Genomic DNA, 57671 nt, shown 5'->3' with positions numbered 1-57671 from the left:
TTTAAAAATGTGTTCGTTTTCTATAAGGTTGTTACCATAGCTTTGCGCTAATTGTTGCGCTTGCTGTATGGTTTCTTGTGATTTTATTGTATAATTGTTAAAATTCATAATCGTTTTATTTTTTCACTGTAAAAGTCAAAATTAATACCAAGTCTATTTTTAACGTTAAAAACGACATTTTGTCTTTAAAAAGTGTGTTTAAACTGACTTTTTGACTGATGCAAAGTAGTGATAGTTAAGTTGATATTAAATTAAGAAATATATGGGAATGTTGGATAGTTTTTTTGGAAATAAGAATGCAGATAAATCTGGTAAGGAATCGTTTATAAAATGGATTCCGTTAACGACTATTGAACAGTTAGAAGCTATTAAAAATCAATCAGAAAATGAACCTGTAGCTATTTTTAAGCATTCAACTCGATGTGGTATTAGTAGCATGGTTATTAAACGTTTTGAAAATAGTTTTGATGAAGAATTGAAAGATTTAAAAGTGTATTATTTAGACTTGTTGAGTTATAGAGATATTTCGAATGAAATTTCGGCTCAATTTCAAGTAATACATCAATCTCCTCAATTATTGATAATTAAAAAAGGAGCGGTAATAGAACATGCTTCTCATTATGATATTTCAAAAGTAGATTTGAAAAAAATCTAAAAAAACTCCTGATTTTAGTGGGATTTCCTTAAATACCTCGTATTTTTGCATATTTCAAAATTATAGAGATTTGAGTAACGAAACAGCAACTTCACAACCAAAGAAAGGAAAAAATTTATACGATTATCAAAAAGAAGCATTAAACAAAATTTTTAAAAGTTTTGAAGATGCTCCAGAGAATTACCACTTGTTATATCAACTTCCTACTGGAGGTGGTAAGACAGTTATTTTCTCTGAAATTACACGTCAATATTTAAAGCATCATCAAAAGAAAGTATTGATAATGACGCACCGAATTGAGTTATGTAAGCAAACTGCAAAAGTGCTTACTGAATTTGGTGTTGAGAATAAAATTATAGATAGTAAAGCAAGCTTAGAAGATCAAGATAAATACGATTGCTTCGTAGCAATGGTAGAAACATTAAACAATCGTTTAAACGACGATATGTTAGATATTTCTGATGTTGGATTGGTAATTATTGATGAGGCGCACTACAATTCATTTACTAAATTATTCAAGTTTTTTGAAAAGTCTTTCATTTTAGGGGTAACTGCGACTCCTTTGAGTTCTAATATTAAACTTCCTATGAAAGATAATTATGATGAGTTGATTGTTGGGGAGAGTATAGGTTCTTTAATAGAAAATGAATACTTAGCAAAAGCAAATGTTTTTTCTTACAACGTTGGATTAACCTCTTTAGAAGTAGGAGCAAATGGAGATTATACCGTAAAATCATCTGAAGATTTATATACCAACACCGACATGCTTTCTAAGTTATTACAAGCTTATGAAGAACGTGCTAAAGGAACTAAAACGTTGATTTTTAACAATGGTATTAATACTTCTTTACACGTATTTGATACGTTTAAAAGAGCAGGATATCCTATTGCGCATTTAGATAATACAAATACTAAAAAAGAACGTGATTTAATATTAAAATGGTTCCATAAAACACCAAATGCGATAATTACTTCAGTAAGTATTTTAACAACAGGGTTTGATGAGCCATCAGTTAAGTCAATCATTTTAAACAGAGCTACAAAATCGTTAACACTTTATTATCAGATGATTGGTCGTGGTTCGCGTGTATTACCTGGTAAATCTGATTTTAATGTGATTGATTTAGGAAATAACTTCCACCGTTTCGGTCCTTGGGGAGCAGATTTAGATTGGCAAAAAATGTTTAGAGCGCCTAACTTCTACTTAGATAATTTATTATCTGATGAAGAGATAGAAAGTGATTTTAGATATGAATTACCAGCAGAAGTAAAAGCAGAATTTGCTAATTCTGAAGATTTATACTTTGATGTTAAAAAAGTATATAGAGATACGATACAAGGAGGTGAATCTTCTAAAAGAGTGTTAGAAAAATCTATTGAACATCATGCTAAAATGTGTGTTGAAAACAGTGAAGATGTTTTTGATGCTTTGATACTAGCTAAAATGTTAGGTGGAGACATTGATGATAGAATTTACAGATATTCAAAATGTATTTCTAAAAGTACTCATAACTTTATTGATTGGTTACAAGATGATTATCGTAAAAAATTAAACACGTATTTACGTGGCAATTTTGACGAGGTATACGAGCAAATCCATGGTCATCCACCACCAGAAGAGGAGTAGGGATGTTAGAAAGTGAAAAACTAAAAGTGAAAAATTAAACTTTCTAATAATCCAAGAATCAAACAAAAAAATCCGACTCTTTAAAAAGAATCGGATTTTTTGCTTTCTATACTTTTTGGCTGGTTATTTTGCAGGTAAAACTTTACCAGAACATTCACCAAAACCTATACGAACTTTATCATTTTTACAATATCCACGCATAATCACAGTGTCATTATCATTGATGAATTTACGCTCGCTACCATCATTCATTTTAATAGGGTTTTGACCTCTCCAAGTTAATTCTAACATAGAACCAAAACTATCTTGTGTTGGACCAGAAATAGTACCACTACCCATCATATCTCCAGCATTTACAGGACATCCGTTTACCGTGTGATGTGCCAATTGTTGTACCATTGTCCAATACATGTACTTGAAATTAGAGTTACAAACAACAGTCTCTTCTTTTCCTTCTGGTTGAATAGCCATTTGTAAATTAATATCGTAACTGTCTTTTCCTTCCTTTTTTAAGTAAGGTAATGGTTCAAATACTTGTTTAGGATTGTCTACTCTAAAAGGCTCTAAAGCATCTAAAGTAACTATCCAAGGAGAAATTGTTGATGCAAAGTTTTTTCCTAAGAAAGGCCCTAAAGGAACATATTCCCAAGCTTGAATATCACGAGCAGACCAGTCATTAAATAATACCAATCCAAAGATATATTCCTCTGCTTCTTCAATAGGAATTCTGTCACCTAAATCGTTTGCTACTGTTGTAATAAAGGCCATCTCTAATTCAAAATCTAATAATTTTGAAGGTCCAAAGTTAGGCGTAGTTTCTCCTTCGTTAGGGCGTTGTTGTCCTACAGGACGACGAATTGGAGTTCCTGATGGTACGATTGAAGAACTTCTTCCGTGGTAACCAATAGGAATTTGTAACCAGTTTGGTAATAATGCGTTTTCAGGATCTCTAAATAGGCTTCCTACGTTAGTGGCATGTTCTTTACTTGCGTAAAAATCAGTATAATCTCCTACAGAAACAGGAAGTTGCATTTCAACTTCATCCATTCTAAAGATTATCTTGTCTTTGTGTTCAGCGTTATCTCGTAGCTTACTGTTTTTTACATCAAAAATATCTGCAATTCTATTACGAACTAAACGCCAAGTTTTACGTCCGTCAGCAATAAAATCGTTTAAAGTATCTTGTAAAAAAATGTCATCTGTTAATGGGATTCCGTCAAAGTATCCTAATTGGTGTAAGGCACCTAAATCAATAGCGTAATCACCAATTCTAGTACCAATAGTTATAATATCGTCTTTAGTTAGAAAAACCCCAAAAGGTATGTTTTGAATAGGGAAATCTGAGTCTTCAGCCACAGTTAACCAAGATTTTCTATTCGGATTATTAGCAGTTATTTCCATTTATCGTTTTTGTTATATTTTCATCAAACCTACATATTTTTTTCAATTTACCCCAAAAAGATGAGTAAAAAAAATGTGAAAGTGTATTTAGAAACACTTCTTGTAAAATCTGTAAAAATTGAAGAATAAAATTAGTACTTTTGGCTCTTTATGTAACAACACACAACATGCAAAAAGATCATCAAATATTTGATTTAATTCAAGAAGAAAAAGAGCGTCAGCTAAACGGATTAGAGTTGATTGCTTCTGAAAATTTTGTAAGCGACCAAGTAATGGAAGCTCAAGGATCGGTTTTAACAAATAAATATGCTGAAGGATATCCACAAAAACGTTATTACGGTGGATGTGAAGTAGTAGATATCGTAGAGCAAATTGCTATTGATAGAGCTAAAGAACTTTTCGGTGCTGAGTATGTAAACGTACAACCTCACTCTGGAAGTCAAGCGAACACAGCCGTTTTTGCTGCATGTTTAAAGCCAGGAGATACTATTTTAGGATTTGATTTATCTCACGGAGGTCACTTAACTCACGGTTCGCCAGTAAACTTTTCTGGTAAATTATACAACCCAGTATTTTACGGAGTTGATAAAGAAACGGGATATATTGACTATAACCACTTAGAGCAACAAGCTAAGGAACATAAACCTAAATTAATCATTGCAGGAGCTTCAGCGTATTCACGTGATATCGATTTTAAGAAATTTAGAGAGATTGCTGATAGCGTTGGAGCTATTTTAATGGCTGATATTTCACACCCAGCAGGATTAATTGCTAAAGGAATTTTATCTGATCCTTTACCACATTGTCATATTGTTACTACAACAACTCACAAGACGTTACGTGGGCCTCGTGGTGGTATGATTATGATTGGAAAGGATTTTGAAAACCCATTTGGAGAAAAATTAAAATCAGGAAAATTAAAGAAAATGTCTACGTTGATAAATTCTGCGGTTTTCCCAGGAAATCAAGGTGGACCATTAGAGCATGTTATTGCTGCTAAAGCGGTTGCTTTTGGTGAAGCATTAACAGATGAATTCTTAGATTATCAAATCCAAGTAAAAGAAAATGCGCAAGCAATGGCGAAAGCATTTGTAGCAAAAGGATATGAAATTATTTCTGGAGGTACAGATAACCACTGTATGTTAATTGATTTACGTAACAAAAATATTACAGGAAAAGCTGCTGAAGAAGCATTAGGAAAAGCGGAGATTACTGTAAACAAAAACATGGTTCCGTTTGATACGGAGTCTCCATTCGTAACTTCTGGTATTCGTGTGGGTACTGCTGCAGTTACTACACGCGGTTTAAAAGAAGCAGACATGGAAGTTGTTGTGGACTTAATTGATGAAGCTTTAATGAATGCTGACAACGAAGAGGTATTAGAAGCCGTAGGAGAGAAGGTGTTTGATTTAATGCACCACAGACGTTTGTTTATCATGTAGAAGGTGATGCCTTCGAATAAGGTATAGATAAAAAGGTCGCTCTAAAATATTTTAGAGCGACCTTTTTTTATTCGTCATTATCTTGAGCTCGTTCAAGAATTTTTTCTGGAAGTGCTTTTTTAGCTTTGGCTCCCATTTTCTTGAGTTTTTCAACACTCGTAATTAAGTTTCCACGACCTTCTACTAATTTATTCATAGCAGCGGAATAATCGGCTTTTGTGCCATCTATTTTCTTACCAATGTTCACTAAGTCGATTAATAGCCCTTGAAATTTATCGTATAAAGCACCTGCTTGACGTGCTATTTCTAAAGCATTACGTTGTTGTTTCTCGTTATTCCACATCGTATCAATGGTACGTAACGTAGCTAATAACGTGGTAGGAGTAACAATCACAATATTTCTTTCAAAAGCTTTATTATATAAGGTGTTGTCTTCATTTAAAGCTACTGCAAAAGCAGGTTCAATCGGTACAAAAAGCAACACAAAATCAGGGGATTCTATTTTGTAGATGTCTTCATATTTCTTTTCTGAAAGTTGCTCTACGTGACGCTTTAATGAGTTTACATGATCCTTTAAAAAGCGCTCTTTTTCTATATCATCTTCAGTATTAATAAATTGCTCGTAAGCAGTTAATGATACTTTAGAATCGACAACCATTTTTTTGTTGTCTGGTAAATGAATTACCACATCGGGCATAATACGTTTACCTTCTTCATTGGTAAAAGATTGTTGTACAAAATACTCACGGTCTTTTTCTAAACCAGATTTTTCTAACACACGCTCTAAAACCAATTCTCCCCAGTTTCCTTGAGTTTTACTATCTCCTTTTAAAGCTTTGGTAAGGTTAATCGTTTCTTTACTCATTTGAGCATTTAATTCTTTTAAACTTAATAATTGCTCTTTTAAAGCAGAATGCATAGAAATGCTCTCTTTTTGAGTGTCTTCAACCTTCTTTTCAAAAGTTTGTATTTTTTCTTGAAGCGGATTTAAAATATCCTTAATGTTCTTTTTATTTTGTTCTGTAAACTTATTCGATTTTTCATCTAAAATCTTGTTAGCTAAGTTTTCAAACTCTTTGGTGAATTTATCCTGTAGTTTTTCTACTTCCTCTTTATTTTCATTCAGCTTTAACTGTAAGTTTTTCAATTCTTCATTTTTTCTAGCTAATTCAATAGAAGAAAATTCCTTTTCACGACGTAATTCACTATTTTCTTTAGTTTTTTCATCTAATCGTTTTAAAAAATCTTCTTTTTGCTGAGAAAAAAGGACTTCCTTTTCTCTTTTTTGAACTTCAAAATTAGCTTGATTGTTTTGTAACGAAGCAATCTCTTTTTCTAAATCGGTAGTTTGTTGTTTAAACTTTAATTTAGAAAGCAGATTTCCAATAATAAACCCAATAACAAGGGTACTAATAGCAATTAAAACGAGTAAAAGAGTGGTATTCATTAGGTTGTTTAAAAGTTTATTGAATGAACAAATATAGGACAAGATAGGTTAAATTTATTTGATTTTTATAAGGAAAACCGTATCATTGACCTTTATAACTGTTAGAATGATATCTAAATTTATATTTCACAAAGTTTTAGGCTGGAAGTTGGCAGGAGATTTTCCTAGAGATTTAAAAAAGTATGTGGTTATTGGTGCACCGCATACGAGTTGGAAAGATTTTCCTATTGCTATTTTAGCAAGAAACACTTATGGCGTTAAAATCAATTTTATAGGAAAGGCTTCCTTATTCAAACCGCCATTCGGGTTTATTTTTAGAGCGTTAGGGGGTTCACCAGTTGATAGAAGTAAAAGCACCAATAAGGTAGAAGCTATTGTGAATTTGTTTAACGAACACGATGAATTTCGTTTAGCATTATCTCCTGAAGGAACTCGAGCGAAAATAACAGAATGGAAAACAGGTTTTTATTATATTGCTAAAGGAGCCAATGTACCAGTAGTAATGTTTGCTTTCGATTTTGAAAATAAACAAATTATAGTAGCTCCTCCATATTACTTAACTGAGGATATGAATTTTGATATGAATCATATTTATGATTTTTACAGAGATATAAAAGGAGCAAAACCCGAATTGTTTTACGTACCAGAAAAGAGTAAAACAAACGTTAAATAGTTTAGTATTCTTGAAAATTTCCTCAGATTTGAGTATCTTGTATAGGTTTTAAAATCATATATAATATGAAAAGGTATAGCATTTTAGTAGGTGTAGTTTTTATACTGTTTAGTTGCGCCTCTTCAAGAACAGCAACTCAAGCAGAAATAGATAATTTAAAAGCTCTTATTGAAAGTAAAACTTTCGAGATAGAATCTGAATGGGCAGAGCCTCAAGCTACGCTTGCGATGACACAAATAGCTAATGCAGGAATGTTACCTAATGGGAGTAGTGCAGGAAATATAAATTTAATAGGAAATGCAAATTTCTTTAAAATGAAAGGAGATACTGTTTCAGCCTATTTACCTTATTTTGGAGAGCGTCAATCAGGTGGATCTTACGGTGGTACAGATATTGGAATTGTGTTTGAAGGAGAGCCAGAAAACTTAACGATAACTGAAGCCAAAGAGAATAGTTATAAAATTAACTTCAAAATAAAAGATAAAAATAATATTACCGAAAATTACAATGTAATAGTTAGAGTATATCCTAGTTTATCTACTTCTATTTATGTTATGAGTAATCAAAAAAAGTCTATAAATTATCGTGGTAGGGTAGTTAACAAAACTCCAAAAGAATAAACAAAGTTGTGTAAATATTCTTGATAGCATATATTAGATGTATGGAGTTACCCAACTTAAAGCAACATTTTATTGAAAAAGGCGGATTATCTGAAAAAGATTATGCCTCAATACAATCATATATTCAAACAAAAAAAGTTTCTAAAAACGACTTCTTATTAAAGCAAGGAGCAATTTGTTCGCATTTCTTTTTTGTAGAACAAGGTTTGTTACGTATGTATGCGCTAAATGAAGAGGGAAAAGAAAATATTTTACAATTTGCTACAGAGGGATGGATAGTAAGCGACAGAGGAAGTGTTTTTTTTCAAGAACCTTCTACGTATTTTATTGATGCTGTTGAAGATACACTAGTTGTAATGTTCGATGAGCATTTTATAAATGAAATATCAAAAATAAACACTGATTTTAGAGAAAAAAACGAGCAGTTATTACAAAATCATATTCGACATTTATATAAACGTATCAGTCAGTTATTAGGGGTGTCAGCAAAAAGTCGTTACTTAGATTTTGTGAGTATGTACCCCGATATTATGCTTCGAGTACCTCAATGGATGATTGCTTCTTACTTAGGAATTACCCCAGAAAGCTTAAGTCGAGTTCGTAAAGCACTTGCAGAAGAAAACTTCAAACCACACAAATAACACTTCTTACCATAGGTCAATGCATATCCTTTTTTGTTGCAGTAATTTTACAGTAAATAAAAAGTAGAGGTCAACTCACTTAATATTTCAGAAAAAATAAACTGAATTCATTTCGATGTTAATCATCGAATAATTAATCCCATTTAATGGGTAAAAAAGGATTTATTATGAGACATTTAAAAACATTAGTTGTAACAGAAAGTACAACAATGCCTAAAATTTTAAACTGGCAAGTTTCAACTGTTAGTAATGTCGAAACAGCCATTGAAAAATTACATCAACAACCGTATAATGTGTTAGCTATTTCAGAAGAAATAAATGAAATAGATAGAAATAAATTAAAGAAAATAATTACAGTACTATTTCCTGAAGCGATTGTAGTAACTTATAAAGAAGAGACAACACTTTCAGAAAATGTAAAAAAAGCATATTGGTCTAAAAACAAACCAGGAGCACAACGTAATTATTTAGACAATTCATTTGAAATAAAACTAGCATGTAGTTTAAATTAATAAAAGGATAGAAAGATGAAAACAAGAAGTATAGAAAGAGTCGTAAAACCAGGAGCTCCGCATTTTGTAGGAGACGGATTTAGAGTACATAATTTTATTCCAGGAAGCTCAAGTATGCAGCGTATGGATCCGTTTATTATGTTAGATTATAATTCAAAATATAATTTCCCTCCAACAGATAAACCTAAAGGTGTAGGTGTACACCCTCATAGAGGTTTTGAAACCGTAACTATCGCCTATAAAGGACGTGTAGAGCATGGAGATAGTGCAGGAGGAGGAGGAATTATTGGTGAAGGTGACGTACAATGGATGACCGCAGCTTCTGGAGTTTTACACAAAGAGTTTCATGAAACTCAATGGAGTAAAACAGGAGGAGAGTTTCAAATGGTGCAATTGTGGGTAAATCTTCCAGCAAAGGATAAAATGAGTCCGCCAAAATATCAAGCAATTGCAAATGCTGAAATGGCTAAAGTTCAGTTACCAAATAATGAAGGAGAAGTAGAGGTAATTGCAGGAGATTATGAGGGAAATAAAGGGCCAGCTTCAACATTTTCTCCAGTAAACATGTTTAATGTACGATTAAAAAAAGGAGCAAAAACACAATTAACATTTCCTGCGCATTATACTACTTCAATTTTAGCTGTAGAAGGAAGTGTAAAGGTAAATGAAACGGAAAATGTTTTGCAAGATCACTTTGCTTTGTTTGCAAATGATGGAGATACTTTTGCTCTAGAAGCTCTAGAAGACACTGTTGTTTTAGTATTAAGTGGTGAACCGCTAAATGAGCCTATTGCAGCTTATGGTCCTTTTGTAATGAATACTCAAGAGGAGTTGGTGGAAGCATTTCAAGACTTCAACACAGGAAAGTTTGGATATTTAGAAGATTAACTCTACATTTAAAAAGCAACTAAAATTCAACGAGTTGCTTTTTAAATTTACAATAAAAGAGGTCTGTTTAGAAGTTTCTAGCAGCCTTATAAAAACTATTTATAAAATGAAAGAAGAATTTCTAACCATACCGCTTGTAAAAAACGAAAAGGAACATCGTTTTGAGATAGAAGTTGAAGGAATCATTGCTTTTATAGATTATAAAGAAACACATAGCCAAATAGCTTTGGTACATACCGAAGTGCCAGAAATAATAGGAGGTAAAGGTGTTGCTGCAGCTTTGGTAGAAAAAACGTTGAACTATCTTGAAGAACACCATAATTCATTGTTACCATTTTGTCCTTATGTATTCGCTTATATAAAAAAACATCCAGAATGGAAGCGTATTGTAGATAAACGTTTTAATGGTTATGATAAATTGTAAAGAATGAAATAGAAGAGAAGTAGAGTTGCATTTTGTAAGGTTTATTTAGAGTTCTTTTTAGGTAATACTTCCTCAGGGAAAGGGAATAAAATTGTTGTATTTTTCTCTACAGCAATGTTAGAAAGTGTTTGATACAAACGTAGTTTAATAGCTGAAGGCGATTGATCTAATACCGAAAAGATAAGCATTTTGATTTTATAAAAGCAATCTATTGTTTAGCTGATAGAATCGTGTATTTGAATTTTTAATGATCCAAGTACTAAAATATTGTAAAGAATTAATAAAGGTTATAGGATATTTCACATAATAGTATAGAATTATAACTTACAAAATCAATTATCTATATTTGTTCTATAATTAATATTATGTTAAATAGTAATTGTTTAAAGAAGAAAAAATAGCTGAAAAACCTCTTTCTTTAATTATATAATTTTTGTTCGTCGTTTGTCTACTTTCAGAAAAAATAAAAAAATTAGTTTTTTTTAACAAAAAAAGTAGGGTTTATTAAAAGATTCCTGTTTTATGTTATGTAAGATGTATTTATAATATTAGACGCTGTTTAGGAAGCCCCCTTCAACCTATACATTTTTTGTTTCACTACAATTCATTCCTAACAGCGTCAAAATTTAATTAGACTTTTAAAGTCGTGATATTGTTTGTTTAAAGGCTGTTTTTTAACAGCCTTTTTTTATACAATTTTAACTTTAAACAAAAACAAAGGCAGTACTTTTGCCCAATGCAAGAAAATAACCAATCAAAGTTAGAGTTTATCGCTCTAATGGCGTCTTTAATGTCGCTTGTAGCACTATCAATAGACGCATTACTCCCAGCTTTAGAACACATAGGTATCAGTATTAACATTCAAGAATCTTCTAACGATAGTCAGTTGTTAGTGACAATGATTTTTTTAGGTTTAGGATTTGGACAATTAATTTCAGGGCCAATTTCTGATACTTTAGGAAGAAAACCAGTTATTTATGGTGGATTTGTACTTTTTGTAATCGCTAGTTTTATTTGTGTTAGTGCAACAAGTTTAGAAATGATGGTTGTGGGAAGAATTTTACAAGGAATAGGGCTTTCTGCACCAAGAACCATAAGTATCGCAATGGTTCGAGATAGTTTTAGTGGTAATTACATGGCGAAAATCATGTCATTCATTGTAGTTATTTTTATTTTAGTTCCTGTAATAGCCCCTGCACTAGGAAAAATTATGCTCGATTCTTACGGATGGAAATCTATTTTTTATAGTCAGTTAATTTTTGGAATTTTAGTGATGTTTTGGCTGTGGAAGCGTCAACCAGAAACACTTAAAGAAGAAAATAGAATTAAATTCTCTTTTGCTTTATTTTCAGACGGCTTAAAAGAATTTATAAAATACAAACAAGCAACTGTGTTTACCATAATTTCCGGTTTTATAACAGGATCTTTTATGGTTTATCTAAGTGCTTCTCAACAAATTTTTCAAGAGCAGTATTTATTAGTAGATGAGTTTCCGTTCATTTTTGCTGGGTTGGCTATTTCTGTCGGATTTGCTACATTTTTAAACGGTTCATTTGTAATGAAATTCGGAATGCACAAATTGGTGTCGTTCTTCTTAATCATATTTACCTTAGTACCTTTAATTTATGTGGGATTATTTTACCAAAAAGAGAATCCAAGTATAACCATTTTATTGGTGTTCTTTGCTTTGCAGTTTTTTTCTATCGGATTTTTATTCGGGAACCTACGTGCTTTAGCAATGCAACCTGTTGGGCATATTGCGGGCATTGGGGCTGCTATTAACGGATTTGTATCAACGATTATGGCAGTACCAATTGCAACGGTAATAGGTAGATTTGTTAGTACCACTACCCTTCCACTTTTTATCGGATTTTTTATTTGCGGCGCTTTATCTTTAGCGCTAGTAAAACTAACAAAACTTAAACAGGAAAATTAATATTATGAATGTATCAATTCTTTACGAAGACGATTATATAGTGTGTGCATCAAAACCTAATAATGTGGTTGTACACCATGCGCATCACTCTAGAAATGTGGCAGATGAAGCTTCATTATTGCAGTTATTACAAGAGCAATGTGGTGAAAAAATGTATCCTATACATCGTCTTGATAGAAAAACATCAGGAATACTATTGTTAGCTAAAAAAAGTGAGTATGTTGCTAAGTTTCAAGAATTGTTTACGAATAATCAAATTCAAAAAACATACTATGGAATTGTAAGAGGACATGCTCCTGAAGCAAAAATTATCGATTCTCCTGTAAAAGGAAGAGATGCAAATGTGCATAAAGAAGCAGAAACTCATTTAGAAATGTTAAAAACAGTTACTGTTGATATTCCTGTGAAACCGTACGATACTTCAAGATATAGTTTGGTGAAATTAATGCCTAAAACGGGTAGATTACATCAGCTGCGTATTCACATGAATAAAATTAGTCACCCGTTAATTGGAGATCCTAAATACGGAGATAAAAATCACAATATGATGTTTCTTGAAAATTTTAATTGTGAAAATCTCTTTTTGCATGCGCGTTCTTTAGAATTTATTCATCCCTATTCAAATGAAAAACTAGAAATCATAGCTGAATTACCTGAAGATTGGAATACAGTCTTTGAAAGATTTGGTTGGTAAAAAATAAAACAAAAAAGGGTTACGAATTTCGTAACCCTTTTGTGAAAAATACTTTTCAAATTAAATATCTTGGAAAATAGCGTGCATTAAACGTTTTTTATCGTTAATGCTTTCTTCAAGCGCTATCATAGTTTCAGTTCTATTTACTCCGTGAATATCATCTATTCTATAAATAATATCTTTTGCGTCAGCAGTATTTTTAGCACGAACTTTACAGAAAATATTATACTTTCCTGCTGTTACATAAGCAACTGTAACGTTAGATATTAAACGTAAATTGTCTAATACATGTTGAGTCATAGATGTTTTATCTAAGAAAACTCCTACATGGGCAATAAACGAGTATCCCATTTTTTCATAATTCAAGGTTAATGTTGACCCTTGAATAATACCTTCATCTTCCATCTTTTTAACACGTACATGGATAGTACCAGCAGATACTAACAACTTTTTTGCAATGTCTGTAAAAGGTGTACGAGCGTTTTCAATTAAAATGTCTAAAATTTGATGATCGATTTCATCTAGTATGAACTTCTTCATTTTTTGTTTTCTTCAAGTAATATTGCTAAAATATAGATTTTTTATAAAAAACTTAAGTTTTGTTTAAGGAAAAATAAATTTTTAACTATTTTTTGTGAATTCTTTATGAGCTAAATATGAAGATAAATTTCCTTCTTTTTCTTTTGTTAAAACCAGTGCAAATTTACCATTTTCTATAGTTTCTACATACTGAAAAGCAACATCTTTTTCATTATTTTTTGAGCGATAAATCACATCGTAGAAATTCTTGATATTGTTAGGAATAGCTAAATAATCTTGATAAGAACTAAAGTCGTTATTTATTGAAATATGGTAAATTCCTTGTAGTAATGCATAGAAATTATACTTTCTTACCTCTTCCCTATCGTAATCATCAGGAAAATGGCCTGCTTCAATTAATATTGTATTGTGTCCTATTTTTTGAAAATTATCTCCTGTAGCAGTTGGGTAAAATTCATCAGTATAACGACCAATATGATTTGGTATAATTTCTTGTAACAATTTATTCATTGCTACAATAACATTCATCGTTTCTTTTCTGCCTTCAGTAATTTTGCGTGTTTCTTCTTCAGAAGGAGCCAAAAAAGATATCGTAGCAGTATTGGTAGTACCTTCTACTCCAAAAATGGTTCTTTGATCGTGTAAGTTGAAGCAAAACTGCGGATTAACTTCTTCTAAAATTTTACGTAATAACTTACTTTCTTTCGCTTGTAACTCAACAGCGTCTCTATTTAAATCAACATTATTAGCATTGACACGTGTATAGGCTTGTGCTCCATCAGGATTTAGCATAGGAACGATGGTAATACTACAATTGTTTACAATTGCCTTAGTAATTTCATGGTCTGGAAAACGCTGAATAAAGTTTAAAAAATCGAAAACAGCTTTGGTTCCGGTACTTTCATTACCGTGCATCTGGCTCCAAATAAAAATTCTCTTTTCTCCTGTTCCAAATTTCAACTGATAAATAGCTCTCTGCTGCTCTGACTCACCAATTATTTTTGTTTCAATTTTAGAATTTTGTAAGTCAAAATACAAAGGCAATCTTTAATTTTTAAATAGTTTTCTTCTAAAAAAGAGCTACTAATGTGTGTCATATTATAACGAAAACCAATCAGCTACTAGCTGTTTTTCAATAGGTTCAACAGTTTTATGTACATAATCGTTTTTACCCATATCGTATTCATAGTCTTTGGACCATTCTTCAATATTTTCAGCTAACGATTTTAACGAATCACAAATAAATTGTACTTCTTCATTTGTAATAGTTGGGTGAACCGATAAACGTACCCAACCTGGTTTTTCTGTACTACAACCTCCTAAAATTTGTCCCTTTATTTCATTTGATCTGGTTTGATCTACATTTAATAAAAAGTGTCCGTAAGTTCCAGCACAAGAACAACCTCCTCTGGTTTGAATACCAAAACGATCGTTTAATAACTTAACGACTAAGTTAAAATGGTATTTTTCAAAGTAAAAAGAAAAAATACTTAAGCGATCTTTATGGTTAGGAGCTAAAATTTGAACTCCCTCTAGATTTTCTAGACAATTAAAAATGATCGGATTAATTTCATCCTCACGTTCTTTAATTTTATCGGTACCCATTTGATTTTTTACCTGAATACACAATGCTATTTTTATCGTTTGTAAAAAAGCTGGTGTACCTCCATCTTCACGAGTTTCAACATCATCAAAATAATCATGTTGTCCCCACGGATTTGTATAACTCACAGTTCCTCCACCTGGGTTATCAGGAACCATATTTTTATATAATTTCTTATTGAAAATCAATACTCCCGATGTACCTGGACCTCCTAAAAACTTATGTGGAGAAAAGAAAATAGCATCTAAATACTCTTCTTCATTTTCTGGATGCATATCAATGTCTACATACGGTGCAGAACAAGCAAAATCAACAAAACATAAACCACCATATCTGTGAATTAGAGAGGCTACTTTATGGTAGTCAGTTTTGATTCCTGTAACATTAGAACCAGCAACAATTGACGCAATTTTGATAGGTCTGTCTAAATATTGTTTAATCGTTTCTTCAAACTTATCTAAACACACTAAACCTTCTTCGTTAGAGGGTACCACTACTACATCTGCAATAGTTTCAATCCAAGAAGTTTGGTTTGAATGATGTTCCATATGACTAACAAAAACAATAGGTCTTTTTTCATCAGGAACTTGCGTGTTTTCTTTAAGATTTTCAGATACTTTGAGTCCTAAAATACGTTGGAATTTATTTACAACTCCTGTCATACCAGAACCTTCGGTAATTAATACGTCATCTACAGAAGCATTTACATGACGTTTTATAATATTACGAGCTTCATGATATGCAAGTGTCATAGCTGCTCCTGATGTAGACGTTTCTGTATGTGTATTGGCTACAAAAGGGCCGAATTTATGCAACAATTGCTCTTCGATAGGTCTGTATAATCTTCCACTAGCAGTCCAATCAGTATATACCATTTTCTTTTCGCCATAAGGTGTTTGAAAAGTTTGGTCAATTCCTACAATATTTCTTCTGAACTTATCAAAATACTGTTCTAAATCCATAATTATAATCTGTGTTGTTTGTTGTGGTGATAAAATTACTCGTATGCCACTAGGTAGCCTAAAATAATTAGAATATTAACGTATTTATAACATTTTGTTAGAAGCTCGTAATTTTTACGGTCTTTACGCTATTATTTCTTTTATTTCAGTAATAAATCTTTCAGCTAAAGCATCTGCATTTTGTTGACTAGTGCTTTCTGTATAAATTCTGATGATAGGCTCGGTATTTGACTTACGTAAATGTACCCACTCTTCAGCAAAATCAATTTTTACACCATCAATAGTGTTTACATCTTCATTTTTATAGTTATTAGCCATTGTTTCTAAAATCTTATCAACATCAATTTGTGGTGTTAACTGGATTTTATTTTTGCTCATAAAGTAGCTAGGATATGAATCTCTTAAGGCTTTACAAGATATTTTTTTATGAGCCAAATGTGATAAGAATAACGCAACTCCTACCAACGAATCACGTCCATAATGAGATTCTGGATAGATAATTCCTCCGTTACCTTCTCCTCCAATTACAGTATTGGTATCCTTCATCATTTGTACTACGTTCACCTCTCCTACTGCGCTTGCCGTGTATGTTCCTCCATGTTTTTCAGTAACATCTCGTAAAGCTCTTGAGGATGATAGGTTAGAAACAGTGTTACCACCTCCTAATTGACCTAAAATATAATCGGCACAAGCTACTAAAGTGTATTCTTCTCCAAACATAGAACCATCTTCAGAAATTAGCGCTAAACGGTCTACATCAGGATCTACTACAATACCTAAATCTGCTTTTTCCTTGACTACTAATTCAGAAATATCCGTTAAGTGTTCTTTCAAAGGTTCTGGATTGTGTGGAAAGTGTCCGTTGGGTTCACAATATAATTCTACACATTTTACTCCTAATTCTTTTAGTAAAGCAGGAATAGCAATACCTCCAGTAGAGTTTACACCATCAACAACAACTTTAAATTTCACTTTTTTGATGGCTTTCTTATCTACTAAATCTAGTTTTAAAACTTCTTTGATATGCTTCTTTATGTAGTTCTTCTTTTTTCTATACGCTCCTAAATCGTCAACTTCAGCAAACTCAATTGTGGCATCATTTTCAGCAATCTTTAAAATGTCTGCTCCATCTTCACCATTTAAAAACTCTCCTTTTTCATTCAATAATTTTAAAGCATTCCACTGTTTTGGATTGTGTGAAGCAGTTAAAATAATACCTCCATCCGCTTTTTCTAAAGGGACAGCAACTTCAACCGTTGGTGTTGTAGATAAACCTAAATCGATTACATTAATACCTAAACCTACTAAGGTATTTGCGACTAAGTTACTTATCATTTTACCCGAAATACGGGCATCTCTACCTATTACAATGGTAATTTTTTCTTTTTCGGAGTTTTTCTTTTTTATAAACGTACCGTAAGCTGCTGCAAATTTTACAGCATCTATAGGTGTTAAATTGTCACCTGTATTTCCGCCTATGGTACCTCTAATACCTGATATCGATTTAATAAGTGTCATATTAATTTTAATTGATGAGCAAATATAAAGCTATTTAAGAAAGTATCCTTTAAAAAGAGTAAGCTTTAACTGTAACATTTGTTACATAAGGAACTAAAAAAACCGTTAAACTTTACAGCTTAACGGTTTATACATTTTAAGAAATTGTTCGGATTATTTTCCTTCCATTTTCTTCTTTAATTCAGCTAATCCACCGATATCTCCTAAAGTAGTTTTTTCTACTTCTTGAGCTTTTGCAGCAGCAGCTTTGATGTTCTTTTGTTCTTCTTCTCTAAAGATAGAAGTATGAGAAACAACAATTCTACGGTATTCTTTACTAAACTCAGTTACTTGGAACTTAGTTTCATCACCTTTAGCTAATTTACCTCCGTCTTCTTTTTCTAAGAAACGAGTTGGAGCGAAAGCTTCAACACCATCAGCAAATACTACAGTTGCACCTTTATCATTTTTCTCTTTGATAGTACCTTCGTGGATAGATCCGATTGTATAAGTAGATTCATGAGCATCCCAAGGGTTATCTTGAGTTTGCTTGTGACCTAAGTTTAATTTACGGTTCTCTACGTCTAATTCTAATACTTGAACTTCTAATTGATCACCTACAGTTACGAAATCTGATGGGTGCTTAATTTTCTTAGTCCAAGATAAATCAGATATATATACTAATCCATCAATACCTTCTTCTAACTCTACGAATACACCAAAGTTAGTGTAGTTACGTACAGTACCAGTGTGTTTAGAACCTACTGGGTATTTAGTAGTAATATCTGTCCATGGATCTGGGTGTAATTGCTTCATACCTAAAGACATTTTACGCTCTTCGCGGTCTAATGTTAAGATTTGAGCTTCTACTTCATCACCAACTTTTACGAAATCTTGTGCAGAACGTAAGTGAGTTGACCATGACATTTCAGATACGTGGATTAATCCTTCTACTCCTTCTTCAACCTCTACAAATGCACCATAATCAGCTAAAACAACTACTTTACCTTTTACTTTATCACCAACTTTTAAGTCAGCATTTAAAGCTTCCCATGGGTGAGCAGATAATTGTTTTAATCCTAATTGAATTCTTGACTTGTTATCATCAAAGTCTAAGATTACAACGTTTAATTTTTGATCTAACTCAACAACTTCGTTCGGGTGGTTGATACGAGACCAAGATAAATCAGTAATATGAATTAATCCGTCAACACCTCCTAAGTCAACAAATACACCATAAGAAGTAATGTTTTTAACAACACCTTCTAGTACTTGTCCTTTTTCTAATTGACCGATAATTTCACGTTTTTGATCTTCTAAATCAGCTTCGATTAATGCTTTATGAGATACTACTACGTTTTTAAATTCGTGGTTGATTTTCACAACTTTGAATTCCATAGTTTTTTCTACATATTGATCGTAGTCACGGATAGGCTTCACATCAATTTGAGAACCTGGTAAGAATGCTTCAATACCAAATACATCAACGATCATACCTCCACGAGTTCTACACTTAACAAAACCGTTAACGATTTCACCAGTTTCGTGTGCATTGTTAACACGATCCCAAGCTTTGATTACACGTGCTTTTTTGTGAGATAATACTAATTGACCTGAAGAGTCTTCTCTTTTGTCAACTAATACTTCTACTTTGTCTCCAACAGCTAAATTTGGGTTGTAACGGAATTCGTTTAACGAAATTACACCTTCAGATTTAGAGTTAATGTCGATAATAGCATCACGATCAGTAATACGTACTACTTCACCTTCGATAACATCGCGCTCGTTTACGAACCCTACAGTACCTTCTAAGGCTTTTTCAAATTCTTTTAATTTAGACTCATCAACTTCATCAATACCTTCTTCGTATTTGTGCCAGTTAAAGGTTGCTAAAAATTCTGCTGGATTTACAGCTTCTGCTGTGTTTTTTGTTTCTTCAGACATGTCTGAAATAAATATTTGTATCTTTTTGTTAACCAGATTTTTAACGATACTAACGCCAAGAGAAATTAAACTTAATAAATGTTATTTTCTATCCTTTTTAAATCTGTACTCGTAAAAAGGCCTGCAAATTTACGAATAATTATTGAAGTAACCTAAAATGTTTTGAACTTAAGTAAGTTAAGATATATTATAGCTTTATTAATTCATCTATAATAAACCTATATGTTAATAGAATAGTTATATTTTGTTTGGTCAGCCCATTCAAGTTTGGAGATAATTCAGCAATATCTTGTAAATATTCAAAGCTAGTTTTGTTTGGAGTATCATAAATAGTTCCCCAGTCTAACCCTAAAAGCACGTCGTGTCTTTTGAATTTAAATTTAGTTCCAATTACAAAGTGTATCTGATTTCCATCTAAAATAGTGTTTCTCAATTTTGTTAATGAAACCTTTTTGTTTTCGTAGGCTAAATTATTTGTTCTAAAACCTCCTGATAATTCTAATGTTGGACTTATTTGATGTGAATACCCTACTCCAAAGTTAATAACTGATTTATTACCATTGACCCAGGAAAAAGCAGAGTTTCCGGATTTTATATTTGCGACTTTATAATCAGATATTCCAGTGTGATAACTGGTACTTAACCATAATTTACTATTTTTATTTACTAGAAAACTATATCCGATAGAAAACTCCCAAGGAGTTCGTATCTCTGGAGATATATCATTATCTACAATTTGCCTGCCTAAACTATGGTCACTATCTATTCTGGTTAATTCTCCTGTATAATATCCATCTTTTAAAATTCTCAAATACTTTGGAGTAGTTATTGTAAAACCAAAGTCGTGTTTATTAGTATCGTATAAAAAACCTATTTTAGTTATAAAACCTGTGTTATCATAACTGCTAGTTTGTTCAGAGTTAAAGTAGCTATTAGAAGTGTTATTAGCTGTATTTAGTTCTTCTAAAAATACTTTATTTCTATATTCAAAGTTAGAAATACTTAGAAACTGACTAATACCTAGGTAAATATTTGATGTTAATTTAAAACTTGTTCCAACTCCAAACCAATCATCTTCGCCTTTATATTCATATTCAAAGTACTGTGTATTTAAAAGGTTACTGTTTATGGTTTCTCTTTTTGCATTAAAAAAATCTGTTAACTCGCTTTTACTTATTTTAATAAATGCTAATTCAATATTTTTTAAATTAAATTTAAAAGATATAAGAGAAGGTTTTAGCCCATAATTAGTATTTATTTCGCTGCTTTCCCTTGCTCCCCAAAAGCTATTAAAACCAAAGCTACGAATTACAGGCTGAAATAGAGATATACTTACTTGAGAAGGAACTTTGTGTATTCCTGCAGGGTTATAAAAAGTCATACTTTCATCATCTGCTCCAGCAGTTATAGCACCTCCTAACATAGATCCTCGTATACCAAACTGTTCAGTATTATACAAAAAGTTTTGAGCTTTTATGCTCTTAATGGGTAAAACCATTAAAAAGAGGATGATAATATTTTTTCTCATTAACTTCATTTTTTTTCAAAGCCTCTATTAGTGTTTAATCTACTAATTTAATCTCCACCTTAAACAGATTATCAAAAACTTCAAAAATACTTTCAGCTTCTTTTTTACGTACTGAAATGGTATACTCGCAGTCTAATTCTAATTTTTGATTAATAATATCTAGGTTTCGTTCTTTGATAATACGTTGTACTTTATTCATCATATCGTACCCGAACTTTAACTTATAATGAATATCTATGGTTTTCTCAATAATTTCAGAGGCTTCTAAAGCTAATTGCGCTGAAGCTCGATAGGCGTTAATTAATCCTCCTACTCCAAGTTTGGTTCCTCCAAAATAACGTACAGAAACAATTAAAATATTGGTTACATCAAAAGATTGTATTTGTCCATAAATTGGTTGCCCTGCTGAATTACTCGGCTCCCCATCATCATTAGCACGAAAACGAATCTTTTCTGTTCCCAATTGCCACGCATAACAATGATGACGTGCAGTATGATGTTGTTTACGGAGTTCTTCTAAACGTTCTTTAATATCTTCCTCAGTAAAAACAGGAAAAGCATACCCAAAAAACTTACTGTTTCGGTCTTTAAATAAGGTTTCCTCAGAGGGTTTGGTAATTGTTTTGTAAGTGTCTTTTATTTCTTCATTCATTATGCCGAAACTACTAATAAAATACTAATTATGGCAAGCCCAATACCAAGCCAATTTTTTTTGACCAATTTTTCTTTAAAAAATGTAAGAGCAAACACGGTGGTTAATATAACTATAGACACATTATTTATGGTAAAAACTGTAGAACTTTCAAGCCCCTTTGTTTGTAATGCTTTTAATAAAAATTCCATAGAATAATAGTTGGGGACTCCTAAAGCAATCCCTCCAAGGAACGTTTTCCATTCAAATACTCCTTTTTTATTTAGTAACTGAGCTGTTAAAATAAAAAAACCAAAAAATAAAGCGCATCCAAAAATAGTTGATAAGAACATTGGTAATGCTTCTTTAGGTACGTAAGTAGTTTCAGTATACTTTAATAATGTATCAATACTCCCTGACCCTAAAAAAAGTAATAAAGGAAATAACAAGTTTTTAAATTTTACTGAAGAAGTATCACTTTTTGCTGAAGATAAATACACTGCTACCAGCGCAAGTATAATCCCGATGATTTTTACAAAACCAATACTTTCATTGTAGAGAAAAATTCCTAAAACAACAGGAATTACGACCGACATTTTTCCAGCCACAGAAGCAACAGAAAGTCCATTTTTTTGAGCAGTGATTCCCATTACAAGGAATACGGTAATAAATAAGAAACCTAAGATGGTAGCTCCTAAAAACCAAGGTTGCTGCGGGATTTGAGTTACAGAAAGTGAAATTTCTGAATGCACAAATCCGAAACACAATGCTACCGCATAGTTTAAAACAATGGCTTGAAATGTATTTACTTTGTAAACATCAAACAATTTAAAGATTACAAAGAGTAAACTTGTTATAAAAACACTGAAAATTAAGAATATCACGCTATAAACTCCTTTCTTTTTAGTAAATCCACCACATCTTCTGTTTTCGGACAATTATTCCAAACATGAATACCCAATTCTTGTGCAGCATTGGTGTTTTCTTGGGTATCGTCTATAAAAATAGTTTCAGAAGCTTGTAAATTATTTTCGTTTAAAACAAACTCAAAAATGTTAGTATTTGGTTTTCTTAGATTGATTTCGTGCGATAAGTAAAACTGTTCAAAATAACTTTTAAATTCATTATAAAGTTCTTCTCCCCAGTCGTTTTGAATCCAAGAAATATGCATATCGTTCGTGTTACTTAACAAAAACAATCGATAATCATTCGTTGCAGCAAGTTTCTTCAAAAAATCTAAGCGATGCTTCGGAAAATCTAACAAAATAGCATTCCACGAATAGATTAATTTTTCTTTAGGAATATTGAATTTATTGTAGAAAAAATGAATAAAATCATCCGTAGAAATTAATCCCGTTTCATACTGATAATATTGTTGTATCATTTCTTCGCTAATCTCAGTAACCCCAAGCTTTGCCAGTTCTTTGTATGTTGCTTCTTTATCTAAATTGATGAATACATCACCAAAATCAAAAATGATGTTTTTAATCATTCTTATATATTCTTAATAGGTCGTTAGTTATTTTTTCTTCGGAAGAAAGTTTCGCATTGAAAACAGGATGCTTCACTCCTGCTCCAAAGTTTACATCGCCTATGAAAACTCTGGCTTCATCCCATAAATTAGCTTCGATAAATGTTTGCAAGGTTTGCGCACCTCCTTCAATAATTACCGATTGTATTTGATGTTTATGCAATACATCGCAAATTTCCTCTGCTACTCGAGAAGAAAAATCGATTTCTTCGTAAAAAACTTCTTGTTTCTCTTTTCTCGTTTCTCTTCTCTCTTTTCTATCAACAAGAACAATCGTTTTAACATCTCCATTTAAAACAGTTGCTTCTGACGGAATTCGCAGGTTTTTATTAATAACAATTCTCACAGGGTTATTTCCTGACCAACTACGAACAGTTAATGATGGATTATCAGCAATCACCGTATTGGTTCCTACTAAAATGGCATGCTCTTCACTTCGCCATTTATGAACTAACTGTTGAGAATAAGCGTTTGAAATCCACACAGGTTTTTGCTCACCTTTAGTTAAAGGAGCTATAAATCCATCTTTGGTTTCTGCCCATTTTAAGATAATATACGGACGCTTTTTGTTTTGAACCGTAAAAAAACGTTTGTGATGTTCTTTACAAGTTTTTACACAAACACCAACTATTACATTTCTTCCTGCTTTTTTTAACCGTTCAATACCTTTTCCTGCTACTAAACTATTGGTGTCTACACTACCGATTACTATATTAGGAATTCCTTTTTCTATGATCAAATCAGCACATGGTGGTGTTTTTCCGTGATGAGAGCAAGGTTCTAGTGTAACATAAATAGTAGCTTCTTTTAATAATTCTTGATTTTGTACAGAATTAATAGCGTTGACTTCTGCGTGAGGACCGCCATAAGGCGAGGTAAATCCTTCTCCTATAATTTTATTCTTATGAACAATTACAGCGCCAACAGATGGATTGGGACGTGTTGTGCCAATACCGTTTTTAGCTAATTGTAAGCAACGTTGTATATATTTTTCGTGGTTCAAATTGTTATAATTTTATCTTTACATCTTCAATTTGATCAATTGGGTACACATGCGAAAAACCTAACACTTTATATTTTAAGTCTCCTTTAAATTGAACTTTTATCCTTTGGTTTATTAAAGAAGAAAGGAGTCCACCTAAAACTCCGTTTTTATTATTCTCAAAAACTTTTTTGGCAGGAATCACTACTTTCAGAGGAATAGAAAATTCTTTACGAGCAGGAACTTTAAATTCTTCTGAAGATACCTGAGCAACTTGAACCTGATTTACTAAAACTTTAATTTCATCAGTAGCAATTTTACCACCAATATCATTAGGGTTTTTAAAATATGCATTAGCCCCTAGTCTAATAGTATCGGTAGTAGCCGATAGTAGTTTTATATCATCAACTTTTAAGAAGATAGGTTTTTGTTTTACAGAACAACTTACTACAAAAAGTAAAAAAGGTAAAAAATATATGATTTTCTTCATGAAAACTCGTGTTTTTTTGGGTACTTTGCTTTAGCAAAAGTACTATATTCTTATGATACCTTCTGATTTTATTATTAGAGAAGTAAAACCGCAAGATAATGCGGAATTAGCAGCAGTTATACGCGGTGTATTAATCGAATTTGGAGTCCCTAAGGTAGGAACTGCCTATGAAGATAAAGCTACCGATGAGATGTACGAAACTTACCAAAAAGATAAGGCTGGTTATTTTGTAATAGAGCATCAAGGAAAAGTTGTTGGCGGTGCTGGTTTTGCTCCTTTAGACAATTTTGAAGGTAATGTATGTGAATTCCAAAAAATGTACTTCTTGCCTATAGCTAGAGGAAAAGGTTTAGGAAGTAAATTAATTGATTATTGCTTGGATAAGGCGAAAAAACAAGGTTATGAGCAATGTTATTTAGAAACCATGCCATACATGGAAGCTGCGAGAGCTTTATACACGAAAAACGGATTCATAAATCTTGATAAACCCATGGGAAACACAGGTCATTATTCGTGTAATGTTTGGATGCTAAAAGATTTATAGTTTAGATAGTTTTTAGAAACGAAATTTTAATGAATTTAAAACACTTTAGAGTTTATTTTACGGAACAATTAGAAAGTATATTTCCTAAAACAGAAATAGATACTTTCTTTTTTTTGTTGATAGAAGAATATTTAGGATTACAACGAATAGACTTTACTTTACAACCAACTTTAGAAATCCCTTCAAAAAAGTATGATCTTTTAGATACAGCTCTTGCTAGATTACAAAAAGAAGAGCCTATTCAGTACATATTAGGAAAAACAGAGTTTTACGGATGTCCTTTTAAGGTAAATGAAAACACACTAATTCCGAGACCAGAAACCGAAGAATTGGTTGAATGGATTCTTAATGAGGTAAAAGAATTAGGTTTAGAAAATAACAAACAGCAATTATCTATTTTAGATATAGGAACAGGTACAGGCTGTATTCCTATCAGCTTAAAAAAGAATTTACCAAGTGCTAACGTAAGTGCGATTGATGTTTCTGAAGAAACTTTAAAAGTAGCTAAGGAGAATGCTTCGTTAAACAAAGCTGAAATTACTTTTATGCTTCAAGATATATTACAAACTGAGAATTTATCTAGACAATACGATGTGATAGTATCTAATCCACCTTATGTGCGTGAATTAGAAAAAGTAGAAATCAAAAACAATGTTTTAGAAAACGAACCACATTTAGCGTTATTTGTTGATGATGATAATCCGCTAGTCTTTTATAAAAAAATAGCCGATTTAGCCATTAAGTCGTTAACTAAAAAAGGATTACTTTTTTTTGAAATCAATCAATATTTAGGAAATGAAACCGTTGAAATGCTGAAACGTAAAGGTTTTACTAAAGTTGAACTTCGAAAAGATTTGTTTGGTAACAATCGGATGATTAAAGCAACTTATTAAACATAAAACCTTTACAGGGGAATATTGATATTAAGTATTATTCTATTCCAAAGAATCTTTTAAAGAAAGATCCTTTTTTCTTTTCAGTAGTTCTTCCGACTTTCTGAGGAGTACTACTTTCTGAAAGACTACCTAAATTATCAGTAATCAATCTTTCTACATAAGTATCGTAATCAGTGTTTTTAGAATCTAAAAAACCTTTCAAGAATTTTTCTGAAGCTTCAATTCCATTAAGATTTTCAATTTCTCTTAATCTCTTATACAAAGGAATGACTTCTTGTATAGCTTTTCTAGGTGCTGGTTTACGTAATGCTTTGTAGTTTGTAACTTGTCCTTTTTCATTTTCTTTTACAACAAAATCAGTCATTACCCAGTAATATCTACCTGTTTTAGCCATGTTTTTAACGAAAGCAATTATGTTTTGTTTCTTTTGAATTCGGTCCCACATTAAATAGTTCAATTGTTAATGAAAATGAAACCTTAAAATCTATAAACAGTGTAAGCGATTTAAAAGAAGCTGTTTATGATTTCTTTTTTGAGCCAAGATTTGAAAATATTCTTGACTTAGTAAAATTTAAAAACAAATTAAAACCACAAAGTGATTGATAATCACAAAAAAAGACTAGACCTTATAAAATCTAGTCTTTTTTTTGCCCTCTTTTAATAAAGTTTTCTGATAAAGATATCACAAAAAAAGATTAAACAAAATTAATTCACTAAAATAAAGACTTATTTTTGTGACTCTTTTTAAAATAGGTGTGTCTAAATCGTGTATAGGAAACAAAATTTAGTGTTAACTACATGTTAATGCTTACAGTTGAACATAATGGAGGAAATAAACTTACAAATGTTAGTCGAAGAATCGGAGGCTAACAAAGGACTTGTATTCGATTCTGAAGGTCATATTATAGATTCTTACAATGTTACTAACGAACATAATGTAGCAGCAATGTTAGCTGTTATGGTTACAATGTCTCATGAATTTTTCGAAGACGTTTTAGAATCTGATAAGCTTAATCAGCTAGTATTAAACTCAAATAATGAACTAGTGGTAATAAATAAATATAGCAACAAACATATTGTTTGTTTAATAGCCGATGATGTATCTAAGGTAGCTATAATGAAACTTACCTTAAAAAAACTAGCTCTATAATTTTATATAGAAATCTATTAATACAATTAATAAAATATCAAAATGAAGGAAATTTTAAATGATTTTATCGAAAACTTAAGAACTAATGTTCCAGGGTTTATTGCAGTGTCTGTTACAGATGTAAGTTCAGGGGAAGCTTACGAATATTTTACAGTAGATCCAAATTTCGATCCTACTCTTGCTTCTGCATACAATTTAGGGGTAGTAAAAGCTAAATTAAAAGCAATTGAAGCTTTAAAATTAAACGAAGAGATACAAGATATTACAATTACATTATCTAGTCAAGTACACGTTATAAACATTGCACCAAGTGGTACTTACTTTATTTATTTGGCTGTAGATTCTAAAGAAGCTAACTTAGGTATTACTAAAGCTTTATTAAACAAATATAAAGTAGATTTAAATAACGCGTTATAAAAATATACTTGTGAAAAACACAGATCATTTACCTATAAAAAAAGGTTTAAAGAAAGACCTAAACAACAAGTTAAGAACTTTTAGAGAGTATAGGTTTTCTGAAGGAATAATAGAGTTTCAAGAAAAAAAGAGTAAAGATTTCTTTGGCTTTTTATTTAAAGAATACGATAGTATGAATGATTTAGTAAAAGATATATTTTAAAAGTGCTTACTTAAGCACTTTTTTTATTTAATACTAGTTTTGTTTTTTTAGTGTTTTTTTTTAAAAAAAAAACATGCTAAATTATAACTAATATTTTTATATCAGTAAAGACTTATTTAACAAAAAGTAAAATAGCTTATGAAAAAATACGATGTAATTATCTTAACAGATAAAAGGTATGTAAATCCAATTGAAATTAACGCATACACTAAAAACGTACTTGATGAAGATAATTATGTAAAAATAGCTCTTGAAAACCAAGGATTAAAAGTTGATCGTCTTTCTTGGGATGATGCTAGTTTTGATTGGTCAACAACTCGTTATATTTTATTTAGAACAACATGGGATTATTTTGATCGATTTTCTGAATTTTCTGAATGGTTAAACAATGTAAGTCAGCAAACTATTCTATTAAATTCAGAAAAAATTATTCGTTGGAATATTGACAAGCATTACTTACAAGATTTACAACAAAACGGAGTGCATATTTGTGAATCATATTTTATAGAACAAGGCACTACTAAAACCCTTAAAGAACTTTCAATTCAGTTTGGTTTAAAAGAGTTTGTTTTAAAACCGTGTATTTCAGGAGCAGCAAGACATACCTATAAAATCAATCCAGAAAACATAAAAACCTTTGAAACTGTTTTTTCTGAATTGATAACCGAAGAAGCAATGATTCTTCAACCTTTTCAGTATAATATTGTAAAAAAAGGTGAAATATCATTAATGGTAATGAATGGTAAGTTTACACATGCAGTATTGAAAATAGCCAAATCAGGAGACTTTAGAGTGCAAGATGATTTTGGAGGATCTGTACATAGCTACTCTCCTACTCAAAAAGAAATTGACTTTGCTGAGAATGCTGTAAAAGCTTGTATAGAACTACCTATTTACGCTAGAGTGGATATTTTTACTGATAATAATGATAAATTAGCTATTGCTGAATTAGAGTTGATAGAGCCAGAACTATGGTTTAGAAAACATCCAGCTGCAGCGGATGAATTAGCTAAAGGAATTAAACAATTAATCAATCAATAAAGATGAAACCGACATGTATTAAAAAAATCATTAAGAATACATGGTAATGGTTATTTTAAACATTAAAGGTTACATCTGACAAATAAGAAATCATAAAATAAACAGATGAAAAAGCTATTTAAAATACTGGGTGGTTTACTTTTAATTGGAGGGATAGTTTTAGTTGTTTTCTACTTTAAGAATAGTGAAAGTCTTCCTTCAGGAAAACAGGGGCCTAAAGCGGATGAATTAGCTACTAAAATGCTGAATGTATTAAATTATGAAGCATATAAAAACACACGTTTTATAGAATGGAGTTTTAGAGGAAAACGCTTTTATAAATGGGATAAACAAAAAAACATAGTTGAAGTATCTTGGGATACCAACAAAGTGATATTACACACCAAAGAACCTGAAAAGAGTATTGTTTTGACTGATGGAAAAGAAAATAACAACAAAGAAATTCTTCAAAAATCAATCGATTATTTTAATAATGATAGCTTTTGGTTAGTGGCTCCCTATAAAGTTTTTGAGGATGGAATTGAGCGAAGATTGGTGCAATATGATGGAAAAGATGCTTTATTAGTTACTTATACTACTGGTGGTTCAACACCAGGAGACTCGTATTTATGGGTTTTAGATGAAAGTGGTAAACCTACTAGTTATAAAATGTGGGTTTCTATAATCCCTACAGGTGGAACAGAAGCAAGTTGGAGTGATTGGATAACCACAGAATCGGGAGCAATATTACCAACAAAACATGAAATGGCTATAGGAGTATTAGATATGGGAGATGTTAAAGGATACAATTAACCTAGTGAAAAATTATTATAACAAAAAAGAGCAGCTACATAGCTGCTCTTTTAGTTTTTATATAACTCAAAAATATTATTTACCGAAAGTATAGGTTATACCAAAATTAATTCCGAAAGAAGAATATGGTACTTTTTCAGATAATTGCTTGCGAGCATAAGGATTTGCTTGTGCTTCTTGGTATTCAGTAAGGGTTAACTCATCTACATATAAAATTTCTTTAGAGTAACCAGCAGGTAGATTGTTAATAGTAGCTACAGTAGTTCTATTTCCATCTGGAGTAACGATTTCCGAATTAAATTCTTTGAAAATAGCTTTATCTCTAGTAACACTAATTCCCATATATTCTAATTCAGCAAATAAGGAAACGTTATTAGAAAGCTCATACTTATAACCAATAGCTCCTATAAAACCTAAAGGTAAACGACCTTTATAATCTTGAGTAAATGTAGTTTCATTATATGTTCCATCAGGGAAGTTATCTCCATTTGGAGCTGGTTGACCAGACATATCTTGTTTAATATATCCTTTAGCTTCAGTTTCTCCTCCCACTTTGATTAACGCACCAAAACGACCGTAAACATTATTTGTAAACTTATACACCAAAGAAGCAGAAGCTCCGTAGGCTCTTGCTCTTGCTATTACATCAACATCATTTCCTGGTAAAGTTACTTTTCTAATAGTTTGATCTGCTCCATGTAAATAACCAAAAGCAGCTTCTACACCAAAAGTGTCATTAAAAAAATACCCACCTCTTAATTGAGTGTGCATACCTTCTCCATAACTACCGTAAGTGTTCTCTACTCCTGCAGTTGTTGTTTCAGTCCCAAATCTTACTCCTGCACTAGATATTGAATAACCTCCACTAGCAGAAACATAAAATTGAGCACTTGCACTCATTGTTGCTAAAATCATAGCAAGCATTAAAATACTTTTTTTCATAATAAATTATTTGTTAACTTTAAATTGATAATAAGTACACAAACCTAGCAAAAATCTAGGATTAGCTGCGTTTAAGAACTGTTAAATTATTAGTATTATTGCAGTAAGGAGTACTCAATAAATCATTTTTTTTGAATAAAAATATATTACATACTGAGGTTCAGAATTATATTAACAAAAACTTACGCGCTAATATTGAAGAATTAATTTTTAAAGGGAGTCCTTTTGAAGGCGTTACCACGCAAGAATTAGCTAATCAACTAGTCGCAAAGCAGAAGTCTGAGAAAAAACTATCCACTTGGTTCACTTCAAAAAATATTTATTATCCCGCAAAAATTAGTATTGAACAAACTTCTTCAGAAATTACAGCTAATTATAAGTCGAAATTGGTACAGGGAGAATCTATTATTGATATTACCGGAGGTTTTGGTGTAGATTGTTTAGCTTTTTCTAAAACGTTTAAAAAAGTTACTCATTGTGAAATTAATAATGATTTATCTGAAATTGTTGCTCATAATTATAAACAATTAGGTGTTTCAAATATAGAAACGATGGCTGGCGACGGATTAGAATACTTAAAAGACACACCTCAAAAATTTGATTGTATTTATATAGATCCATCTCGAAGAAATGACGTAAAAGGAAAGGTTTTTTTGTTAAAAGATTGTTTACCTAATGTACCTGAAAATTTAGATTTTTTATTCGATAAATCAGAGACTATTTTAATTAAGAACTCTCCTATTTTAGATATAACTTCAACTATAAATGAATTAAAATTTGTTAAAGAAATTCAAATCGTAGCTGTTAATAATGAGGTAAAAGAATTACTTTTTTTATTAAAAAAAGAATTTAAAGGCTTGATTAAAGTTAAAACAATTAACTTATTGAAAAACAAAGATCAAGAATTTAATTTCAATTTAGAAAATGAAGTTTTTTTTGATTATTCTTTACCTCAGAAATACTTATACGAACCTAATACAGCTATTTTAAAGTCTGGAGGTTTTAATGAAGTTGCAAGTCAATTAAAAGTACATAAACTACATCAACATTCTCACTTGTATACTTCTGAAGAATTAATCGAAGATTTCCCTGGAAGGATTTTTGAAATTATTTCTGTTTTTCCATATAACAAAAAGAAACTAAAAAGAGAGATAAAAGTAGATAAAGCCAATATCACGACCCGTAATTTTCCGAAAACAGTGGCACAAATAAGAAAAGAAACTAAATTAAAAGATGGTGGAGATACATTTCTTTTCTTTTCAACAAATTTAAACAATGAGTTAATAGTTGTTAATTGTGTAAAAACTACTATTCCATAGTATTACGTAAAAAAATAAAGTTGCCTAACTAACATAACTTCCTTATATTTAAGAAATATTTTGTTATTAGGGGAAGCAAAATATTTTAAAAGTCTTGATACTTAAATCAAGGCTTTTTTCTTTAGCTACCTTTTATATAAATTTGTTTTATGACGAAACAATCAAGCATATATCAATCTGTAAAGTTATCTAAGAACTCTTCTGTTAAAATAGAAGACTCTCTTGTTATTGAGGCTCCTTTGCAAATCAATATAAATAATGAACCTTACACGGTTGTTATGCGTACTCCTGGAAGTGATGAAGCCTTAATAAAAGGCTTATTATTTGCAGAAGATATTTGTAAGAAAAATGAAGACTTCAAACTGAGTGTTGTAAAAACAGAAGAAGATTTTTCTACCATAATGAATGTAACTATTGCGAAAGAAAAATTAGGAAAGGGCTATTTAAACAAACGTACTCTTTTATCTATTTCTTCTTGTGGTATTTGCGGAAAAAAAGAATTAAAAGATTTAAAAGTATCAGGAAATTCTCTGGAAAATGAAGATTCTGAAAATATTAAATCTTTTATTTATGTTGTAGATGATATGTTTTTAAAAATGAAAGAGTTACAAAAAACATTTAAAACAACCGGAGGAAGTCATGCCTGTGCAATTTTCGATAAAAAACATGAACTTTTAACCATACAAGAAGACATTGGTCGCCATAATGCTGTTGATAAATGTGTAGGTGATTTAATAAGTAATTCGAAACTTAAAGAAGCTAAATATATGTTAGTAAGCGGTAGAGTTTCTTATGAAATTGTATCAAAAGCTTTTTTAGCTAAAATACCGTTTATAATAGCTGTTTCAGCTTGTTCATCATTAGCAGTAGATTTTGCCAAAGAATTCGGAATTTGCTTAATTGGTTTTAGCAGAGGTGATAAAATGACTGTTTATGCAAATCCTCAATTTTTATCTTAATTTTAAAGGATATTACCATAAAAAAAGAACGTTTTTCATCACAACTTAACGATAAAAAAAAGATTTGTATTTTAGTGCACTAAAATATTAACTAATCAACCCACAATACTTATGCCTTTTATAGAAGAAGAAAAGTTTAAGTTAATACAAGAAGACTTAGATAATTCAAAATTACAAAGAGAAAACGCTGAAAATGAATTAACCAGCACGCAAGAAGAATTTTCAGCATTTAAAAGAAGCTCCAGAGGATTATCAATCTTTTTAGGACTGTTATTAGGAATAGCTTCAGGAGCAGCTTATTACTTTTATGCTTACGGCGGTAACAGTGCTATTAATAATGTAGATATTGAATCAGTAAAAAAACAAGAGGCATACAGAGTACTAGATAGTATTAGTAGAGCTAACGCAAGAGCTGCAAGAAGCGGAGATGCAGAAATATCTAATATTGATATTGAAACAGCTACAAATGAAATAGCAGAAGAAACAAGAGGAGAAACTATTTACTCTGTTCAAATAGGGGTGTTATCAAACAATCAATACCCTTTATTGTCTTCAAAAGTTATTCCTTCAATAGTAGCTAATGCAGACGGTTATTTTAAATATTCTTTAGGGTTATTCTTAACCTTAGAGGAAGCAAGAGAATTGAAAAAAGAACTGATTAAATTAGGGTTTGAAGATGCTTTTATAGCTTCATATATAAATGGAGAACGTCAACAAATACATAACTAAATAAACTAAAATGTTAAACATTTTTTTTAAAAGAGCACTCATAGTAGTTTTACTAATGAGTGTTCATTTTTTTTATGCTCAAACGAGCACCATTCCAGAACAAAAAACACAAGTAGGTTTCGGACAAATAGACTTCTTGTCTATTAAAATGCCTGAAGGAGAACAAAATATGGATTATACAGGACTCCATTACAATCTAAAACTTAATGATTGGAGTTATGCAGGAGTTGGTTTATATGGTGCTGTAGGTGGTATTCGTGGCGGTTTTTTTACCTTGGGAGTTAATGCCGGAATTCAACAAAAAATAACAGATAGGTTATTTGTAGATGCTGGACTTCATTTTGGAGGTGGCGGTGGCGCAGGTGCCCCTGACGGTGGCGGTGCATTTATTTTACCTCACTTTAATTTAGGGTACGATTTTAAACACTTTTCGGCCACAGCAGGATATAGTTATGTTGATTTCTTTGATGGAGGAACAATTAACGGAAGTCAACTTAATGTAGCTTTACAAATTCCTTTATCCTTTAAAACAGCTGATTTCAAAGATAGAGAAAACTCTTTCTCTATTGAAGATTTAAAAACCACTTCATGGAACACTTTAAGTAATCGAATTTCATTATTGGTTCACTTAAACAACGCCAAAGTAACAAAAGGTTCTTTTGAAGGAAACACAATACGTTTAGCAGGTTTTGAGCTAAATTCGTATATCACAGATAGCTTTTTCTTTTTTGTAAAAGCTGATGGTGCGTACCACGGAATTAAAGCAGGTTATATGGATGTTTTCTTAGGTGGTGGATATCATTTATCAATGAATAAAAATCGTACGAATATTTTAACTAAATTTGGGGTAGGCGCCGGAGGCGGTGGCGGAGTGGATACCAAAGGAGGTTTTTTAATTTATCCTGATATTTCTTTAGAGCAAAAATTATTTGATAATGTTTACGCCTCAATTAATAAAGGGTATATGATGAGTCCTAACTCACACTTCGTTTCATCTACTTTCGGTTTAGGGCTAAAATATTATGTAGACAGAGATGGTGTTTTACCTGAGGAAAGAAAATTTACAGAAGGTAAGTTTAAAGGTTTTGAAACCATTATTAAGCAAGATTTATACCTAGATGCAGCAAGAGATGGCGGATTTAATCAAAACATGCATCAAATTTCATTACAGCTAAACTTCTTCTTAAATAAGTATTTGTACGCAGCAGGTCAAACCTCATTTGCCGATTTTGGTGATGCAGGAGCTTATGCTGAAGGAATTGTAGGATTAGGAGCTCAAACCAATGAGTTTTTTAATGGTAAAACCTCTCTTTTTGCACAAGTATTAGGTGGTGCAGCTGGTGGTGGTGGCATTAGTACAGGACAAGGATTAATAATAAAACCTAGTGTTGGTGTTAATCACAAACTAACGAATAACTTAAACATCAGGTTAGGTGCTGGTTATGTAAAAGCAAGAGGAGGAAGCTTAAGTAGCACTCAATTAAATTTAGGAATTTCGTATCGTTTTTCCTTTTTAAGTGTTAAGTAATTTAAAAATTTAACCTTTCGTTAAAATTTGATAAATTATCTTCGCTCTCCAAAACAAAAAGAATTAATATATTTACTTTTTTCAAAAATTAGTAAGTCACAATTTATATATACATATGATTAAAAAGAGAATAATATCTCCACTGCAAAAGTTTATTAAAACAGAAAGTGCTAGTGGTATTTTGCTATTAGCAGCTACTTTATTAGCCCTTATTTGGGCAAACTCTCCTTTTAAAGACAGTTATCAAGCTCTTTGGGAATACAAAATAGGGTTCAAGTCTGAGCATTTTGAATTATACAAACCGCTTATACTTTGGATAAATGATGGCTTAATGGCAGTATTCTTCTTTTTAATTGGATTAGAAATTAAAAGAGAATTTTTAATAGGTGAATTAAACACTACAAAGAAACTAGCATTCCCACTTTTTGGAGCTGTAGGTGGAATGTTGTTTCCTGTTTTGTTTTTTGTTATTTTAAATGAAGATCCAGAAACAGCTCATGGTTGGGGTGTTCCTATGGCTACAGATATTGCTTTTTCGTTAGCTGTTTTAAATACTTTAGGTAGCAGGGTTCCTCTGAGTTTAAAAGTATTTTTAACTGCATTTGCAATTGTTGATGATATTGGTGCTGTATTAGTAATTGCTCTTTTTTATAGCAGTAGTATCGACGTTACCTTAATTTCAATTGCGATAGGGTTTTTAGCTTTCCTTTATTTTATTGCTCACAGAGGTTTTTATTCTCATTATATAACATTTATGTTTGGTACAGTTATTTGGGTATTATTCCTTAAAGCAGGAATACATCCAACTGTTGCGGGAATTTTAATGGCTTTTGCAGTTCCTATTAGACAAAAGGTAGACACACCTAAATTCATAGATAACTTATCGCAGATAATAAAGAATATTAAAAATGCTAAGGACACTTCTATGCCAATACTTTCTAAAGAACAAATTTCTGAAATAGATAATTTAGATCATTGGATAGAAGATTATCAATCACCTCTTCAGCTTTTAGAGCACAAATTGCACGACATTGTTGCCTATATAATTATTCCAATTTTTGCTTTAGCTAATGCCGGAGTTTTAATAATGGATAGCAATGCACATTTAGATTCAGCCTTAATAATACATATAGCTTTATGTTTAATTTTAGGAAACAGTATAGGTATTACTACAATTATTACCACAGTTAAAAAACTTAAAATAATTGAGGTTCCTAAAGATATTAATACTCAACATATCGTTGGAGTATCGTTTTTAGCAGGAATTGGTTTTACCATGGCAATATTCATTGCTAGTTTAGCTTTTGCTCAAAGTCCTGAGTTCTTGGGTTCTGCTAAAATAGGTGTCTTACTAGGATCTCTTGTTTCTGCTATAATTGGATATTTGATATTGAGATATAATAAAGTAGATAATAGTATTGACGAGGAAGAAGAGTTAAGTACTAGCTCCAGCTAGCACTTAATTCTAACTAATATTACTCCAAATGCCACTTGTTTTGCGTAGTTTTTCATACGTTTTTAGCAAGTTGGCATTTTCTTTTTTAGATAAACTAGGATCTTCCTGTAATAAATTAATAGCAGCTTGACGCGCTTTTTGAAGTATAGGACTATCCTTAACAACATCGGCTATTTTAAGGTTTAAAACCCCGCTTTGTTGCGTTCCCATTATATTTCCTGGTCCCCGAAGTTTCAAGTCTACTTCTGCAATTTTAAATCCATCTGTGGTTTCTACCATGGTTTGTAATCGAGTTTTTCCGTCAGAAGATAATTTGTAACTAGATAATAAGATACAATAGCTTTGTTCTGCTCCACGTCCTACTCTACCCCTCAATTGATGCAACTGACTTAACCCAAATCGCTCTGCACTTTCAATAACCATTACCGAAGCATTTGGTACGTTCACTCCTACTTCAATTACTGTTGTTGCTACCATTATTTGCGTATCTCCTTTTGCGAAACGTTCCATTTCATAATCCTTATCAGCCGGTTTCATTTGCCCATGAACGATACTGATTTGATATTTAGGAGAAGGAAATTCTCTAGAAATACTTTCGTATCCATCCATTAAATCCTTATAATCCATAGCTTCAGACTCTTGAATTAAAGGGTACACTACATAAGCTTGTCTCCCTTTAGCTATTTCATCTTTTAAGAATTTAAAAACTCCTAAACGATTGCTATCATAACGATGCACCGTTTTTATTTCTTTACGTCCAGGAGGTAATTCATCAATAACTGAAATATCTAAATCGCCATACACAGACATAGCCAATGTTCTAGGAATTGGTGTTGCCGTCATCACCAATATATGTGGAGGAACAATAGCCCCTCCATCTGATGGGCTCTTCTCCCATAACTTTCTTCTCTGTGCAACCCCAAAACGATGTTGCTCATCAATAATAGCTATTCCAAGATTTTTAAACTGTACTTTATCTTCTAAAATAGCATGTGTACCTATTAAAATATGAAGAGATCCATCTTCAAGACCAGTGTGGATTTCTCTACGCTTTTTGGTTTTTGTAGATCCAGTTAATAAATCAACATGAATATTCGTGTTTTTTAACAAGTCAACTATACCATTATAATGCTGTATAGCTAAAATTTCTGTAGGAGCCATAATCGTAGCCTGATAACCATTATCGATTGCTAACAACATAGTTAATAAAGCTACAATGGTTTTTCCTGAACCAACATCACCTTGTAATAAGCGGTTCATATGAGCTCCAGAACCAACATCTTTGCGAATTTCTTTTAATACACGTTTTTGAGCTCCTGTTAAATCGAAAGGCAGATGATTGTTGTAAAAATTCGTAAACCCCTCTCCTACATGCTCAAAAACAAATCCTTTTAGTTTAGATTTTCGAATGAGCTTTTTTTGTAATAACTGGAGTTGTATAAAAAATAATTCTTCAAACTTTAATCGATATTGTGCCTTGGCTAATAATTCTTGATTTTTAGGAAAGTGAATATTTAATAGTGATTCTTTTTTACCTAAAAACTGATGTTCTTCTATAAAATATTGCGGAAAAGTTTCTTCAATACTACCATACGCCTGCTGAAACAAATTTTGAATCATGCCACGCATAACTTTATTGCTTATTCCTTTTGTACCTAGTTTTTCAGTTGATGGATACACAGGTTGCATAGCCATTTGTAGCTTGCTTTTGTACTCCTTAACCGTTTCCATTTCTGGATGCGGCATGTTCGGAGTTCCGTTATACCAATTTAACTTTCCGTAAATTACATACGGAACATCCACTTTCAAGCTATCTTTTATCCATTTCGCTCCTTTAAACCATACCAATTCCATAGTACCTGTATTATCAGAAAAAGTAGCTACTAATCGACTTCCTCTCTTTTGTTTTACGGTTTTTACTCCTGTAATTTTTCCAACAATTTGAACTTCAGCAGAGTTTTGTTGCAACTGACTAATAGTATAAAACTGTGTTTTATCTATATATCGAAACGGAAATAGGTGTAATAAATCCCCGCAGGTTTTAATACCTAATTCACTATATAGCAACTCCGCTCTTGCTACACTTACGCCTTTAATGTATGTTACTGGATGGTTTAAATTCATTGAGAACGAAAATACAAAAAGCCATTAAAATCAACTATCTTTGCATTCTTAAATTCATCAAATGAGATTACATAGAAATTTAGTTTTCGCGGTTATAGATAGTTTACGCGATATTTTTAATGAAGATGTATATGCTGACAAAGCTGTAGAACAGGCGTTAAAAAGAGATAAACGCTGGGGAGCACGTGATAGAAAATTTGTTGCTGAAACGATTTATGATATTGTTCGCTGGAAACGATTGTATGCTGAAATTGCGAATGTAAAAGCTCCTTACGCTCGTCCTGATTTATGGAGATTGTTCGCTGTTTGGTGTGTATTAAAGGGAATTCAATTACCAGATTGGAACCAGATAGAACCTACTCCATCTCGAAGAATTAAAGGGAAATTTGATGAATTATTAAAAATTAGAAAATTTAGAGAATCTATTCCTGATTGGATTGATGAAGTTGGAGTTCAAGAATTAGGAGAAGAAGTTTGGACCAAAGAAATAGCGGCTTTAAATAAACAAGCAGAAGTTATCTTACGTACAAATACGTTAAATACCACCAAAGCTCATTTACAAAAACAATTAGCTTCTGAAGGAATTGATACTGAATTCATTAAAGGATATGATGATGCTTTAAAATTAGTTGAAAGAGCAAACGTATTTAAAACGGAAGCCTTTAAAAAAGGTTTTTTTGAAGTACAAGATGCTTCTTCACAATTAGTTGCAGCTTATTTAGACGTTGAACCAGGTATGAAAGTAGTTGATACTTGTGCCGGTGCTGGAGGTAAAACATTACATTTAGCTTCATTAATGAAAAACAAAGGGCAAATTATAGCGATGGATATTTATGAGAGTAAATTGAAAAAGTTAAAAGTTCGTGCTCGTAGAAACGGTGTTCATAACATCGATACTCGTGTAATTGATTCTACTAAAGTGATAAAAAAACTACATGGAAAAGCAGATAGAGTTTTGATCGACGCTCCTTGTTCTGGTTTAGGAGTTATCCGTAGAAATCCTGATAGTAAATGGAAATTACAACCAGAATTTTTAGATCAAATTAGAGAAACACAGCAAGAAGTATTGCAACAATACTCAAAGATGGTGAAACCAGGAGGTAAATTGGTATATGCAACCTGTTCAGTATTACCTTCAGAAAATCAACAACAAGTAGAATTCTTTTTAGCATCTGACGACGGTAAAGATTTTACTTTTGTAAAAGATGAAAAAGTATTGTCGCACAAATCTGGATATGACGGATTTTATATGGCTCTTTTAGAAAGAAAATAAACTGATTAGATTTTTGGATTGTTAGATTCTTAGATTTCTATACCAAGAAAATAAATATAAAAAAGGCTCGGGATAATATCTCGAGCCTTTTTCAATCAACTATTAAAAACTAACTAATCACCAAACATTACTTGTTAAGTAATTATATACTCATAAGACGTTTGTTTTTACGGCTCGTTACACAAGCATCTTAGCTTTAACATTATTTTAAGAAAGCGTTTAAAAACCTATTTTGTTAAGTATTGATTTACAGTTTGTTTTGTTTTTTTAGTTATTTGTACCTACATTTAACTACAACTAACTTTAAACCTATTTTTATGACAAACTCAAACAAACCTACTACATTGTTTTGGATTATTGGTGTTGCTGCACTTATTTGGAATGGTTTAGGTGTAATGTCTTACATCGGACAAGCTTTTATGACAGATGAAGTAAAAGCTGCTTTACCAGAAACTGAAAGAGCTTTATACGAAAACATTCCTGCTTGGGTAACAGCCGCATTTGCTATAGCAGTCTTTGCTGGTTTGCTAGGTAGTATTTTCTTATTAGCGAGAAAAAAAGCAGCTAGATTTGTGTTTCTAATTTCTTTAATAGCAATTCTAGCACAAATGTCTTACAATTTATTTATGAGTAAAGCTGCCGAAGTATATGGTCCTGGTGGAGTTATTATGCCTGTGATGGTTATTCTTATTGGAGTCTTTTTATTAATGTATTCTAAAAAAGCTATTGAAAAAGGCTGGTTGTCTTAATCTAAAACACAAACAACAATAAAAAAGCTGCTATAAAAAGCAGCTTTTTTATTCGAATAAGACAAAGATAAACTCAGCAACACAGGCAGGTTTTTCTTGTCCTTTTATTTCTATTGTACAACCAAATGTGAGTTTTTTTCCATTTTGAAAATCCTCCAATTGTTTTAAAGAACTAATTAAACGTAATTCACTATTTACAGGAACTGGGTTTGGAAAACGTACTTTATTCAATCCATAATTCAATCCCATTTTTATACTTTTAACCTCAAATTGCTTTGAAATTAATTCAGAAAGCATAGAAACCGACATAAATCCGTGAGCTATAGTAGTTCTTGTAGGAGAATATTTTGATGCTTTTTCTTCATCAATATGAATCCATTGCTTATCTAGTGTTGCATTGGCAAAATCATTAATCATTAGCTGTGTAACGGTATACCACTCACCTATTGGTAATTGTTTTCCTTCTATACTAGATAGTTCTTCTAAATTTTCAAAAACTAGTTTTTTCATAGTGCTTATTATTTTCCAAAAACATCTTTTTTAATGCTAGGAAGCTCCAATTTATATTGTACTGCAATAGTTCTTATTACAACAATAATACCTGCAGAAATCACAAAAAGTAAATCTTCATTTATATTAAAAGGATGTAAAAGTAAGTACACCATTCCTCCTGCTAAACAGGCGGAAGCATAAATTTCTCTATGAAAAATCAGCGGAATTTCATTCGTTAATACATCTCTAATAACTCCTCCCATAACAGCAGAAGACATCCCCATAACTAACGCTACAAACGGATGTAGGTTAAAACTCAATCCTTTTTGAACGCCTATTAATGTAAATACACTAATACCAATCGTATCGAATAAAAACATTGTTTTTCTTAGTGGAGCTATTTTACTTCTAAATAAAAAGGTAACCACTACTGCTGTGAGTATTATCCAGATATAATTGATATCGCCTATCCAATTTATAGGATGCGCATTAATAAGAACATCACGCGTCATACCACCTCCAATAGCAGTAACAAAAGCTATAATGAGCACACCAAAAACATCAAACTTTTTTCGAATAGCCACTAATGCTCCACTAATGGCGAAGGCGAAAGTTCCAGCTAAGTCTATGGCGTAGATGATACTCATTTATATTGATATTTCTGAAAATTGTATTTGTAATTCTTTTTCCACTTCAGCAATACGATTTCTTTCATTTTGAAGAATTAAAGCTAAAGACACTCCTCTTTTACCAGCTCTGGCTGTTCTACCGCTTCTGTGTGTATAATATTCTAACTTTTCTGGTAATTGATGATGTAACACAAAACCTAAGTTTTGAACATCGATTCCTCTTGCAGCTACATCAGTAGAAACTAATACTTGAAGACTTTCATTTTTAAAAGCACGCATTACTTTATCGCGCTCTTTTTGCTGCATGTCACCTTCTAGAGCTTCTACTGAAAATCCTTCTTCTTTTAACTCTTTTGTTAACTTTTGAGCTCCTGCTTTGGTTCTTGTAAATATAATACCTCTTTCAGTATGTCGTTTTTCTAAAAACTTAACAATAACATCGGTTTTTTCAGGAATCGTAGTTGTTACAAACTGATGCGTAATATTAGCATTTACCAAAGAATTCTTGTTTACTTCTACTTGTTTAGCAAAAGAACTCATGTATTTTTTTATGATACTTCTGATTTCTTCTGGCATTGTAGCAGAAAACAACCATGTTTTACGTGTACCTGAAGTATATTTTAAAATACGGTTTAATTCTAATTTGAATCCCATGCTTAGCATTTCATCTGCTTCGTCAAGTACAATAGTGTTGATATTTTTTAAATCAACCTCACCTCTCTCAATCAAATCAATTAAACGCCCAGGTGTAGCTACCACAATATGAGTAGTTCTCTTTAAACTATTGATTTGACGATCAATTTTTTCTCCTCCAAAAACAGCTTCTACAAAAATTCGTTCGTCTACATATTTTGTAAACTTAAATAATTGCTTTTTTATTTGTTGTGCTAATTCTCTAGTCGGAGCTAAAATCAACGCTTGAATATGACCTTTAGAAGGATTTATCTTATGCAAGATAGGTAAACCGTATGCAGCTGTTTTACCAGTTCCTGTTTGTGCTAATCCAATAAAATCTGAATTATTTTCAAGCAAGTAAGGTATCGCTTCTTCTTGCACTTCAGTAGGAGTTGTTATTCCTAACTCTTTCAGTCCTTTTACATACTCTTTTCGTACTCCTAATGCGGTAAATGTTGTCATTGTATAAATTTATAAGTGCAAAGATATTGTTCTTTTTTACGGTAATAATAAGTTTGTTACTTCTTTCGTAATTCTTTTAGGTTTTTTGGTAGTAGCATCTAATAAACAAAATGTGGTTTGTGATTTTACTAATAATGTTTCGTCTCTATAAATTTCAAAATGACGAATAGATTTTATTCCTTCGGTTTTACCAACCCAAGTTCTAAGCGTTACTTCATCTCCCAAAACAGCTTGATTTTTATAATCAACTTCATGACGAATAACAAACCAAACATAATCAATATTTGTCGCTTTTTTTGATAGCTCTTTCCAATGGGCATCAGAAATATTCTGCATCCATTGCACGTATACCACATTATTCACATGGTTATACTCATCTATTTCATTAGCTGTTACAATATGTTTTTGTTCAAATACATTCATATAACAAACTTACAGGTTTGATGTTAATTATTACTTAAATATAACGTAGATTTTAAATTAGAACGATAATTCGTGTTAATTTAGGCAACATGAATAGAATCGCTGACGACTTAGGAACAAAAAGTATTAGTCAACTTCTTTTAAAACAAGCTATTCCTGCTTCCATTGGTATTTTAGTCATGTCAATTAACATGATAGTAGATACTATTTTTGTTGGAAGATGGATAGGTGTTTTAGCTATTGCTGCAATTACTGTTGTGCTACCTATTGCTTTTTTAATCTCATCTATAGGAATGGGAGTCGGAATTGGAGGAAGCTCTATTATTTCAAGAGCTTTGGGTGCTGATAAATCTGATAAGGCTTTTGAAGTCTTCGGAAATCAGATATCACTTACTATTGTACTTTCAGTAATATTTGTGCTTTTAGGAACCTTCTTTAGCACGCCTATCTTACAACTTTTTGGAGCGAATGGAGATATAATTGTACCTGCTACTGAATATTTTAATGTAATTGTTTGGGGAGTTCCTTTTTTAGCTTTTGCTATGATGGGAAATCCTGTAATTAGAGCTGAAGGAAAACCTAATTACGCGATGCTTACTATGTTATTTCCTGCCATTGCTAACATATTCTTAGATGTTGTGTTTATAAAATTCATGAATTTAGGAATATTTGGTGCAGGATTAGCTACTTCTATATCGTACGCTGTTAGCGGATTATTTATTTTATGGTTTTTCTTTTCTAAGAATACTCAACTAAAAGTGATTCCTAAATACTTTAAACTCAATTTTTCCATCGTAAAAGAAATTGTTTCTTTAGGTGGTGTAACGGTAGTAAGGCAAGGAACCATAAGTTTGCTTACTATTGTTTTAAACTACACACTTTTTAAATACGGAGGGGAAATATCTATTGCTATATATGGTATCATCAACAGAGTTATGCTGTTTGCCCTTTTTCCTGTTTTAGGAGTAACTCAAGGCTTCTTACCCATTGCAGGATATAACTATGGAGCAAATAATATTGAACGAGTTAAAGAGAGTATTAAAACCTCGATACTTTTTGGTACAGGAATAGCTATTATTATTTTTATCGCTATCATGTTGTTTCCAACTCAATTGGTAAGTATTTTTACTGAAGATAAAGAACTGTTAAACAGCACACCCAATGCGTTAATTATTGCTTTTTTAGCAACACCTGTAATTACAACCCAATTAATTGGTGCGGCCTATTTTCAAGCAGCAGGAAAAGCGTTACCTGCTTTACTTTTAACACTTTTAAAACAAGGAATCTTTTTAATTCCTTTGGTATATATACTACCCAAGTTTTATGGGGTAAATGGTGTGTGGATGTCGTTTCCTATCGCTGATATTTCATCAACTTTGGTTACTTATATTTATTTAAAAAGAGAAGTTCGATTGAACTTAAATTAATCTAAAAGACTTTCTCCGTTTAAGTTCGTGGTTAAAACATCACTCATATAATCAAAGAAAGGTCGAAGAGCTTTAAAAGCATGATCTACTCTTGTTAAAAATTCTGGAGCAAGAACTTCTTTATCAGAAAAATGTTGAATAGCAATATACCCTTTTTTGCGAATCAAATCGATATCTGGATGTTCTTTGTCAAATCCTTTTGGAGCTGTTTTTAGTTCATCTCCTTCAAGCTTACCTCCAAAATATTGTGCATAATTTTTCTCTTCTAAAATTTCTCTAATTTCAGAAGCGTCCATTTCAAATTCTTTACGAATACGAAGTAAATCCTCTTTATTTGGTTCCCAAAATCCACCTGCTAAAAAACTATCTCCAGGGCAAATATGCAAATAATAGCCTCCTCTTAATTCTGGTTTTTTTCTATGAAAAGAACCTCCAAAATGTGTTTTATAAGGAGTTTTATCTTTTGAAAAACGCACATCTCTATAAATTCTGAATAACTTGTGCTTATCAACTTCATCATGCTTATTTAGATTTTCTTGAATGGTTTTGTACACCTCTTTTGCATTGTTTTGAGCTTTGGTGAATTCTTTTTTATGCTCAGTAAACCAATCACGATTGTTATTTTCTTTTAAGTCTTTTAAAAATTGAAATGTTTGTTTATCTATTTGCATTTTAAGCGAATTTGAGATTCTAAGGTACAAAAAAACTCCACTATCATCTAGTGGAGTTTGTATTTTATATTAGGTGTAGATTACACGTTAAATCTGAAATGCATTACATCACCATCTTTAACAACGTATTCCTTTCCTTCTACTCTCATTTTACCAGCTTCTTTTACTTTAGCTTCGCTACCAAATGCAACATAATCGTCATAACTGATAGTTTCTGCACGGATAAATCCTTTTTCAAAATCGGTGTGAATTACTCCTGCAGCTTGTGGTGCAGTTGCTCCAACAGGAATTGTCCAAGCTCTTACTTCTTTAACACCTGCAGTAAAATAAGTTTGTAAGTTTAATAACTTATATGCCGAACGAATTAAACGAGAAACACCTGCTTCTTCTAATCCGATATCTGCTAAAAACATTTGACGCTCTTCGTAGTCTTCTAATTCTGTAATATCAGCTTCTGTACCTACTGCTAACACAATAACTTCAGCATTTTCGTGAGCTACATTTTCTTTTACCTTATCAACATAAGCATTTCCAGAAACTGCTGAACCTTCATCAACATTACATACATATAATACTGGTTTTGCAGTAATGAACTGTAATGGATGTACAAACTCTTCTTCCTTTTCAGTAAACTCGATAGAACGTATAGACTTTCCTTCTAATAAAGTAGCTTCAACTTTCAATAAAATTTCTAATTCTACTTGCGCTTCTTTGTTACCAGTTTTAGCAGTTCTTTTTACACGCTCTAAACGCTTTTGAACTGTTTCTAAATCTTTTAATTGAAGTTCAATATCAATTGTTTCTTTATCACGAATAGGATCTACAGATCCATCAACGTGCACAATATTATCGTTATCAAAACAACGTAATACATGTAAAATAGCATCCGTTTCACGAATGTTTGCTAAGAATTGATTTCCTAAACCTTCTCCTTTACTTGCTCCTTTTACCAATCCTGCAATATCTACAATCTCTACAGTTGCAGGTAATACTCTTTCAGGGTTAACTAATTCTTCTAATTTTTCTAAACGAGTATCTGGTACATTTACCACTCCTAAGTTTGGTTCAATGGTACAAAACGGAAAGTTAGCACTCTGTGCCTTTGCGTTTGATAAACAGTTAAATAAGGTTGATTTCCCTACGTTAGGTAATCCTACAATTCCAGCTTTCATTCTATGTTTTTATTGAAATTTTGCGAGTGCAAATATAGATTATTATTCATGAAAAAACCTCGAAATGTATCGAGGTTCTAATATTTCTTATGTTTAAGACAGTATGAGACTGTTATTCGTTATGCATAAAACGTTGTTTCGCTAATAGCTCCTCCTCTGTTTCTACATTATCTTCATCAGGAACACAACAATCTACAGGACAAACTGCCGCACATTGTGGCTCTTCATGAAAACCTTTACATTCAGTGCACTTGTCAGCAACGATGTAATAAATTTCATCAGAAATTGGTTCTTGATCTTCATCGGCATTGGCAGATTTACCGTTTGGTAAAACGATATTTCCTGTTAAATCAGTACCGTCTGCATATTTCCAATCATCTGCTCCTTCGTAAATAGCTGTGTTTGGACATTCAGGTTCACAAGCCCCACAATTTATACATTCATCTGTTATTATAATTGCCATAATTAATCTCTTTCAGTTTTGTAACTTTGCATTTGCAAAAATAGTTCCAATTTAATTTAGAACCAAATAAATGGATAGTATAAAAAGTAGAATCAACGCTTTTCATAAACTAGGAGAATTTTTAAGCCAGTTTTCTCAAGAAAAAATCGAGAAAAAAGAAAATATAGAACATAATGAGTTATTTTTTGATGGATTTAAACATCAACTTAAAATAGCAGGAGAAAACAATACGTGGTTTACGAAAGAAAACCTGTTGTTTTCAATAGAAAACTGGGCAAAAGCCTTGACCACAGATAATTTAACTGAATGGATTTCTAAAGAAGATTTAGGAAAAAACGACGCTAAGTTAATTGCTATTATTATGGCTGGAAATATTCCTTTAGTAGGATTCCACGATTTTTTATCGGTATTAATCTCTGGTCATTCAGTTTTAGTGAAGCAATCGTCTAACGACAAACATTTATTGCCTTTTTTAGCTAAGTATTTGGAGTATGTTGAACCTGAATTGAAAGGAAAAATATCATTTACTGAAGAAAAATTGACTGGTTTTGATGCTGTAATTGCTACAGGAAGTAACAATACAGCTCGTTATTTTGAATATTATTTTAAAGGCAAACCTAGTATCATCCGAAAAAACAGAAATTCTGTAGCTGTATTAACAGGAAATGAATCGGAAGAACAAATGCAAAATTTAAGTGAAGATGTTTTTCGTTACTTCGGGTTAGGATGCCGTTCAGTTTCAAAAGTATTTATTCCGAAAGACTATAATTTCGACGCTTTTTTCAACGGAATGTATCAACAACACGAGATTATAAATAATATTAAATACGCTAACAATTATGATTATAATAAGGCGGTGTATTTAATGAGTGAGTTTGATATTTTAGATAATGGTTTTTTAATGATTAAAGAAGATGAGAGTTACGCCTCTCCTATCGCTTCTGTTTTCTATGAATACTACGACAATTCTGATGATTTGAAGATAAAACTTTGGGAAGATAGAGAGCAAATTCAATGTGTGGTGGCAAACAATTTTATAGAAAATGAAATTGAATTCGGGCAAACACAACATCCGAAGTTATGGGACTATGCTGATGGGGTAAATACATTAGAATTTTTATCAAAAATTTAGAACACCTCTCTATATAAATTTGCACCTTTGTGTAGCAAAACACAACAACACAAATGAAAAAACACAACTTTAGCGCGGGTCCTTGTATTTTACCAGAAGAAGTGCTTCAAAAGGCTTCTGAAGCTGTTATTAATTTTAATAATGACAACTTGTCTTTAATTGAGATTTCTCATAGAAGTAAACCTTTTGTAGAGGTGATTGAGAAAGCAAGAAGTTTAGCTTTAGAGTTATTAGGACTAGAAAATAAAGGCTACAAAGCATTGTTTTTACAAGGTGGTGCAAGTATGCAATTTTTAATGGTTGCCTACAATTTATTGAATAAAAAAGCTGCGTATTTAAATACTGGAACTTGGAGTAGTAATGCGATTAAAGAAGCTAAATTATTTGGAGAATTGGTAGAAGTTGCTTCTTCAAAAGATAAAAACTTCAGCTACATTCCAAAAGGATATCAAATCCCTACCGATGTAGACTATTTTCACTGTACCAGTAACAATACGATTTTCGGAACACAAATGAAGAGTTTCCCTGAAACTTCAGTTCCAATGGTATGTGATATGAGTTCTGATATTTTTTCTCGTCAATTAGATTTTTCAAAATTTGATTTGATTTATGCCGGAGCTCAAAAAAATATGGGGCCAGCAGGTACAACTTTAGTGGTTGTAAAAGAAGATATTTTAGGAAAAGTAGAACGTCAAATACCTTCTATGTTAAATTATCAAGTGTTTATTGATAAAGACAGCATGTTTAATACACCTCCTGTATTTCCAGTATATACATCTATGTTAACATTGGATTGGTTAAAAGATTTAGGGGGAATTGAATTTATTGAAAAAGTAAACGAGAAGAAATCAGCTTTACTATATAATGAGATAGATAGAAACCCTTTATTTAAAGGAGTTGCAGCTATAGAAGATCGCAGCCACATGAATGCGACATTCACTTTAACCGATGAAAACTTACAAGCTAAGTTTGATACTATGTGGCAAGAAGCCAATATTAATGGATTACACGGTCATAGAAGTGTTGGTGGATATCGCGCAAGTATGTACAACGCATTACCTTTGTACAGCGTTCAAGCATTGGTAGATGTAATGCAGGAATTAGAAAGAACTAGTTAATGAATCAATTTGAAAATTTGAAAATGAAGCAATGCTCTTTTTAATTTTTCAATTTTTAACTTTCAAACAAAATTAGATGAAAATATTAGCGAATGATGGAATTTCCGTTAGCGGAATTGAGGCTTTGGAAAAAGCAGGATTTGAAGTATTAAACACCAAAGTTGCTCAAGAACAACTTGAAAACTATATAAACGAACACAGTATTGATGCTATCATAGTAAGAAGTGCTACGCAAATACGTCAAGAATTGATAGAAGCTTGCCCAAGTATTAAATTAATTGGTCGTGCAGGTGTTGGTATGGATAATATTGATATTGAATATGCTATCGATAATGGTGTACATGTTGTAAATGCTCAAAGTGCATCTGCTCTTTCAGTAGCTGAGTTGGTGTTTGCGCATTTGTTCGGTATGGTACGCTTTTTACATCAATCGAATCGAGAAATGCCTTTAGAAGGTGACATAAGCTTCAACTCTTTAAAAAGACAGTTTTCTCAAGGGATTGAATTAAGAGGTAAAACTTTAGGTATTATAGGTTTTGGTCATATCGGACAAGAGGTAGCTAAAATGGCATTAGGATTAGGAATGAAAATAATTGCTACGGACACTGAAGTAGAAAATGCTACTATTACAATTCCTTTTTTCGATGGACAAGTAGTTAATTTTTCCGTAGAAACTCAATCGTTAAAAGAGGTTTTGTCTAAATCAGATTTTGTAACCTTGCATTTACCAGCACAAGAAGAGTACGTTATAGCTGCTACTCAGTTTGATCAAATGAAAGACGGAGTTGGAATTATCAACACTTCAAGAGGTAGTGTTTTAAATGAAGTTGATTTAGTAAATGCTATTGAAAGTGGTAAAGTTAAATATGCTGGATTAGATGTTTTTGAGAATCAGCCAACACCTGAAATTCAATTATTGATGAATCCAGAAATCTCTATGACACCACATATTGGTGCATCTACTATTGAAGCACAAGAAAGAATTGGAGTTGAATTAGCCAATAAAATTATAAAACTATTAAGCGAATAATTCATGGCGATTGTAAAACCATTTAAAGCGGTAAGAGCTACGCGTGATAAAGTGGCGTTAGTTTCCTCTAAATCATATGAAATTTATACTCCTGCAGAGATTGGAGCAAAGCTAGACTTTAATCCGTATACATTTTTACATGTAATTAACCCTGGATATAAATACCATAAACAAGATGTAACGGGTGAACAACGTTTTAAATTGGTACACAACCGTTATTTAGAATTTAAAGAAAATGAGATTTTTAAACAAGATGAAACTTCCGCTTTTTATGTATATCAAAAAATAACTCCTTCAGATAATTTCTGCGGAATTATAGCAGCAACTTCTGTTGAAGATTATCATAATAATGTGATAAAAAAACATGAAGATACTTTAAGAGAACGTGAGTTACTGTTTGAAAATTACTTAAAAAACACAGGCTTTAATGCTGAACCAGTACTACTAACCTACCCTGATAATGATGTAATAAATTCAATTATACAAAAATATCAGAAGCAGCGACCAGAGTACGAGTTTTCTACTTCTGATAGAGATTTACACTTTTTATGGGTGGTGAATGATAGCAACGATGTAGCTAAAATTTCTGAGGCATTTCAACAAGTTAACACTTTATATATTGCTGACGGTCATCATCGTTCTACCTCTTCTTGTTTATTGGCTCAAAATTTAGCAGAAAACAATCCAGAGCACACAGGTAAAGAAAATTACAACTATTTCATGAGTTATCTATTACCTGAAAGTCAGTTAAAAATTTATGAGTTCAATCGATTTATTAAAGATTTAAACGGATTAACTCCTGAAGAATTACTGATTGAATTAGACACACATTTTAGAATAGAAAATCGTGGGCAAGAGCTCTACAAACCAAAAGAAAAGCATCACTTTAGTATGTATTTAAACGGTGAGTTTTATGCCTTGTATTTACGTAAATCACTTTACAAATTCACTGATTGTTTAAGCGAGCTAGATGCCTATATTTTATACACAACCGTATTACAACCTATTTTAGGAATAGACGACATTAGAAACGGACGCTTCTAAAATTGTGTATTCGCAAAATAAATCAGACGGATTAGAACTTAAAACCAAGGTAGATAGCGGAGAGTTTAAAGTTTCCTTTGGAATGTTACCTACCAACATAGCAGAGTTAAAAACAATCGTAGATGCTGGTTTAATGATGCCTCCTAAAACCACCTATATAGAGCCTAAATTACGAAGTGCTTTAACTATTTACGAATTTTAGTACCATATCAGCACATACAGTTATTATCATGACAGGAATTAAAGAAAATCTTCAAAAAATAAAATCAAGTTTACCAAAACATGTAACGCTAGTTGCAGTTTCAAAAACGAAACCTGTTTCCGATTTGCAGGAAGCTTACAATGCAGGGCAACGCGTATTTGGAGAAAACAAGATCCAAGAAATGGTTGCCAAGTATGATGAACTTCCTAAAGATATTCAATGGCACATGATTGGACACCTACAACGTAATAAAGTTAAGTACATGGCACATTTTGTGCATTTAATTCACGGTGTAGATAGCTTTAAAACCTTACAAGAAATTGATAAACAAGCGAAGAAACACGATAGGGTTATTAATTGTTTATTACAAGCTCGTATCGCTAAAGAAGATACCAAGTTTGGTTTACCTTTTAACGAAATAGAAGAAATTTTAGCTTCCGATGAATTAAAAGAATTAAAGAACATCAAAATTGTTGGATTGATGGGAATGGCTACATTTACTGAGAATCAAGAGCAATTACAAGAGGAGTTTTCATCATTAGCGAGCTTTTTCAATAAAAATCAGGAAAAATATCCGAATTTAACTACTCTATCTATGGGAATGAGTGGAGATTATGAATTAGCCATTAAAAACAGAAGTAATATGGTACGAATAGGAAGCTCAATTTTTGGAGTTAGAAATTATATTGCTTAGATTTACATAAATCTGCTAAAAAAAGAGAGAATTGTACGCTATTTTAGACATAGAAACTACTGGAGGAAAGTATAACGAAGAAGGAATTACTGAAATTGCTATTTATAAATTTGATGGACATCAAATCGTAGATCAATTTATTAGTTTAGTAAATCCGGAAAGAGATATCCAAGAATTTGTTGTTAAACTAACAGGAATTAACAACAAAATGCTCCGTAATGCACCTAAGTTTTATGAAATAGCTAAACGAATCGTTGAAATTACTGAAGATTGTTTTATGGTTGCTCATAATGCTAACTTCGATTATCGAATTTTACGCACAGAGTTCAACCGTTTAGGTTATGATTATAAGCGTAATACCTTATGTACTGTAACTCTTAGTAAAAAATTAATTACTGAAGCTCCATCGCACAGTTTAGGTAAGTTGTGTAGGTTTATAGGAATACCAATGTCTGATCGTCATAGAGCAACAGGAGATGCATTGGCAACAGTACAGTTATTCAAGTTATTATTAGAAAAAGACACCGAAAAAGAGATTATCCAACAGTCTATCAAGTATTTTGATAATAGACATGAGAAATTTCGAATTCAAAAAATATTAGACAGTCTTCCTGAAAAACAAGGGGTGTTTTACATACACAATAAAGAAGGAAGTATTATTTACATTGGTAGAGGAAACAACATGAAACACGAAGTAAATAAACTTTTTTTGACTGAAACGAGAAAAGGATTAAAAATAGTAAAAAGAGCTTCGGAAGTTACTTTTAACGAAACTGGCAATTTACTTTTTACACGTCTTAAATATCATTTAGAGTTAGAAAAACTAAGACCTAAATACAATATTATCAGAAGAAAAAAAATTGCGGATAGAAACTTTAATCATGATCATATGATGATTATCGATAAAGGTCGTATTCCTGAAGAACACGCTGTAATTTTAATAGAAAACAACGAGGTTATAGGTTATACATATACAAACTTAGCTTTTCAAGAAAATCAATTATCTATCTTAAAATCAATGCTAACTCCTATTGAAAATAAAGAACTAGCAAAAACAATAATTAAGAACTACTTGTTAAAAAACAAAGTGTCTAAAATTGTGCGATTACAAGTTGAAAATAATTTGTAATATTGTTGTAAACCACTCAATAATTTACTGTTTTGGAAGAAAAATCACTTAATTGGAGAGATAAATTACATGAAATAATTTATGAAGCAGACACACCTGCTGGAAGGTTATTTGATATCGTTTTATTGTTTGCTATTTTAGCGAGCATCATATTAGTAATGCTAGAAAGTGTAGATAGTTTTGATAAAAAACATCATACTTTTTTATATGTATCTGAGTGGATAATTACAATTCTTTTTTCAATAGAATACATCCTAAGAATCATATCTATTAATAAACCAACTAAATATATTTTTAGCTTTTACGGTATAATAGATTTCTTATCTACAATTCCTATGTATTTAACCTTCTTCTTTGTAGGTTCTCATAGTAGTTTAATAGCTTTAAGAGCTTTGCGTTTATTAAGGGTTTTTAGAATTCTTAAAGTATCAAGATATATAGGTGAATCAAATGAGCTTATTAAAGCATTAAATGCCAGTAAAGCTAAAATTGGAGTATTTCTTTATTTTGTACTCATTATCTGTATCATTTTAGGTTCTATCATGTATTTTATTGAAGGAGCAGAAAATGGTTTTACCAGCATTCCTAGAAGTATTTATTGGTCTATCGTAACTCTTACCACAGTTGGGTATGGTGACATTGCTCCACAAACAGCTTTAGGGCAATTTATAGCAAGTATAACAGTTATTATAGGTTATGCTATTATTGCCATTCCAACAGGAATTGTAAGTTCTGAAATGACAAAAAAGAAAGTAGATTTAAACACACAATCTTGTCCGAATTGCTCATACGAAGGTCATAAAGATGATGCCGAATTTTGTTATCATTGCGGAACAAAACTGAACTAAATGCCACAAACAAATATCTTAATTACCATTGTAGGAGCTACGGCTATAGGAAAAACAGCACTAAGTATTAAACTAGCTCAACACTTTAACTGTGATATTGTTTCGTGCGATTCTCGTCAGTTTTATAAAGAAATGACTATAGGAACAGCAGTTCCAGATGCTGATGAACTTGCTGCTGCCCCACACCATTTTATTCAAAATCGTAGCATTTTTGAAGATTATTCAGTCGGTCAGTTTGAAAAAGACGCTTTAGCTAAGCTTGATGAACTATTTGTTGAAAATCCTATTCAAATTATGGTAGGTGGTAGTGGATTGTATGTTGATGCGGTTTTAAAGGGTTTTGATGAATTTCCAGATGTAGATCCTCAAATTAGAATTGATTTAACTACTAAACTTGATAACAAAGGAATTGAGCATCTTCAACAGCAATTAAAAGAATTAGATATTGAAACCTACAATACAATTGCTACTGACAATCCGCATCGATTAATTCGTGCTTTGGAAATTTGTGTCGGAACAAGAAAAAGATACAGTTCTTTTAAAAGCAAGCCAAAAGCTCCACGCAACTTTCAAACTATAAAAATTGGTTTAAAAGCAGATAGAGAAATCATGTACGATCGTATAAATCGTCGAGTAGATATTATGATTGAAAACGGTTTGATTGAAGAAGCCCAAAAACTACATCAATATAAAAAGTTAAATGCATTACAAACAGTAGGATACCGAGAGTTATTTGAATATTTCGAAGGTAACTTCACTAAAGAATTTGCAATTGAAGAAATAAAGAAAAATTCTCGAAGATTTGCCAAACGCCAAGGAACTTGGTTCCGTAAAGACCCAGAAATTATTTGGTTCGATTTTCAAGAAGATGTAAATAACATTATCGCAACCATTGAGAGTAAAAAGTAAAATTTAACGAATTTTAAGGTTCGTACATTAACCACTTTTTTATATTTGTCACAAAACACAGAAATTTATGAAATCAAAAATCACATTTATACTCGCTTTATTTTTTATCGGATTTACAAATGCACAAACGAAAGTAGGTACTGTAGATAGTGAATTAATTATTAGTAAAATGCCACAAATGAAAGGTGTTTTACAACGTGTAGAAAACTATGGTAAACAATTAGATTCTAGTTTTCAAATTAAAGCGACAGAATATAAAACAAAGGTAGATTCTTTTAAAGCTGAACAAGAATTAATGACGGATGATGATAAGAAGAGTCGAGTTCAAGAAATACAGGTGCTTGAACAAGAAATGGCTAAATTTCGTCAAAACGGAACAGCAATGATGCAAATTCAAAGAGAACAAAGTTTACGCCCGTTATATAAAAAAGTAAGTGAAGTAATTGCTGAAGTAGCTAAAGAAAATGGCTATACCCAAATTTTAACAACTACAGGAAATGAATTTGGATATCTTGATGAGCGTTTTGATATCACAAAATTGGTATTAGACAAACTAGGAATTAAAGAGTAATTCTTTATGTACCAAAAACAAAAAGACTTACAATTACAATACGAAGGATTTTTACAAACACCTTTTCTATGGCATGGAAAAGGTGTTTTTGATTTAGAACAATTTTGTGTTTCAAAAGTTATAACCTCTTCTTTTTCCGAAGAAATTACACAGAAATTACGTTTAGGTAAGTTAGTAGAGCGTTTTGTTTCTTTTGATTTACAGCAAGATTCCTCAATAACCATTCTCACAGAAAACATTCAAATTCAACAAGAAAAAATAACCTTGGGTGAACTGGATTGTATTCTAAAACAAAACGAAAAAACTATTCATTTAGAAATAGTTTACAAGTTTTATTTGTATGATGCTACTGTTGGTGATTCTGAGATTGAGCATTGGATTGGTCCTAACAGACGAGATTCTTTTGTTCAAAAACTAAGTAAATTAAAAGAAAAACAATTACCGCTACTCTACTCTAAGCAATCTAAAAAGTATTTAGATGAATTAGGGTTAGACGCTACTGAAATTACGCAACAAGTTTATTTTAAAGCACAATTATTTGTACCTCTCCAAGATATAAATAAGGAATTCACTTTAGTTAATAATGAATGTATCTACGGATTTTATATTTACCCTAAGGAATTAGTTCAATTTTCTGATTGCAAGTTTTACATCCCTAATAAACACAACTGGTTGGTCAATCCACACCCTAACGTTGATTGGTTAAACTTTGAATCGTATCAAAATAAACTTCAACAGTTTTTAAATGAAGAAAATGCACCTCTTTGTTGGTTAAAAAAGCCCAATGGAGAACTACTTAAATTTTTTGTGGTTTGGTGGTAACTTTCAATTTTGAAATTCGCTTTCTTGAAGTAATAAAATAAACTCCAGATAACAATACTACTGATGCAATAATTGATTGCGTTGTTAAAGTTTCATCTAAAAAATACCATCCTAAAAATAAGGCTACAACAGGGTTTACATACGCTGATGTTGACACTTTTTCAGTAGGAACAATTTTCAATAAATAATTGAAAGAAGTAAAGGCTACAATACTTCCAAAAACAATTAATAAAAACATAGCTCCTTGTGCTTTAAAAGACCAATCTAAAGGAGAAGTCCATGTTTCTTTTAACATAAAAGATCCTATAAAAAGTAATCCGCCTGCAAAAAGCATCTGATATCCTGTGCTTACAAAAAAGTTCTTAGGAAGTTTTGCTTTAGCCACAAATACACTACCATAACTCCAGCTTAAAACACAAGAAAAAATCATAAAAATTCCTATTAACATATCTTTTGAAGTTGTTATTTCATTTTGACTTACTAATAAATACATTCCTATAATACCTAGTACAACTCCAATAATTGATTTTCGCTGCATTTTCTTTCCATCAATCAAACGTAAAAGTAACAATACAAATAAAGGCTGTGTAGCTGCTAATAATGCCCCAAAACCACTATCTACAAACTTCAGTGCCCAAACAAACATTCCGTTTCCATATACTAAAAAAAGAAAACCAGCTATCGCAGAATTTAAAAGTTGTTTTTTAGTCACTTTTATTTCTCTCTTTAAAAGTTTAGCTATTAGCATTATTAGCGCTCCCGATATAGAAAAACGAATGGCTGCTAATAACAATGGTGAAACTTCTGTAACAACTATTTTGTTCAGTAAATAAGTTGATCCCCAAATAACATAAATAGCAATAAATGCAGTTATAATTAGTGGTTTAGATTCTTTCATTTTATCTATATTCTAATGCGCTAAAAGTACGATAAAACCTTTTTGCTTGTTCTTGAAAAAGAAAAAATCGT

61 protein-coding genes and 1 pseudogene (1 of these 62 running past the window's edge) are annotated in these 57671 nt (G+C 31.7%); 36 read left to right on the top strand and 26 right to left on the bottom strand.

Features of this window, described 5'->3' with window-relative positions; genetic code table 11:
- Positions 1-108 carry the start of an ATP-dependent chaperone ClpB gene (gene clpB, locus OU788_RS02460; RefSeq protein WP_274633694.1) on the bottom strand. The gene continues 2502 nt to the left of window position 1, outside the view, so 108 of the gene's 2610 nt are visible here — the first part of the coding sequence; its start codon is at positions 106-108; its stop codon lies off the left edge, out of view.
- A 154-nt stretch (positions 109-262) separates the two neighbouring features.
- On the opposite strand from clpB, the gene ytxJ reads away from it, so the two are divergent.
- Positions 263-655 (top strand): bacillithiol system redox-active protein YtxJ, encoded by a 393-nt coding sequence (gene ytxJ, locus OU788_RS02455; RefSeq protein ID WP_274633693.1) that lies wholly within the window; start codon positions 263-265, stop codon positions 653-655.
- A 70-nt stretch (positions 656-725) separates the two neighbouring features.
- Positions 726-2282 carry a DEAD/DEAH box helicase gene (locus OU788_RS02450; RefSeq protein WP_274633692.1) on the top strand — a complete coding sequence of 519 codons (1557 nt, stop codon included), beginning with the start codon at positions 726-728 and terminating at the stop codon, positions 2280-2282.
- A 123-nt stretch (positions 2283-2405) separates the two neighbouring features.
- Here OU788_RS02450 and fahA read toward each other — a convergent pair whose 3' ends face one another.
- Positions 2406-3683 carry a fumarylacetoacetase gene (fahA, locus tag OU788_RS02445; protein ID WP_274633691.1) on the bottom strand — a complete coding sequence of 426 codons (1278 nt, stop codon included), beginning with the start codon at positions 3681-3683 and terminating at the stop codon, positions 2406-2408.
- A gap of 167 nt (positions 3684-3850) precedes the next feature.
- On the opposite strand from fahA, the gene glyA reads away from it, so the two are divergent.
- Entirely contained in the window at positions 3851-5125 is a 1275-nt protein-coding gene (gene glyA / locus OU788_RS02440) for a serine hydroxymethyltransferase (RefSeq protein ID WP_274633690.1), read from the top strand.
- A 67-nt stretch (positions 5126-5192) separates the two neighbouring features.
- Here glyA and rmuC read toward each other — a convergent pair whose 3' ends face one another.
- A complete protein-coding gene (gene rmuC, locus OU788_RS02435) occupies positions 5193-6572 on the bottom strand; it encodes a DNA recombination protein RmuC (protein ID WP_274633689.1) in 1380 nt (459 codons plus the stop codon).
- 106 nt (positions 6573-6678) lie between these two features.
- On the opposite strand from rmuC, the gene OU788_RS02430 reads away from it, so the two are divergent.
- The 6 genes from OU788_RS02430 to OU788_RS02405 all read left to right on the top strand — a co-directional run bounded on the left by OU788_RS02430 (position 6679) and on the right by OU788_RS02405 (position 10330).
- The gene (locus OU788_RS02430; protein ID WP_274633688.1) at positions 6679-7245 is read left to right on the top strand and encodes a 1-acyl-sn-glycerol-3-phosphate acyltransferase; all 567 of its coding nucleotides are present in this window, start codon (positions 6679-6681) and stop codon (positions 7243-7245) included.
- A gap of 65 nt (positions 7246-7310) precedes the next feature.
- Positions 7311-7865, top strand: coding sequence for a DUF4251 domain-containing protein (locus OU788_RS02425; RefSeq protein ID WP_274633687.1), 555 nt, complete (start codon positions 7311-7313; stop codon positions 7863-7865).
- Between the two features lie 41 nt (positions 7866-7906).
- A complete protein-coding gene (locus OU788_RS02420) occupies positions 7907-8506 on the top strand; it encodes a Crp/Fnr family transcriptional regulator (RefSeq protein ID WP_274633686.1) in 600 nt (199 codons plus the stop codon).
- Positions 8507-8673: 167 nt separating this feature from the next.
- Positions 8674-9018, top strand: a complete 345-nt coding sequence (locus OU788_RS02415; protein WP_274633685.1) for a hypothetical protein — start codon at positions 8674-8676, stop codon at positions 9016-9018.
- Positions 9019-9033: 15 nt separating this feature from the next.
- Entirely contained in the window at positions 9034-9906 is an 873-nt protein-coding gene (locus OU788_RS02410) for a pirin family protein (RefSeq protein ID WP_274633684.1), read from the top strand.
- Positions 9907-10012: 106 nt separating this feature from the next.
- The gene (locus OU788_RS02405) at positions 10013-10330 is read left to right on the top strand and encodes a GNAT family N-acetyltransferase (RefSeq protein WP_274633683.1); all 318 of its coding nucleotides are present in this window, start codon (positions 10013-10015) and stop codon (positions 10328-10330) included.
- Between the two features lie 41 nt (positions 10331-10371).
- Here OU788_RS02405 and OU788_RS02400 read toward each other — a convergent pair whose 3' ends face one another.
- On the bottom strand, positions 10372-10518 hold the full coding sequence (locus OU788_RS02400) for a hypothetical protein (protein WP_274633682.1): 147 nt from the start codon (positions 10516-10518) through the stop codon (positions 10372-10374).
- A gap of 479 nt (positions 10519-10997) precedes the next feature.
- On the opposite strand from OU788_RS02400, the gene OU788_RS02395 reads away from it, so the two are divergent.
- Positions 10998-12266, top strand: a complete 1269-nt coding sequence (locus OU788_RS02395) for a multidrug effflux MFS transporter (protein ID WP_274633706.1) — start codon at positions 10998-11000, stop codon at positions 12264-12266.
- Positions 12267-12270: 4 nt separating this feature from the next.
- Positions 12271-12960 (top strand): pseudouridine synthase, encoded by a 690-nt coding sequence (locus OU788_RS02390; protein ID WP_274633681.1) that lies wholly within the window; start codon positions 12271-12273, stop codon positions 12958-12960.
- Between the two features lie 60 nt (positions 12961-13020).
- On the opposite strand, the gene OU788_RS02385 is transcribed toward OU788_RS02390, so the two are convergent.
- The 11 genes from OU788_RS02385 to OU788_RS02335 all read right to left on the bottom strand — a co-directional run bounded on the left by OU788_RS02385 (position 13021) and on the right by OU788_RS02335 (position 24668).
- Positions 13021-13500, bottom strand: a complete 480-nt coding sequence (locus OU788_RS02385) for an Lrp/AsnC family transcriptional regulator (RefSeq protein ID WP_274633680.1) — start codon at positions 13498-13500, stop codon at positions 13021-13023.
- Positions 13501-13581: 81 nt separating this feature from the next.
- Entirely contained in the window at positions 13582-14544 is a 963-nt protein-coding gene (locus OU788_RS02380; protein ID WP_274633679.1) for a M14 family zinc carboxypeptidase, read from the bottom strand.
- A gap of 54 nt (positions 14545-14598) precedes the next feature.
- The gene (locus OU788_RS02375; protein ID WP_274633678.1) at positions 14599-16065 is read right to left on the bottom strand and encodes an aminotransferase class V-fold PLP-dependent enzyme; all 1467 of its coding nucleotides are present in this window, start codon (positions 16063-16065) and stop codon (positions 14599-14601) included.
- Positions 16066-16188: 123 nt separating this feature from the next.
- Positions 16189-17583, bottom strand: coding sequence for a phosphoglucosamine mutase (gene glmM / locus OU788_RS02370; RefSeq protein WP_274633677.1), 1395 nt, complete (start codon positions 17581-17583; stop codon positions 16189-16191).
- A gap of 153 nt (positions 17584-17736) precedes the next feature.
- On the bottom strand, positions 17737-19506 hold the full coding sequence (gene rpsA / locus OU788_RS02365; RefSeq protein ID WP_047788829.1) for a 30S ribosomal protein S1: 1770 nt from the start codon (positions 19504-19506) through the stop codon (positions 17737-17739).
- A gap of 187 nt (positions 19507-19693) precedes the next feature.
- A complete protein-coding gene (locus OU788_RS02360) occupies positions 19694-21034 on the bottom strand; it encodes a hypothetical protein (protein WP_274633676.1) in 1341 nt (446 codons plus the stop codon).
- 34 nt (positions 21035-21068) lie between these two features.
- A complete protein-coding gene (locus OU788_RS02355; protein WP_274633675.1) occupies positions 21069-21686 on the bottom strand; it encodes an IMPACT family protein in 618 nt (205 codons plus the stop codon).
- Entirely contained in the window at positions 21686-22492 is an 807-nt protein-coding gene (locus tag OU788_RS02350) for an EamA family transporter (protein ID WP_342454898.1), read from the bottom strand. The genes OU788_RS02355 and OU788_RS02350 overlap by 1 nt, the downstream gene beginning before the upstream one ends.
- A gap of 53 nt (positions 22493-22545) precedes the next feature.
- Entirely contained in the window at positions 22546-23157 is a 612-nt protein-coding gene (locus OU788_RS02345) for an HAD-IA family hydrolase (RefSeq protein ID WP_274633673.1), read from the bottom strand.
- Positions 23150-24199, bottom strand: a complete 1050-nt coding sequence (ribD, locus tag OU788_RS02340) for a bifunctional diaminohydroxyphosphoribosylaminopyrimidine deaminase/5-amino-6-(5-phosphoribosylamino)uracil reductase RibD (protein ID WP_274633672.1) — start codon at positions 24197-24199, stop codon at positions 23150-23152. The genes OU788_RS02345 and ribD overlap by 8 nt, the downstream gene beginning before the upstream one ends.
- Positions 24200-24203: 4 nt before the next feature.
- Entirely contained in the window at positions 24204-24668 is a 465-nt protein-coding gene (locus tag OU788_RS02335) for an NDR1/HIN1-like protein (protein WP_274633671.1), read from the bottom strand.
- A 52-nt stretch (positions 24669-24720) separates the two neighbouring features.
- Between OU788_RS02335 and OU788_RS02330 the strand changes: the two genes are divergently transcribed.
- Positions 24721-25212 carry a GNAT family N-acetyltransferase gene (locus OU788_RS02330; protein WP_274633670.1) on the top strand — a complete coding sequence of 164 codons (492 nt, stop codon included), beginning with the start codon at positions 24721-24723 and terminating at the stop codon, positions 25210-25212.
- 29 nt (positions 25213-25241) lie between these two features.
- A complete protein-coding gene (gene prmC, locus OU788_RS02325) occupies positions 25242-26105 on the top strand; it encodes a peptide chain release factor N(5)-glutamine methyltransferase (protein ID WP_274633669.1) in 864 nt (287 codons plus the stop codon).
- A 37-nt stretch (positions 26106-26142) separates the two neighbouring features.
- Here prmC and OU788_RS02320 read toward each other — a convergent pair whose 3' ends face one another.
- Positions 26143-26502: a hypothetical protein gene (locus OU788_RS02320; RefSeq protein ID WP_274633668.1), complete on the bottom strand. Its 360-nt coding sequence runs from the start codon at positions 26500-26502 to the stop codon at positions 26143-26145.
- Positions 26503-26931: 429 nt separating this feature from the next.
- On the opposite strand from OU788_RS02320, the gene OU788_RS02315 reads away from it, so the two are divergent.
- The 5 genes from OU788_RS02315 to OU788_RS02295 all read left to right on the top strand — a co-directional run bounded on the left by OU788_RS02315 (position 26932) and on the right by OU788_RS02295 (position 29710).
- Entirely contained in the window at positions 26932-27258 is a 327-nt protein-coding gene (locus tag OU788_RS02315; RefSeq protein WP_274633667.1) for a hypothetical protein, read from the top strand.
- A 42-nt stretch (positions 27259-27300) separates the two neighbouring features.
- Positions 27301-27675, top strand: coding sequence for a hypothetical protein (locus tag OU788_RS02310; RefSeq protein WP_274633666.1), 375 nt, complete (start codon positions 27301-27303; stop codon positions 27673-27675).
- Positions 27676-27685: 10 nt separating this feature from the next.
- Positions 27686-27877: a hypothetical protein gene (locus OU788_RS02305; protein ID WP_274633665.1), complete on the top strand. Its 192-nt coding sequence runs from the start codon at positions 27686-27688 to the stop codon at positions 27875-27877.
- A gap of 138 nt (positions 27878-28015) precedes the next feature.
- Entirely contained in the window at positions 28016-28918 is a 903-nt protein-coding gene (locus OU788_RS02300; RefSeq protein WP_274633664.1) for an ATP-grasp domain-containing protein, read from the top strand.
- Between the two features lie 105 nt (positions 28919-29023).
- Positions 29024-29710, top strand: coding sequence for a hypothetical protein (locus OU788_RS02295; protein WP_274633663.1), 687 nt, complete (start codon positions 29024-29026; stop codon positions 29708-29710).
- A 75-nt stretch (positions 29711-29785) separates the two neighbouring features.
- Here the strand turns inward: OU788_RS02295 and OU788_RS02290 are convergent, their stop codons facing one another.
- Positions 29786-30652, bottom strand: a complete 867-nt coding sequence (locus OU788_RS02290; protein WP_274633662.1) for an outer membrane beta-barrel protein — start codon at positions 30650-30652, stop codon at positions 29786-29788.
- Positions 30653-30783: 131 nt separating this feature from the next.
- Between OU788_RS02290 and OU788_RS02285 the strand changes: the two genes are divergently transcribed.
- From OU788_RS02285 to nhaA, 5 genes are all read left to right on the top strand, one after another.
- Positions 30784-31971, top strand: coding sequence for a THUMP-like domain-containing protein (locus OU788_RS02285; RefSeq protein WP_274633661.1), 1188 nt, complete (start codon positions 30784-30786; stop codon positions 31969-31971).
- 149 nt (positions 31972-32120) lie between these two features.
- On the top strand, positions 32121-32930 hold the full coding sequence (gene fdhD, locus OU788_RS02280) for a formate dehydrogenase accessory sulfurtransferase FdhD (protein WP_274633660.1): 810 nt from the start codon (positions 32121-32123) through the stop codon (positions 32928-32930).
- Positions 32931-33041: 111 nt separating this feature from the next.
- Positions 33042-33659 carry a hypothetical protein gene (locus OU788_RS02275; protein WP_274633659.1) on the top strand — a complete coding sequence of 206 codons (618 nt, stop codon included), beginning with the start codon at positions 33042-33044 and terminating at the stop codon, positions 33657-33659.
- Between the two features lie 55 nt (positions 33660-33714).
- On the top strand, positions 33715-35187 hold the full coding sequence (locus tag OU788_RS02270; protein ID WP_274633658.1) for a hypothetical protein: 1473 nt from the start codon (positions 33715-33717) through the stop codon (positions 35185-35187).
- A gap of 115 nt (positions 35188-35302) precedes the next feature.
- On the top strand, positions 35303-36643 hold the full coding sequence (gene nhaA / locus OU788_RS02265; protein WP_274633657.1) for a Na+/H+ antiporter NhaA: 1341 nt from the start codon (positions 35303-35305) through the stop codon (positions 36641-36643).
- A gap of 9 nt (positions 36644-36652) precedes the next feature.
- On the opposite strand, the gene recG is transcribed toward nhaA, so the two are convergent.
- Positions 36653-38767 carry an ATP-dependent DNA helicase RecG gene (gene recG, locus OU788_RS02260; protein ID WP_274633656.1) on the bottom strand — a complete coding sequence of 705 codons (2115 nt, stop codon included), beginning with the start codon at positions 38765-38767 and terminating at the stop codon, positions 36653-36655.
- A gap of 61 nt (positions 38768-38828) precedes the next feature.
- Between recG and OU788_RS02255 the strand changes: the two genes are divergently transcribed.
- Complete coding sequence (locus tag OU788_RS02255; protein ID WP_274633655.1) at positions 38829-40040, top strand: RsmB/NOP family class I SAM-dependent RNA methyltransferase; 1212 nt, start codon at positions 38829-38831, stop codon at positions 40038-40040.
- A 317-nt stretch (positions 40041-40357) separates the two neighbouring features.
- Positions 40358-40789, top strand: a complete 432-nt coding sequence (locus OU788_RS02250; RefSeq protein ID WP_274633654.1) for a hypothetical protein — start codon at positions 40358-40360, stop codon at positions 40787-40789.
- A 48-nt stretch (positions 40790-40837) separates the two neighbouring features.
- Here the strand turns inward: OU788_RS02250 and OU788_RS02245 are convergent, their stop codons facing one another.
- From OU788_RS02245 to OU788_RS02230, 4 genes are read right to left on the bottom strand one after another with little or no spacing between them, the layout of a single operon-like run.
- Positions 40838-41299 carry a MaoC family dehydratase gene (locus OU788_RS02245; protein WP_274633653.1) on the bottom strand — a complete coding sequence of 154 codons (462 nt, stop codon included), beginning with the start codon at positions 41297-41299 and terminating at the stop codon, positions 40838-40840.
- Between the two features lie 8 nt (positions 41300-41307).
- A complete protein-coding gene (locus OU788_RS02240) occupies positions 41308-41928 on the bottom strand; it encodes a trimeric intracellular cation channel family protein (RefSeq protein ID WP_274633652.1) in 621 nt (206 codons plus the stop codon).
- Positions 41929-43047 (bottom strand): DEAD/DEAH box helicase, encoded by a 1119-nt coding sequence (locus OU788_RS02235; protein ID WP_274633651.1) that lies wholly within the window; start codon positions 43045-43047, stop codon positions 41929-41931.
- Positions 43048-43083: 36 nt separating this feature from the next.
- Positions 43084-43470 carry an acyl-CoA thioesterase gene (locus OU788_RS02230; RefSeq protein ID WP_274633650.1) on the bottom strand — a complete coding sequence of 129 codons (387 nt, stop codon included), beginning with the start codon at positions 43468-43470 and terminating at the stop codon, positions 43084-43086.
- A gap of 89 nt (positions 43471-43559) precedes the next feature.
- Between OU788_RS02230 and OU788_RS02225 the strand changes: the two genes are divergently transcribed.
- Positions 43560-44897 (top strand): MATE family efflux transporter, encoded by a 1338-nt coding sequence (locus tag OU788_RS02225; RefSeq protein WP_274633649.1) that lies wholly within the window; start codon positions 43560-43562, stop codon positions 44895-44897.
- Here OU788_RS02225 and OU788_RS02220 read toward each other — a convergent pair.
- From OU788_RS02220 to OU788_RS02210, 3 genes are all read right to left on the bottom strand, one after another.
- Positions 44894-45568, bottom strand: a complete 675-nt coding sequence (locus OU788_RS02220) for a DUF2461 domain-containing protein (RefSeq protein ID WP_274633648.1) — start codon at positions 45566-45568, stop codon at positions 44894-44896. The two genes, OU788_RS02225 and OU788_RS02220, sit on opposite strands and share 4 nt — an antisense overlap.
- Positions 45569-45648: 80 nt before the next feature.
- Positions 45649-46740, bottom strand: coding sequence for a redox-regulated ATPase YchF (gene ychF / locus OU788_RS02215; protein WP_274633647.1), 1092 nt, complete (start codon positions 46738-46740; stop codon positions 45649-45651).
- Between the two features lie 112 nt (positions 46741-46852).
- Positions 46853-47203, bottom strand: coding sequence for a 4Fe-4S dicluster domain-containing protein (locus OU788_RS02210; protein WP_028892008.1), 351 nt, complete (start codon positions 47201-47203; stop codon positions 46853-46855).
- 70 nt (positions 47204-47273) lie between these two features.
- Here OU788_RS02210 and OU788_RS02205 point away from each other — a divergent pair, with 70 nt between their 5' ends.
- From OU788_RS02205 to OU788_RS02160, 10 genes and pseudogenes are all read left to right on the top strand, one after another.
- Positions 47274-48335: an acyl-CoA reductase gene (locus OU788_RS02205; RefSeq protein ID WP_274633646.1), complete on the top strand. Its 1062-nt coding sequence runs from the start codon at positions 47274-47276 to the stop codon at positions 48333-48335.
- Positions 48336-48388: 53 nt separating this feature from the next.
- The gene (gene serC / locus OU788_RS02200) at positions 48389-49453 is read left to right on the top strand and encodes a 3-phosphoserine/phosphohydroxythreonine transaminase (RefSeq protein WP_274633645.1); all 1065 of its coding nucleotides are present in this window, start codon (positions 48389-48391) and stop codon (positions 49451-49453) included.
- 76 nt (positions 49454-49529) lie between these two features.
- The gene (locus OU788_RS02195) at positions 49530-50483 is read left to right on the top strand and encodes a D-2-hydroxyacid dehydrogenase (protein ID WP_274633644.1); all 954 of its coding nucleotides are present in this window, start codon (positions 49530-49532) and stop codon (positions 50481-50483) included.
- Positions 50484-50486: 3 nt separating this feature from the next.
- Positions 50487-51729, top strand: a pseudogene (locus tag OU788_RS02190) (DUF1015 domain-containing protein).
- A 28-nt stretch (positions 51730-51757) separates the two neighbouring features.
- Positions 51758-52423, top strand: a complete 666-nt coding sequence (locus OU788_RS02185; protein WP_274633643.1) for a YggS family pyridoxal phosphate-dependent enzyme — start codon at positions 51758-51760, stop codon at positions 52421-52423.
- Positions 52424-52454: 31 nt separating this feature from the next.
- Positions 52455-53552 (top strand): exonuclease domain-containing protein, encoded by a 1098-nt coding sequence (locus tag OU788_RS02180; protein ID WP_274633642.1) that lies wholly within the window; start codon positions 52455-52457, stop codon positions 53550-53552.
- A gap of 32 nt (positions 53553-53584) precedes the next feature.
- Positions 53585-54400, top strand: coding sequence for an ion transporter (locus OU788_RS02175; protein ID WP_274633641.1), 816 nt, complete (start codon positions 53585-53587; stop codon positions 54398-54400).
- Complete coding sequence (miaA, locus tag OU788_RS02170; RefSeq protein ID WP_274633640.1) at positions 54401-55309, top strand: tRNA (adenosine(37)-N6)-dimethylallyltransferase MiaA; 909 nt, start codon at positions 54401-54403, stop codon at positions 55307-55309.
- A 67-nt stretch (positions 55310-55376) separates the two neighbouring features.
- A complete protein-coding gene (locus tag OU788_RS02165) occupies positions 55377-55880 on the top strand; it encodes an OmpH family outer membrane protein (RefSeq protein WP_274633639.1) in 504 nt (167 codons plus the stop codon).
- A gap of 6 nt (positions 55881-55886) precedes the next feature.
- Positions 55887-56702, top strand: coding sequence for a DUF1853 family protein (locus OU788_RS02160; protein ID WP_274633638.1), 816 nt, complete (start codon positions 55887-55889; stop codon positions 56700-56702).
- Here OU788_RS02160 and OU788_RS02155 read toward each other — a convergent pair.
- A complete protein-coding gene (locus tag OU788_RS02155) occupies positions 56677-57600 on the bottom strand; it encodes an EamA family transporter (protein WP_274633637.1) in 924 nt (307 codons plus the stop codon). The genes OU788_RS02160 and OU788_RS02155 overlap by 26 nt on opposite strands.
- Positions 57601-57671 lie beyond the last annotated feature (71 nt).

It is taken from the genome of Tenacibaculum sp. L6 (assembly GCF_028823685.1).
GTDB lineage: Bacteria > Bacteroidota > Bacteroidia > Flavobacteriales > Flavobacteriaceae > Polaribacter.
Note: the sequence above shows the minus strand (reverse complement) of the source record. Positions and strands in the feature narration are given on the sequence as shown.

Coding starts and splice junctions, on each gene's coding strand:
- ytxJ (WP_274633693.1), top strand. CDS start 263: ATGGGAATGTTGGATAGTTTTTTTGGAAATAAGAATGCAGATAAATCT.
- fahA (WP_274633691.1), bottom strand. CDS start 3,683: ATGGAAATAACTGCTAATAATCCGAATAGAAAATCTTGGTTAACTGTG.
- glyA (WP_274633690.1), top strand. CDS start 3,851: ATGCAAAAAGATCATCAAATATTTGATTTAATTCAAGAAGAAAAAGAG.
- rmuC (WP_274633689.1), bottom strand. CDS start 6,572: ATGAATACCACTCTTTTACTCGTTTTAATTGCTATTAGTACCCTTGTT.
- OU788_RS02430 (WP_274633688.1), top strand. CDS start 6,679: ATGATATCTAAATTTATATTTCACAAAGTTTTAGGCTGGAAGTTGGCA.
- OU788_RS02425 (WP_274633687.1), top strand. CDS start 7,311: ATGAAAAGGTATAGCATTTTAGTAGGTGTAGTTTTTATACTGTTTAGT.
- OU788_RS02420 (WP_274633686.1), top strand. CDS start 7,907: ATGGAGTTACCCAACTTAAAGCAACATTTTATTGAAAAAGGCGGATTA.
- OU788_RS02415 (WP_274633685.1), top strand. CDS start 8,674: ATGAGACATTTAAAAACATTAGTTGTAACAGAAAGTACAACAATGCCT.
- OU788_RS02410 (WP_274633684.1), top strand. CDS start 9,034: ATGAAAACAAGAAGTATAGAAAGAGTCGTAAAACCAGGAGCTCCGCAT.
- OU788_RS02405 (WP_274633683.1), top strand. CDS start 10,013: ATGAAAGAAGAATTTCTAACCATACCGCTTGTAAAAAACGAAAAGGAA.
- OU788_RS02400 (WP_274633682.1), bottom strand. CDS start 10,518: ATGCTTATCTTTTCGGTATTAGATCAATCGCCTTCAGCTATTAAACTA.
- OU788_RS02390 (WP_274633681.1), top strand. CDS start 12,271: ATGAATGTATCAATTCTTTACGAAGACGATTATATAGTGTGTGCATCA.
- OU788_RS02385 (WP_274633680.1), bottom strand. CDS start 13,500: ATGAAGAAGTTCATACTAGATGAAATCGATCATCAAATTTTAGACATT.
- OU788_RS02375 (WP_274633678.1), bottom strand. CDS start 16,065: ATGGATTTAGAACAGTATTTTGATAAGTTCAGAAGAAATATTGTAGGA.
- glmM (WP_274633677.1), bottom strand. CDS start 17,583: ATGACACTTATTAAATCGATATCAGGTATTAGAGGTACCATAGGCGGA.
- rpsA (WP_047788829.1), bottom strand. CDS start 19,506: ATGTCTGAAGAAACAAAAAACACAGCAGAAGCTGTAAATCCAGCAGAA.
- OU788_RS02360 (WP_274633676.1), bottom strand. CDS start 21,034: ATGAGAAAAAATATTATCATCCTCTTTTTAATGGTTTTACCCATTAAG.
- OU788_RS02355 (WP_274633675.1), bottom strand. CDS start 21,686: ATGAATGAAGAAATAAAAGACACTTACAAAACAATTACCAAACCCTCT.
- OU788_RS02345 (WP_274633673.1), bottom strand. CDS start 23,157: ATGATTAAAAACATCATTTTTGATTTTGGTGATGTATTCATCAATTTA.
- OU788_RS02335 (WP_274633671.1), bottom strand. CDS start 24,668: ATGAAGAAAATCATATATTTTTTACCTTTTTTACTTTTTGTAGTAAGT.
- OU788_RS02330 (WP_274633670.1), top strand. CDS start 24,721: ATGATACCTTCTGATTTTATTATTAGAGAAGTAAAACCGCAAGATAAT.
- prmC (WP_274633669.1), top strand. CDS start 25,242: ATGAATTTAAAACACTTTAGAGTTTATTTTACGGAACAATTAGAAAGT.
- OU788_RS02320 (WP_274633668.1), bottom strand. CDS start 26,502: ATGGCTAAAACAGGTAGATATTACTGGGTAATGACTGATTTTGTTGTA.
- OU788_RS02315 (WP_274633667.1), top strand. CDS start 26,932: ATGGAGGAAATAAACTTACAAATGTTAGTCGAAGAATCGGAGGCTAAC.
- OU788_RS02310 (WP_274633666.1), top strand. CDS start 27,301: ATGAAGGAAATTTTAAATGATTTTATCGAAAACTTAAGAACTAATGTT.
- OU788_RS02300 (WP_274633664.1), top strand. CDS start 28,016: ATGAAAAAATACGATGTAATTATCTTAACAGATAAAAGGTATGTAAAT.
- OU788_RS02295 (WP_274633663.1), top strand. CDS start 29,024: ATGAAAAAGCTATTTAAAATACTGGGTGGTTTACTTTTAATTGGAGGG.
- OU788_RS02290 (WP_274633662.1), bottom strand. CDS start 30,652: ATGAAAAAAAGTATTTTAATGCTTGCTATGATTTTAGCAACAATGAGT.
- fdhD (WP_274633660.1), top strand. CDS start 32,121: ATGACGAAACAATCAAGCATATATCAATCTGTAAAGTTATCTAAGAAC.
- OU788_RS02275 (WP_274633659.1), top strand. CDS start 33,042: ATGCCTTTTATAGAAGAAGAAAAGTTTAAGTTAATACAAGAAGACTTA.
- OU788_RS02270 (WP_274633658.1), top strand. CDS start 33,715: ATGAGTGTTCATTTTTTTTATGCTCAAACGAGCACCATTCCAGAACAA.
- nhaA (WP_274633657.1), top strand. CDS start 35,303: ATGATTAAAAAGAGAATAATATCTCCACTGCAAAAGTTTATTAAAACA.
- recG (WP_274633656.1), bottom strand. CDS start 38,767: ATGAATTTAAACCATCCAGTAACATACATTAAAGGCGTAAGTGTAGCA.
- OU788_RS02255 (WP_274633655.1), top strand. CDS start 38,829: ATGAGATTACATAGAAATTTAGTTTTCGCGGTTATAGATAGTTTACGC.
- OU788_RS02250 (WP_274633654.1), top strand. CDS start 40,358: ATGACAAACTCAAACAAACCTACTACATTGTTTTGGATTATTGGTGTT.
- OU788_RS02245 (WP_274633653.1), bottom strand. CDS start 41,299: ATGAAAAAACTAGTTTTTGAAAATTTAGAAGAACTATCTAGTATAGAA.
- OU788_RS02240 (WP_274633652.1), bottom strand. CDS start 41,928: ATGAGTATCATCTACGCCATAGACTTAGCTGGAACTTTCGCCTTCGCC.
- OU788_RS02235 (WP_274633651.1), bottom strand. CDS start 43,047: ATGACAACATTTACCGCATTAGGAGTACGAAAAGAGTATGTAAAAGGA.
- OU788_RS02230 (WP_274633650.1), bottom strand. CDS start 43,470: ATGAATGTATTTGAACAAAAACATATTGTAACAGCTAATGAAATAGAT.
- OU788_RS02225 (WP_274633649.1), top strand. CDS start 43,560: ATGAATAGAATCGCTGACGACTTAGGAACAAAAAGTATTAGTCAACTT.
- OU788_RS02220 (WP_274633648.1), bottom strand. CDS start 45,568: ATGCAAATAGATAAACAAACATTTCAATTTTTAAAAGACTTAAAAGAA.
- ychF (WP_274633647.1), bottom strand. CDS start 46,740: ATGAAAGCTGGAATTGTAGGATTACCTAACGTAGGGAAATCAACCTTA.
- OU788_RS02210 (WP_028892008.1), bottom strand. CDS start 47,203: ATGGCAATTATAATAACAGATGAATGTATAAATTGTGGGGCTTGTGAA.
- OU788_RS02205 (WP_274633646.1), top strand. CDS start 47,274: ATGGATAGTATAAAAAGTAGAATCAACGCTTTTCATAAACTAGGAGAA.
- serC (WP_274633645.1), top strand. CDS start 48,389: ATGAAAAAACACAACTTTAGCGCGGGTCCTTGTATTTTACCAGAAGAA.
- OU788_RS02195 (WP_274633644.1), top strand. CDS start 49,530: ATGAAAATATTAGCGAATGATGGAATTTCCGTTAGCGGAATTGAGGCT.
- OU788_RS02185 (WP_274633643.1), top strand. CDS start 51,758: ATGACAGGAATTAAAGAAAATCTTCAAAAAATAAAATCAAGTTTACCA.
- miaA (WP_274633640.1), top strand. CDS start 54,401: ATGCCACAAACAAATATCTTAATTACCATTGTAGGAGCTACGGCTATA.
- OU788_RS02165 (WP_274633639.1), top strand. CDS start 55,377: ATGAAATCAAAAATCACATTTATACTCGCTTTATTTTTTATCGGATTT.
- OU788_RS02160 (WP_274633638.1), top strand. CDS start 55,887: ATGTACCAAAAACAAAAAGACTTACAATTACAATACGAAGGATTTTTA.
- OU788_RS02155 (WP_274633637.1), bottom strand. CDS start 57,600: ATGAAAGAATCTAAACCACTAATTATAACTGCATTTATTGCTATTTAT.